The sequence below is a fragment of the Mesorhizobium sp. B2-4-14 genome, from assembly GCF_006442155.1.
Classification (GTDB): Bacteria; Pseudomonadota; Alphaproteobacteria; order Rhizobiales; family Rhizobiaceae; genus Mesorhizobium.
Window position 1 is genome coordinate 1 of sequence record NZ_VFVA01000011.1, and the last position, 56,612, is coordinate 56,612.

Here is a 56,612-nt window from a genome sequence, read left to right on the forward strand (position 1 = left end):
GCGCGTGCTTCGGGGCTCACATCACGGACCCTGGAGATATCGAATACCGGTCCGCCTGCAGAAAGCTGCTGGGCGGCGGCCTGCGCCCGGCTGATCCACGTGGCGTCAGCCTCGCCCTCGGCAACGATGCGATCCTTGACGACCGAAAGTCGCACCGAATCCGGTGGAGCCAGCGATGCCGTCAACCGCTTCAACACGAACTCCGGCTCAAGGCTCTGATAGAATTGCCAGTTCGCATGAACGCGGGCGGCATCGACCTGCGTTCCGGACAATAGCGACTGCGGGTCGGCGGCAAGCGGGTCTCTCAGGCCGGCAATATAGAATTGGCCATCGCGGATGTTTTGTTCGGCAACGATGATGCCCGGCTGGGTCCCCAGTCGCGACACATAGGCCTGCCAGTGCTCTGCCGCGCGTGCTTCGGGGCTCACATCACGGACCCTGGAGATATCGAATACCGGTCCGCCTGCAGAAAGCTGCTGGGCGGCAGCCTGCGCCCGGCTGATCCACGTGGCGTTAGCCTCGCCCTCGGCAACGATGCGATCCTTGACGACCGAAAGTCGCACCGAATCCGGCGGAGCCAGCGACGCCGTCAGCCGCTTCAACACGAACTCCGGTTCAAGGCTCTGATAGAATTGCCAGTTCGCATGAACGCGGGCGGGATCGACCTGCGTTCCCGACAGCAGCGACTGCGGATCGGCGGCAAGCGGGTCTCTCAGGCCGGCAATATAGAATTGGCCATCGCGCACCGTTTGTTCGGCAACGATGATGCCAGGCTGGGTCTCCAGTCGCGATAAATAGGCCTGCCAGCGCTGCCCGGATTGCCAGGAAAGAAAGAACCAAATGCCCGTCGGAATCAAAACCAGCAGGGCTGCGGCCAGCACCAGCCACGGAAATCCCTCATTTGATTCCTCGTGTTTCAGTTCAACACAGGTTTGCAACTGCGTCTCTACGCTGGCCAGTTGCGAACTGTCGCCGTCGAACTGCTCCAAAGCCTGTGAGTATTCATCATGGATGCGGAGCAATACGTCGCGAATTATTTCGTGTAGTTCTTCCGGCGGATTGCCCCTGATCACCGAAACCAGTGTCGCAAACGGTCCAACCTCCGACCAGAGACGAAGCTCCCCAAAACGGATAGTGTCCAGGCCGCTCTGTTCTTTCTCGTTAAATGAGTCCCTTACAAAATCTTGAATTGCGCTGAGCATCGAAGAAATGAGCTGAGGATCTTCGCTCGTCGCATTTTCCGCAGTTACATGTGCAATCAAAAGCCCGGAACTGCGGTTGATGAGAAAGACATGCTCAACACGATAGACAAGAGAATGATTAAGAACAACTTCCGAGAAGCTTGCCCCCGTTCTCCAAGCTTCAAATCTCCACTTAAGTCCATGCCAGGTAAATATATGTCTTAAAGATTCATTCAGCGACTGAAAGGTCTGGTCGATCTTTTCACCGATAGACTTGCGAATAGCCGGCAGAAACACCGGGTACAGTATATCCGTCAGCGTGCGCGGGTTCTTCTGGATGGACCTTTGCGCAGCCCTCTCGACAACCGGCACAAATGCCTCGCCGAGTTGCGCATGAGACGCACGTGCGGCTGCATCGGGGAGAACGCTCCCCACTGCTGCCGCAAGCTGCTCAGGTTCGTCAAGCAGGTGCGCAACTCGTGAAAGCTCCGAAATTTCGCGGCCGACCAGCAGCTGGCGAAGCGTTTCCATGCGATGATCGGCGGTTGGAATTCCGTCGAAAAGCGCACCGTGGTCCGGATCAACGTTCCGGGCAATTTCGACCAAAAGCCGAGCCAGAGCCTCGCGATCAATCTCGGTATCGTTCGCAGCGGCTCTTTCAGAAGGGTTGATTGGGTCGACGGTCGACCTCAAGTTCCGATCAACTCACTTTCCAGCTGCGTTCCGAGTTGCCCTTGCTGCCGATGGGATCCTGATTCAGACACTTCGCAACCTCGATAAACAGGCCAGCCAAAAGATTTCGGTCGGTCTTGACGTTGCTGAGATCGGAAAAGAATTTCTCCATCAGCATCTGAACGCTTTCATTCTTCTGCTTGATTTCCTCACGCAGCGAATGGTCGCTTCGATTTATCCGATCCGAAACTTCGCGCTCAAGCTCGCTCAATTGATCCGACAACGAGCGCACCTGCTTTTCAAGTGCCTGATTTTGTTCGCGAAGATTCCGGTCAATCTCCTTGTCGGCATCGGCTCGTGCGTCTTTTTCGTTGCGCAATTGCCCCGCAAGTGAATCGACCTGCTTCTTTGCATTTGACTCGTACATCTCAAGATTGCGCTTGGCCTCGGATTCGACATCCTTGAAGCGCTGCAAGAACCGTTCTTCAAGCTTGGAAAAGCGGCGGTCATAGTCCTGCATCTGGTTGCCGAACAGCAGATCACGTATCTTGTCGACACCTACAGCCTCGCCGGAGACCCCGCTCTCGCGAACCTGGGCCGCCATGAAATTCAGCCCGTTTTCGGCTGGATTACCTATCAGATTTGCGTCCGCTTTATTTGCCGAAGAAGCGGCATTCGAAGAGTCCTTAGCCATCCTCACGCCCAATCGCCAGAGTGCAAAACTCGGAGAATAGGAAATTATGTCAGACAAATACCCTGCCTGCAAGCCGGAATCCCCTTGGCTCAAGCCGATTCGTGCGTTCCTTTTTCGTCTCTTGGACTAGCAACGCATTGTCGGTGCAGCCCGTTGCTTCTGGCTTAAATAATTGCTCTCACCCATAACACCCCCGCTCCACCGCCAGCCTCTTCACCAACCCCAGCACCCCATCGATGGCCGGCGTCGGCTTGCCCGTCAGTCGCCCAAGCTCCTGCACGGCTCCCACCAGCGCGTCGATCTCCATCGGCCGGCCGCGTTCCAGGTCCTGCAGCATCGAGGTCTTGTGCTCGCCGACGTCGCCGGCGCCCTTGATGCGGCGGTCGACGTCTATGGCGAAGCGCACGCCGAGGCTTTCCCCGATCGCCTGGGCTTCCAGCATCATGGTGCGGGCAAGCTGGCGGGTGCCTTCGTCGGCGACGATCGCGGCAAGCGTGCTGCCGGTCAACGCCGAGATCGGGTTGAAGGAGAGGTTGCCCCACAGCTTCACCCAGATCTCCGAGCGTATGTCGTCGCGCACCGGCGCCTGCAGCCCGGCCTTGACCATTTCCTGCGCCAATGCCGTCACCCGCTCGCTGCGCTCGCCGGAGGGTTCGCCGAGCGAGAAGCGCTTGCCCTCGACATGCCGGATGAGGCCGGGCGCATCGACCTCGACGGCGGGGTAGACCACCGAGCCGATGACGCGCTCAGGCCCGATCCGCTGCCAGATCGCGCCGCCCGGATCGACTGCGTTGAGCCTGGTGCCTTCGAGCGGCCCGCCGACCTTGTGAAAGTACCACCACGGCACGCCGTTCTGCATGGTGACGACCGCGGTGTCCGGACCGAGCAGCGGCGCTATCTGGTCCAGCGCCGGGGTGAGCGAGTGGGCCTTCAGCGCCAGCACCACGATGTCCTGGACGCCGAGCTCCCCGGCCTTGGCGGCGGCACGGACGCGCGCGACCGTCTCCTTTCCGTCCTCAATCAGGCGCAGGCCGTCTGCCTCGATCGCTTCGAGATGGGCGCCGCGCGCCACGATCGACAGATCGGTGCGGCCGGCGATCGCCAGTTTGGCGGCGAGATAGCCGCCGATCGCGCCGGCGCCGAAAATGGTGATCTTCATCGTCAAAGCCCGAGTTTGGCGGCAAGGCCGATGCGCTGTAGCTTGCCGGTCGCGCCCTTGGGGATCTCGTCCAGGATCAGCACCTTGCGCGGCACCTTGAAGTCGGCGAGCCGCATCGCCGCATGGCTGCGGATATCGCTTTCAGTGGCGCTCATGCCTTCGCGCAGCACCACTGCCGCCGCCACCTCCTCGCCGAGCTTGTCGTGCGGCATGGCGAAGGTGACCACTTGCGCCACCGCCGGATGGTCCATCAGCACGTCGTCGACCTCGAGCGGCGAGATCTTTTCGCCGCCGCGATTGATGATCTCCTTCAGCCGGCCGGTGACCCGGAGATAGCCGTCCGCGTCGAGCACGCCCTGGTCGCCGGTGTGGAACCAGCCATGCGCGAAAGCCGTCGCATTGGCATCCGGGTTCTTCTCGTAGCCGCCAGTGACATTGGGCCCGCGAATGACGATCTCGCCGGTCTCGCCGGCTTCGAGCAGCCGCCCGTCCGGCGCCATCACCGCCACGTCGGGTCCGGCCGATGCGCCGACACTGCCCGGCTTGCGCAGGCCCGGCGGCAGCCGGTTGGAAGCCATCTGGTGCGCGGCCTCGGTCATCCCGTAGGATTCGATCACCGGGCAGCCGAAGGTCCTTTCCAGTTCGGCCATCACCTGCGCCGGCAGCGATGCCGAGGACGAGCGGATGAAGCGCAGCCGCGCAGCCGCCAGCACCTCTTCATTGCGGGCCGCGCGCGGCAGGATCGCCTGATGCATGGTCGGCACCGCCGTGTACCAGCTCGGCTTGGCGTCGCCCAGCCACTGGAAGAAGCGCAACGCGTTGAAGCCCGGCGTGCAGTAGATGCTGCCGCCCGAGGCCAGCGACGACAGCACCGCCGCGATCAGGCCATGGATATGGAACAGCGGCATGATGTTGAGGCAGCGGTCACTGGCCGTCAGGCCGAGCGTCGCGCCGATATGGGAGGCGGACGCCGCGATGTTGGCGTGGCTGAGCGGCACCAGCTTGGGCCGCGAGGTCGTGCCCGACGTGTGCAGCAGAAGCGCGACGTCGTCATCCCCAGCCATGTCGGACGCCGCCTGCGGGCCGACCGACGCGCCTTCGATGGTGAAGCTGCCGGCAGGGGCGTCCGGCGGCACGACAAGCCGCAGCACGCCGATGCCGAGGCGTTCGGCCACCGCCACGGCCGGGCCGGCCTCGGTCTCCGCGACAAGGATCGCCTTGGCGCCGATGTCGGTGAGGTAGAAATCGAGTTCGTCCGCCCGATAGGCGGGATTGAGCGGCGCCGTCGAGGCGGCGGCCGCCACGGCGACGAAGGCGGTTGCCATCTCCGGCCCGTTCGGCAGCACGATCGCCACCCGGTCGCCCCGGCCGATGCCAAGCGCGTGCAGCCGGCTGGCCGTGGCCGCGATCAGCGCGCGCAGCTTGCCATGGGTGAGCGTTGCGCTCTCGGGCGCCAGGATGGCCGGCGCATCATCGGTGCCGGCAACGAGGCGGTGGGTGAGGTCTGTGTGGGTTTGGGTCATGGTCACCGGCTATGTTTCAAAGCTCGTGAAAGTTCAGCGGAGGTTAGCGCCGCCCCTCATTGCCCTGCCGGGCATTTCTCCCCGTATAATGACGGGGAGAAAGACGCAGTCGCCGATGGCTTCGCCAACTGCCAGCGTTGCCGCGAAAGCGCTGAGGGAGCGGAGCCCCCTCTCCCCGTCACTATACGGGGAGAGGATGCCGGCAGGCAGGTGAGGGGCAGCACCAGCGCCTGAAAAGGAAGGCCAAACTTGAATTGAGCACTTGGCAATTTCCGCACTGCCACCTCCTTGCTCATCCCCTCAATAACCCAGCGCCAACCCGTCCTTGCGTGGATCCGACGCCCCGGTCAGCGTTCCCTTCTCCCAGTCGATCAGCACCACCTGGCCTCCGCCGAGCGGGTGGGGCGGCTCCGTGACCTCATGGCCGCGCCGGCGAAGGCCCGCAACCGCCTCGGCGGGCACGCTGCGCTCGGCCTCCACAACGCCGTCATTGTAGAACACCCGTGGCGCATCCACCGCCTGCTGCGGGTCCATGCCGAAGTCGATCATGTTGGTCAAAAGATGGACATGCCCGAACGGCTGGTAGCCGCCACCCATGACGCCGAACGGCATCACCACGCGGCCGTTCCGGGTCGCCATGCCGGGCATGATCGTGTGCATCGGCCGCTTGCCGGGCGCGATCGCGTTCGGGTGCGCGGGGTCGAGGCGAAAGCTCGAGCCACGGTTTTGCAGCACGATGCCGGTCTTCGGGCCGACGACGCCGCTGCCGAACGAGTAATAGGTCGAGTTGATGAAGGAGACCGCGTTGCGGTCGCGGTCGACGATCGAGATGTAAACCGTGTCGCTGCCCGGCAAGTCGACGCGCGGCAGATGCGTCATGGCGCGCTCGCTGTCGATCTCGGCGCGCAGCCGGTCGGCATAGGCGCTGGACAGAAGCTCTCTCACCGGCACCGGGACATGGTCCTGATCGCCGAGAAAGGTGTCGCGGTCCCGGTAGGCCAGTCGTCCGGCCTCGATCTCCAGATGCAGGCGTTCGGCCCCATTGGGATCGAGCCCGCCGAGCTTGAACCCTGACAGCACGTTCAGCATCAAAAGCGCCGTCAGCCCCTGGTTGTTCGGTGGCATCTGGTGGATGTCATAGCCGCCATAGGCGGTGCTGACCGGCGCCACATAGTCGCCTTTGGTCGCGGCGAAATCCTCGAGCGAATGAAGCCCGCCCAGTTCATTGAGCCGGCGCACCATGTCGTCGGCGACGGCGCCCTCGTAGAATCCGGCGCGGCCGTGCTTGGCGATCACCCGCAAGGTGGCGGCGAGTTCCGGCTGGCGATGGACATCGCCGGCTTCCGGCGCCTTGCCGCCCGGCAGGAAAATGCGCGATGCATGTTCGTCGGCCGACAGGTCGGTCTCCGGGTCGGCCCAGTCGAAGGCGACGCGGTCGTGCACGACATAGCCGTTCTCGGCATAGTGGATGGCCGGCGCCAGCACCTCGGCGATGCCCTTGCGGCCATGATCATCGAGCAGCCGGCACCAGGCATCGATGGCACCGGGCACGGTCACCGCATGCGGCCCCTGTTTCGGCAGCTCGCTGAAACCCTTCTCCAGATACCAATCGACGGTCGCGCCCGCCGGCGCGCGGCCGGAGCCGTTGAAGGCCAGCACATTGCCTTGTCCAGCCGGACAGTAGAGCACGAAACAGTCGCCGCCGATGCCGGTCGATTGCGGCTCGACCACCCCTTGCACGGCGGCCGCGCAGACCGCCGCGTCCATGGCGTTGCCGCCGGCGCGCAGCATATCGATGGCAGCCAGCGTCGCCAGCGGGTGCGAGGTGGCGGCCATGGCCTCGGTGGCACGAACCGGCGAGCGGCCGGGAAACTGGAAATCACGCATTGTTGTCTGGGTATCCCCTGGTCACTTGAAGCGAATTGGTCCGATGAAATCAAGGACGGCGGCCGAAGATCTGCGCGATTGCCAAAAGCACGACCGACAGCACGATCAGGCAGGTGGAGATGGCGGCGATCGTCGGGTCGATCTGGTCACGCAGCGCATTGAACATGCGGCGCGTCAACGTCGTCGTCTCGCCGCCCGAAATGAACAGCGAAACCACCACCTCGTCGAAGGAGGTGATGAAGGCGAACAGCGCGCCCGAGACGATCGAGAAGCGGATCTGCGGCATGGTCACCTGCCAGAACGCCGCGATGCGCCCGGCGCCCAGGCTGCGCGCCACCCGCTCCTGGTTCATGTCGTAGGACCGCAGTCCGGACAGCACGGTCAGCACCACGAGTGGCAAGGCTTGCACCGTGTGCGCGATGACCAGGCCGGTCAGCGTGTTGTTGAGCCCGATGCGGGCATAGAGGAAGAAGGTACCGATGCCGATCAGGATCACCGGGATGATCAGCGACGCCGTGAGCAGGCCGTTGATGGTGCCGTTGAAGCGCAGGGTCCCCCGGTTGATGGCATAGGCGGCAGCGGTGCCGAGCGGCGTCGCCACCGGCACGGTGATGAGCGCCACCTTCACCGAGACGATCGTGGCGTCGCGCCATTCCAGTGACTGGAAATAAGTCTGGTACCAGCGCAGCGACCATTGCTGCGGCGGAAACTGCAGCAGCGTCGAATCCGAGAACGACATGATGACGATGATCACCGACGGCGCGATCAGGAACAAAAGCACAAGGCCGCCCAGCGCATAAAGCCACAGGCGTTGCCAGTGCGAAATCGGCAGGCTCCCGTTCATCGCGAACTCCACACGCCGGTGGCGCGCGCGCCGAGCAGCCACTGGAACAGGCCGAGCAGCGCCAGCGTGACGACCAGCAGCACCACGCCGAGCGCGGCACCCGCGCCCCAGTTGGAATAGAGGCTGGTGGTCTGTTCCATGCGCATCGCCCACATGACCACCTTGCCGCCGCCCATCAGCGCCGGGGTAACGAAGAAGCCGAGACACAGCACGAAGACGATGACCACACCGGAGGCGAGGCCGGGCAGCGACAACGGAAAGAAGATCTGCCGGAAGGTCGCGACGGGGCCGGCGCCGAGGTTCATGCCGGCGCGCAGGCAGTCGGTGTCGATGGTCTTCATCGAGGCGTAGAGCGGCAGGACGAGGAAGGGCAAGAGGATGTGCGTCATGCCGACGACGACGCCCGACAGGTTGTTGGCGAGCGACAGCGGCTGGCTGATGACGCCGAGGTCGATCAGCCAGCTGTTGATCAGGCCCTTGCGCTGCAGGATCACCAGCCAGGCATAGGTGCGCACCAGCACCGATGTCCAGAACGGCAGGATGACGAAGATCAGGCAGATCGACGCCGCCCGGCGCGGCAGTTGCGACAGCATGTAGGCCAGCGGATAGCCAAGCAGCACGCAGGCCCCGGTAACGATGAACGCGACCTTGAAGGTGGTGGCAAAGGTTTTGATGTACGAAGCCTGCTCGAAGAAGCGCGCATAATTGGCGGCGCTCAAGGCGCCGGTCTCGTCGAACAGCGACAGCCAGAACAGCCAGCCGATCGGCACGATGATGATGGCGCAGACGAGGAAGAGACTGGGCGACAGCAGCGCCAGCAGCCGCAGCGACTCGCGCCGCGCGTCGGCGCGCAATGCCCGCGCGTTCAGGTCCCCGCCGACGCCGCCGGCAGTCCCCTCGATGAGGGCGGATTGCGCGCTCATTCTTCGGCCGCCACCAGGATCGTGTCCTGCGCATCGAGGCCGAGGCGGATCGGCTGGCCGGGCGCCGGCAGCCTCGCCAGCACGTCGCTGCGGCAATAGTCGCGCAAAGTCAGCTGGCGGCCATCGCGCAGCATCGCGTAGCAGACGAAACTATCGCCCTGATAGATGATGTCGCTGACCGTGGCATCGAGCAGATTGATACCGTTCGACGGCTCGGCTTTCGTGACCAGCCGCAGCTTTTCCGGCCGCACCACCATCAGGTGCTGGCCCGAGGCCTGGGCCGGGATTGCTGTGTGGATCCGTCTGTCTTCGTACCAGACCGCCCCGTCGCGGCATTCGACGGGAATGAAATTCGATTCGCCGATAAAGCCGGCTACGAATTGCGTCCTGGGCGCGGCATAGAGCGTTTCGGGCCGGTCGAGCTGTTCGATGCGGCCGGCGTTCATCACAGCGATGCGGTCCGACATGGTGATGGCTTCGCGCTGGTCGTGGGTGACATAGACGGTCGTCATGCCAAGCCGCCGGTGCAGGGCGCGCAGCTCGATCTGCATATGCTCGCGCAGGCCCTTGTCGAGCGCCGACAGCGGTTCGTCCATCAGCACGATGCGCGGCTCGAAGACGATGGCGCGCGCCAGCGCCACGCGCTGGCGCTGGCCGCCGGAGAGCTGGTCGACCCGCCGTTCGCCCAGGCCCTGCAGCTTCACCAACTCCAGCGCCTTTTCGACACGCTGCGCCGTCTCGACCGTCGCCACGCCACGCTGCTTCAGCGGAAAGGCGATGTTGTGGAAGACATTCATATGCGGGAACAGCGCATAATTCTGGAACACCATGCCGATGTTGCGCTTGTGCGGCGGCGTGGTGATGATCTCGTCGTCGCCCACCTTGATGGAACCGGCATTGGCCCTGATGAAACCGGCGAGGATCATCAGCAGCGTCGTCTTCCCGGATCCGGAAGGGCCAAGCAGCGTCAGGAATTCGCCCGCCGCGACATCGAGGTTCAGGTCGCGCAGGACCGATACGGAGCCAAATCGTTTCTCGATCGCGCGCAAGCCGATCGGCAGCGCGGATAGCGCAATGGACAAGATCACTTTCTCCCTAGCCGGCAATTTTCAGGCGACGGAAGGCAGGGCGACGCTGGTGCCGCCCTGCCTTGTCAATGCCTATTGCTGGATCAGATTGTTGAACTTTTCGGTCGCCTCGACCAGATTGTCGCGCCAGAACTCGGCGTCCTGCAGCACCTGCTTCTTGACGTTCTCCGGCGACGAGTTGATGTCCTTGATCCGCTCCGGCGGGATCTTGCCGGTTTCGAAGGCCTTTTCGTTCACCGGTCCGTTGTCGACATAGAGCGGCAGATTGGCCTGCAATTGCGGGCTGACGAACATCGCCAGCGCCTTCATCGCCGCGTCCTTGTTCTTGGCGCCCTTCGGGATCACCATGCAGTCGGCGGTCAGCACCCCCTGGTCGAAGGAGAAGCTGACCGGCGCGCCTTCCTTCTTCAGGGTGCCGGCGCGGCCGTTCCAGATGCTCGCCATGTCGACTTCGCCGTCCTTGACCAGCTGCATGGCCTGCGCGCCCGACGTCCACCAGGCGTCGACATGGCCGCGGATCTTGTCGACCGATTTCAGCGCGGCGTCGATGTCGACGGGATAGACCTTGTCGATCGGCAGGCCGGAGGCGAGGGCGGCGACGCTCAACGTCTCGGTCGCCTGGCTGCTGCTCAGCGCGCGCCGCCCGGGAAATTTTTTCACGTTCCAGAAATCCGCCCAGGTCTTCGGGCCTTTGTCGCCGAAGACGTCGGTCCGGTAGATCAGCACGACGGAGGTGTAGGAGATGCCGACCCAGTCGTCATGGACGAGCTTCGGGTTGATGCCGCTCTTGTCGATAATGCCGTAATCGAGCTTTTCGAACAGCCCTTCCTTCGAGCCGCGCGCGCATTCGTCGGCGCCGAGTTCGGTGATGTCCCACTTCACCGCGTTGCCGGTTACTTGCAGTCGCACGTCGTCAAGGCCGTTGGTGGTGTCTTCCTTGATGGTGATGCCGAGCGCGTCGGCGGTCGGCTTGAAGAACGCCTTTGTCTGCGCCTCCTGATAGGTGCCGCCCCATGAGGCGACGGTGATCGTGTCGGCCGCGACGGCGGGCACTGCCACGGAGGCTGCGAGGCCGGCTATGGCAAAGGCTTTAAAGCTGCTGGTCCTGTTCATTTCGGTGCTCCAACCGGTGTTCCCATTTGTTTTTGATTTAGCATGCGATTTTGTATACAATTTTGAATGTAGCCGAGGGATCGGTGTTGTCAACACCGGCTGGCGCGATCTATTCGAGCCGGACAAGCCTGTGAGAGACGCAGCCACCCGCGTGGCAAATTGGACCGACAACGACTACAAACGTGGCAATGTCCGGCGTGAGTGCCGGAGGACTGGAAGCGGATCTTGGCCAAGGAAACGAAAAACACGCTGCGCGACTCGGTCTACACCTCGCTCAAGGCGATGATCGTGACCGGCCAGATTCCGCCTGGCGCCCGCGTCACCGAGAGCGACATCGCGGCGAAGCTCAATGTCAGCCGCACGCCGGTGCGCGAGGCCTTCAACCGGCTGGAGCGCGACGGGCTTGTCACCGGCCGGCCCCGCCAGGGCTATGCCGTCACCGAGTTCGACATCAACATGTTCCGCGAGGCCTTCGACATCCGCGAACTGCTCGACGGCCATGCCACGGAACTCGCGGCCGTCGCCGCGACCGAGAAGGACAAGGCGCGGCTGCGTGCCATGCTGGCCGAATGCGAGCGGCTTGCCGCCATTCCCGATCGTACCACAAAAGAAAAATTCCAGGAGCTGGAGGTCGGCATCGATCTGCACCGCGTCATCGCGCAGATCAGCGGCAACGCCATGCTGCACGGCATGCTTTGCGGCATCCTCGACAAGTGCCAGCACTATGTCTGGACCGAACTGTTGTGGCTGGACGAATGGAAGATCGCCCGCGACGAGCATGCCGAGATCGTCGAGGCCATCTGCGCCGGCGACGCCGGCCGGGCCGGCATGCTGGCGCGTGCCCATGTGCGCGGCTCGCGCGAGAACGTGTTGCGCCTGCTGCAGGCCAAGTCCGATTACCAGAGTTTTCTCGCCAAGGCGTCCTGAGCGGGTTGGGACGGCGCGCCTTCAGCCCTTGCGTTCCTGAAGGCTGTTGCCGCCGTCAACCACCAGCACGGCGCCGTTGACATAGCTGGCGCCCTCCGATGCCAGGAACACGACCGCCGCGGCCACTTCATCGGGCCGGCCGGCCCGCGCCGGCGGCGTATGCAGGGCCGCTGCCAGCTCCATCGCGCTCGACGCGCCGGTTTCGATCCAGCCGGGCGCGACCGCGTTGACGGTTATGCCGTCCTTTGCCATTTCCAGCGCCAGTGCGCGTGTCAGGCCGACCATGCCGGCCTTGGCGGCGGAATAGGCTGATGTGCCTTCGAAAGACACGATCGGCCCGGTGACCGACGCTACATTGACGACGCGTCCGTAGCCCGCTTCGACCATCGCCGGCAGAAACGCCTTTGTGACGAGGAACGCGGTCTTCAGGCTGACGTCGATTCCTTGATCCCAGTCGGCCTCGGTCATCGAGACAAACGCCTTGTCGGCCGACGGCGATGCCAGCGAGCCCATGCCGGCATTGTTGACCAGGATATCGACCGCGCCGGCGGCCACCTGCAGCCGCGCGACATCGGCAGCCAGGGTGAGATCGGCAACCGCGGCAGTGGCATCGATGCCTTCGCCGCGAAGCTCCGCGGCGCGATCCATCACACGCGCACTGGCCCCGGTCAGGAAAACGGCGTGCCCGGCTTTGCCGAGGTGACGGGCAATGGCGAAGCCGATTCCGTCAGCCGCTCCCGCGCCGGTAATCAAGGCGCGTCTGATCTTGCTGGTGGTCGCGGCCATGCGGGCTCCTTGGGGCTGGCATCATTTTCGATTGGATTGGTTTGCCGGTTTACCGGCGCGCCCGCAATCCGACCTAACAAGAATGTTGGCGCAAGAGAGCGCAATCCGAACGAGGATATCCCGGCGCCAACGGGTCCGCGCCCTCCGTGCGAAAGACGACATTTTTGACATGCCGGGGATGCGCAACAACCGAGGCGGCGGGTTGCAATCATCTCTTCGATGATTGGGGAGGCTGCATAAGCTGAAGCTTATGGACTCCTCCGGCGATTCGAGCAAAGGTCAGGGCGCGGCGCTGCTGCCGGGGCCGGAAATGAGCGACAGTTTCGGATACATCGCGTTCGGCGATGACGAGCTATACGCGCGCGGCGCGCTCTTCAGCGCGCTGAGGCTGCTGCACTATTGCCCGGGCGCGAAGATCACTGTCCTCACCGACAGGCCGCAGATTTTCGACGGCTATCCCATCGGGACGATGGAGCTTACGGCGAGCCGGATGGCCGAAATGTCATTTGGCGGCCGATGCCGCTTCGGCATCAAGGCGGCCGGCATCATCGATCTGCTGGAGTCCTGCGAGCGCCTGTTCCTCATGGACACGGACATGTATCCGATTGGCGACATTTCAGGCTGTTTCGGCCAGATTTCCCCCTCACATTCCGTCATGAACAGGTGCGAGGGTCGGCCAAAGGCGCCCTATCGTGCCATCGAAGGCAGGCATTTGATGCTTGGCGAGAAGATACTGACCGGAAGCGAGCCGATGTGGAGCAGCGGGGTCCTGGGTGTCCACAATGCCGCCCTTCCCGCACTGAGCGACGCCTATCATGCAATCGAGCAACTGATCGGTGTCGTAAGAGCGCATACGCCGGAACAATTCTGCATTGGTGTCGCGTTGGCCAGGGATGGATGCAGGATAACGCCGCACCGGCTGCCGATCCGAAACTACACCACCAAGGGAAAGAAGCTCTTTGCCCGACGACGGCTCGAAGCCTTCTTTGTCGGCTATGGCCACCTTGACGTGGGCCAGCAGATCGAGCAGGCCGCCAGATACAGGCTTTGGCGGGCGCCGATGGATCTATGGAGGCAGCGGGACATCTGGCATTTCTAATGCCTGTCGCCCACAAGTGGCTCCGGTTTTGGGGAACGTTCACAGGCTGGCACTCATGTAACGGTTCTCATCCATGCCAGGAACGACTCGATGATCGTGGGTCGCGGACTGTGATGCATCCAGACGACATAGAAGCTGTAGCCCGGCAAGGACAATGGATGCGCCTTGACGAGCGAGCCGTTCTCCAGTTCACGGCCGACCACAACGTCGCTGCAGATCGCAATGCCTTGCCCGGCGACGACCGCATCGATCGCGTGTAGTTCCTCGCGGAAGCTCAAATCCCAGGCTTTGTCCGCCAGGTCCGGATCGATCGAACGGGCCGTCGCCAGCCACCGGGGCCAGGTGGGAGCGTCCGGATCCCGATTCATCCAGTCAAAGTGGATCAGGGGATACCGCAGGAGATCGGCGGCACGCTCGATCGCCCGTCCGTCGCTCGCCAACAATCGGGGACTGCAAATGGGAAAGAAGGAATCGCGGCACACTTCCTGAGCGGCAACGCCCAAAGGCGGGCGGCGCGTGTAGCGGATCGCAACATCCGCGGCGCCGGCACGAAGGTCGAGTACCGCGTCCGTCCCGATGATCTCCAGTGGCACGGCCGGGTTGGCCTCTCGCCATTTCGGTAACCGGGGCACCAGCCATCGGCTTGCGAAAGCGTTCGGGCTCGTCACCCGCAATGGCGATTGAACATCCGGCTCGGCGACTGCGGCAAGAGAGCCTGCGAGAAGATCAAAGCCGTTGCGAAGGATAGGAAACAGTCGCGCTCCCGCACTCGTCAGCACGAGCGGGCGCGGCCGGCGCTGGAACAGCTTGCGACCGCATATTTCTTCCAGCGAGCGGACCTGATGGCTGATCGCCGTCGGTGTCACGCCGAGCTCCGCTGCTGCCGCCTTGAAGCTGCCGTGCCGGGCTGCGGCCTCGAAGGCGTGCAAAGCGCGGAGCGGCGGACAGTTTCTCATGCATTCAGCGTAGATGAATTCCTCTCATCCAGCAGCTAAGAATTTCGCTTTTGCAGAAGGCTGGTCCCCGTGAGACCGTAGTCCCGTTGGAGCGAGGACGATAACGATGGAGATTTCACGACAGACCGATGTGCCGTCGGGCCGATCCCATTTTTCGAAGACGGTGATCGAACAACTGCGGCAAGGCTTACGCGGCGAACTGGTGTTGCCGACAGACCCCACTTACGGCCAGGCGCGTGGGGTCTGGAACGGGGCGATCGACAGACGTCCCTCTGTCATCGTTTTTTGCGCCCATCCCGATGATGTCGTTCTTGCCGTGGCCTATGCCAGGTCACAAGGCTGTCTCGTGGCCGTTCGCAGCGGCGGCCATAACGTTGCCGGTCTGTCCGTCTGCGACTATGGCATGGTGATCGATCTATCCCGCATGAAGAAGATCGTCGTCGATCCCGAGCGCCGCATCGCCAGGGCCGAGGCTGGCCTGAATCTCGGCGAATTCGACGCCGCCACACTGGCCCACGGTCTTGCGACGACCATGGGCGTCAACAGCGACACCGGCATTGCCGGCCTCACGCTCGGCGGCGGCTTCGGCAAGCTTGGACGCAAGCACGGCCTGAGCTGCGATAATCTGATCGCCGCTGAAATCGTCACCGCCGACGGCCGGCTGTTGCGGACAAGCGCCGGCGAGCATCCCGAACTGTTCTGGGCCTTGCACGGCGGCGGCGGCAATTTCGGCATAGTGACGGCGTTCGAATACCGGCTGCATCCGCTCGGCCCGGCTCTTCTCGTGGGCTCGGTGCTTCACGCCTACGATCATGCGCGCGAGGCCATGCGGTTTTACGATCGGTTCTCCCGAGAAGCCCCGGACGAGTTGAGCGTCGACGCCGCGCTCGTCACGTTGCCGACGGGCGACCGGGGCTTCAGCATCTCGGCCTGCTATGTCGGGTCACCCGAAGCGGGCGAACCTGTCATCGCACCGCTGATGACATTCGGATCCCCCATCGAAAGCCGCCTTCAGGCCGTTCCTTATCTCCAAATTCAATCGGCGGGCGATAGCCTCTTTCCGCGCGGACGACGCTATTACTGGAAGGCGCAGTTCCTGCGCGAGATCAGCGACGGTGCGATCGACGCGTTGCTCGACCGTTACGCGGCGGCTCCCAATCGCTCCAGCCTGCTGGTTTTCCAACAGGTCGGCGGAGCCATCGCCCGCGTGCCGGCATCGGATTCGCCCTACGCCAATCGCGACGCGGCTGTCGATTGCTTCCCGATCGCCATCTGGGACGATCCCGCCGATGACGAGGCGAATATAGGCTGGGCGCGCGACCTGTGGAATGCGGTGAGGCCATTCTCTACCGGCGGTGTCTATGCCAACAATCTCGGTGATGAGGGTGACGAGCGCGTGCGGGACGCTTACGGTGGAAACTATGCACGCCTCGCCGCCATCAAGACGCAATACGACCCGACCAATTTCTTCCGACTGAACCAGAATATCAGGCCTGGGTAATTCGCAATCCGTGAGAGAACCTTGCGTAGCCGCTGGACGATCCGGGCTGTCCTGTTCGTCGCCCGCGCGGCAATGTCGTTTCAGTTTCAGAGCGTCGGCGCCGTCGCGCCCCTTGCCGGCGATAGTCTTGGCGCGAGCCTGGCCGACGTCGGCGACAAGGCGATCGTTCTCGCCGGCCTGCTGATGATGCTGGCGGGTGAATGGCATGACGGCGTGGCCGTCCTGGAGCCCGCCCACAGGCGCATCGGCGATGTATCGGAGGCCGCACGCGCCTTGCGACGCAATTTTGCGATCAAGGGCGTCTATTTGCAGCCGTTTTCGGCGATCGTCGTCTTCCAGTCGGCCGCGATCCCGTCGAGCGTCTCCTTTGCCGATCCCCCATCCTTGAGCAGGTAGGGTGCCAGACGTGCGTTCATCTGATCGACGAGCTTGGCGTAGTAGGGTTCTGCCCAGAAGTCCTTCACCACGAAGAGGCTCTGATAAAACGCTTCATTGTACGGCGTAGCGTTGCGGAACTTCTCCGACTCCAGAATGTGGGCGTCGGCGGTATAGCCGCCAAGGTCCGCCCATTTCTGCTGCGTGTCGTCGCGAGCGAGCCATTCAAGGAACTTCCTGGCTTCCGCCTGTTTGCGCGAATAAGAGACGATCGAAATACCTTGGCCCCCCAGCGCCGTGAATCGATCCCCGCCCGGTCCAGCCGGGCTGGCGAAGAATCCAGTAACGGAGGCGTTCGGATTTATCGCTGGATTCGCCAGCGCCGGAAAGAAGGCGAAGAAGTTCATACTCATTGCCGCCAGCCCCCCGGTGATCGCCAGGTCTTCCTCTCGATTGGTGGTGTTACCCCAGTCCGGCGGCGTGAAGGAATAGAGTTCCTTGTAAGCCTCAAGCGCCTTGATGGCTTGCTGCGAGTTAACGATGCCTTCGACCGCACAAGTGCTGTAGTTCCCGAGCTCGCCGCCATAGCTGAACAATTCGGACATGAAGCCCATGATCAGCCCGTCGCCGTGCTGCTCTGTATAGATCGCGACACCATAGCGCGGTGGGTTGGCGTGCGGTCGGTAGAAGAACTCGGCGATGTCGCGCAGCTGCATCCAGGTTTTCGGCGGGGCGAGGTCGTAGCCGTACTTCTCTTTGAAGGCCTTCATTTCGGCGGGATCCTCGAACCAATCCTTGCGGTAGGCCCAGCCGACCGCGTCGGCCTCGAGCGGAACGGCCCAGTAGCGTCCGCTGCCCCTTGGATATTCGGAATAATAAGTCATCGACGCCGGGGTCATGACCTTGGTCAGGTCGCTCTCCTTCACGAGATCGGTCAGCTCGGCGTAGTGACCCTCCGTGGCGCCGGCTCCAAGCCATTGCGAATCGCCGACGACCATGTCGTAGGAATCAGAGTGGGCATTGAACTCCATAAATGCCTTGTCTTGGAAACCGGGCCAGTTCACGGTCTCGACCGTGACCTTGACCCCGGTCTCCTTCTCATACTCGTCGGCGAGCTCCTGCAGATAGTTGGCCGGATCCCATTCTGCCCACAGGATCGTGAGTTCGGTTGTCGCATCAGCCTGGCTGCTAGGCGGCAGCAGTGCAACGCCCGCCAACAGGCCGACCCACATTCGTTTGAGCATGGCTCTCCTCCCTAGGGCACCGCGGTCGCTCCTTGCGGAAGCCGTTGCAGCAGGCGTCCGGCCTCCATCAGGTCAGGCGTGTCGAGGCCTTCGTTGAATGCCGCATAGACCGGTGCGAGCAACTCTCGCGCCTCCTTGTCGCGGCCGTGGTTGGCCCAAAGTCCCGCGAGGCGAAAAGCAGCTCTCAACTCGGCCAGTATCGCGCCCTGCTCGCGGGCGGCGGCCAAAGATTGCCGCAAAGGGTCTTCGGCGGCGTCGCCGCGCGGGTCCAGCCGTGACAGCAACTCTCCTTTCGCACTCAACAACTCGGGCAGCTGATATGTGGAGCCTGATTTGGCGAGCGTGTCGAACGCCTGCTCCAGAACGGCCAGTCCCTCGCTTGCCTCGCCGCGCTCGCCGCAGGCCCGCGCTAGCGCGCACAGATAAGCGGCCATCCCCATGTCGGCGCCGGTTTCGGCCATCGCCGCTATCCCATCACGCATCTCGCCAATCCCATCGTCCAACGCACCCAGACCAGCAAGCGCCCAGCCGAAGAAGGCGCGAGCCTGCCCCAGCAGCAGCGGGAGGGCGAACTCGGTGCACACCGCAATGGCTTTTTCAGCCCAGCGTCGCGCCTCGCCGGGCTCTCGCCGGAGTAGGTGGACAACGCCGAGGGCCATCTGTGCCTGGGCCAAGCTAAGGGGATGGGAGTCGCGCTGGGCCAGGGCGACGGCTTCCCTTGCCTGCTGAATCGCACCGTCAGGCTTGCCGCATATGCAGAGCATCTGCGCGTGGAACGACCTGCAACAGACGCCGGGATCGTGCCCGGTATAGCCCCACGCAAGGTGGCGATGCCGCTCGTAGTCGTAGGTTTCAAGGCCATATCTGACAAACGGTTCAGCGGACTCGTACCTGCCGAGATAGAAATTGACGCCCCAGAGTTGATGGTGTGCCTCCAGCAGGTACTCAGAATCGCCGGATGCCTCGGCGAGCTCCACCCCGAGCGTCTTGCACTGCATGGCAAGAGCTTCGGCGGCGCGCAGGTCGCCCGAGATGGTACGGCAGCCACTCTCGCCGCGCACCGCTGCGAACAGCTTGACTTTGTCGCCGAGCCGCGCGGCAAGTTCCCGCGCGGTCGAAAATGCCTGCAGGGGCTCCGGGGCGGCCCAACCTTTGGCGGGGACAAGAGCCGAGCCCATCGCCGTCCACAGTGAAACTTCCTGCCTGAGCCGGGTCTCGGAAGCAGGCAGTGACGCGGTAAGCTCGAGCCCCTTGGCGAAGTGAGCTGCGGCCTCGCGGTTGGCAGACCTTGCCATCGCGCGCTGCCCCGCCCGCAGCCACCATGGCACGCCCTCATCCGCCAGTCCGGCCAGCGTGTAATGCTGCGCGACGGTCTCGGGTTCGGCTTCGGCGATTTCGGCGAACTCGGCTTCGAGCGCTGCGGCGATCCTGCCATGGATTTGCTGGCGTCGGCTCTTCAGCAGGCTCTGGTAGGCGGTGTCGCGCACCAGCGCATGCTTGAACGTATAGGTCGCCTCCGGCGCGACGCCGCTGCGAAACACCAACTCGGCCTGTTCGAGCTGGTGGAGCGCATCGTCGAGCCGCGCCTGGTCCGTACCGCTCACCGCAGCGAGCAGCCGATGGCCGAAGATGCGCCCGATGCAGGCGCCGATCTGGGCCGTCTCTTTGACCGGCGACAGCCGGTCGAGGCGCGCCATCAGCGAGTCCTGCAGGGTCGATGGAATTGCCAGGTTGGGCAGCGGCCCTATCGCGAGATAGCGCCCGTCGGCCTCTAGTAGCTGCCCGGAATCGAGGACTGTCCGCGTCAGCTCCTCGACGAACAGCGGTACACCTTCCGTGTTGGCCAGGATCCTGTCGGCAATATCGGGCGGCAGCTTTCTGTTGCCTGCAACGCGCTCTATGATCGCTATGCCGTGTTCCTGTTCGAGCCGTCCGAGCAGCACTATCTCTACAGACGATAGCGGCTTCCAGTGCGGCTCGAATTCCGGTCGTGCCGTCACCACCAACAGGGCGCGCAGGCCGGCGAGCCGCTCAACCAGCATCCCGAGCCACTCTGCCGTCGTCGGGTCTATCCAGTGGGCGTCTTCGACCAGCACAAGCGCCGGCTTGTTCGCCGCCGACGCCTCGACCAGCCGTATCAACGCCGCCAGCGTGCGCGCCCTGAGTGTCGGAGCGGGCAGTCTGGGCGGCTGGTAGCGTCCGCCTGGGTCGATCGACAATAGGATCGCCAGCAGCGGCAGCGCCTCGTCCGTCTCCATATGGAGCCTGGCGAGCAGTGCCCTGAGTTTGTCGAACCTGCTATCGGCACTGTCGTCACTGACGAAACCCGCCGCTCGCTCGATGTGCGCTATGAGAGGATGCAGTGCGCTGTTCGTATGATAGGCGGAGCAGAAGAAGCGCAGCTCGGCATGCGGTTCGGTGGCAACCCGCTCCGCGAGCGCCGCGATCAGGCGCGACTTGCCGATGCCCGCCTCGCCACTGAGCAGAACGACCCGACCCTGTGCCGCTGTCGCGCGGTGCCAGCGTTCGAGCAGGAGTGCCAGCTCAGGGTCCCGCCCGACCAGAGGTGCAAGCACGGCGTGCCGCGCTTCGAACCGGCTTTCGGCGGCTGTTTCGCCGACGACGCGCCGGCACCGCACCGGAGCGGCAAAGCCCTTCAAAGGGCGCTCACCGAGGTCGGCTGTCGCGAACAGCCCCGCGACCAGCTTTTGCGTCGTGTCGGCGATGATGACTGCGCCTGGCTCTGCGAGTGCCTGCAGCCGGGCCGCGAGGTTGGGCGTGTCTCCGACAACGGCTTCCTCTTGTGCAGCGCCTTCGCCGACCAGATCGCCGACGACCACCAGTCCCGTGGCGATGCCGACGCGCGCCGCTAGCGGCTTGCCGCCGGGCGCGGTCAGCCGGCCGGTGGCGGAAACAGCGGCGAGGCCGCCTCGCACCGCGCGCTCGGCGTCATCCTCGTGCGCCTGTGGCCAGCCGAAATAGGCGAGCACGCCGTCGCCCATCAGCTTGGCGACGCGCCCGTCGTAGCGAGCGATCTCTCGCGCAACCACCTGCTGATAGGCGAGAATGACCTCGCGCATGTCTTCCGGGTCGAGCGCCTGCGCAAGCTCGGTCGAGCCAACGAGGTCGACGAACATCACAGTGAGTTGCCGTCGCTCTGCGCGAGAATCCGAAGGGGCGGGCGGGGGCTGGGCCGTTGTGGGCCGGGTCGGACTCTCGGCGAGGGCCGCAATGGCGCTGAGCAATTTGCGCCGATGGCCAATCGATATGACCCCGAGCGCCGTCAGGTCGTCGGCGGTCAGGCTCGGGAGCACCTCTTCATCGATGTCTTGGCTGCCGAAGGCGTCGGCATACTCGCCGAGACCGAGGCTCACCAGCCATGCTCGAATATCCACGTGCCTACTCCCAGGCGGTGGAAGCTTTGCCCGAGCACTATATCGCAAACACTAAGTAGGGTCGCGCCTCTTATGCGAGGAGCAGTATCATCTTTGGGCCGCCCACAAGTCAGTCGAGTTGAGCCGTCCAGGCGTCTTCTTCGGGTCGGAAGCAGACGCAGATGCCCAGTTTTGTTCCAGTGCTGGGGAAAATGTCGCGCCAAATCAGTATGTCACGATTGGCGCGCCCGAAGAGATTCGAACTCCTGACCCCCAGATTCGTAGTCTGGTGCTCTATCCAGCTGAGCTACGGGCGCGCAACAGGCCGTGTTTTCAACGGCCCGCGATCCGATCCGAAAGACCGGCCGCGAATGTGTGCAGTTCCCTAACGACTGAAATCGCGAAAAGCAAGCCGATCCGGCAAAAGTTTTGTCGCGGTCCTGTCATCCAGCGATGACGGCCCCGATTCCGGGGCTTTGAGGCTGTCGAGAGCCGGTCTGGTTTCAAACTGGGAGGAAAGGAGCTCTCGGGGAAGGTCATCGAAGTGTCACGTCCGACGCGCCTCGGCGCAAGCGGTCACGCTGGGCGGCGCAGGCTGCCTCGGGCCTGGTCGAGCCGCACCGGCTGGTCGGGGATGGTCACGGCGAAAGTGGTGCGCCCGCCAATGCTCTCGACCAGCTCCACCGTGCCGCCATGCGCCCGGATCAGTTCATGCGCGATCGCCAGGCCAAGGCCGGTTCCGCCGCTGCGCGCCGAGCCGCGGAATGCCGCGAACAGGTTCTCGCGCGCTTTCGGCGGCAGGCCGGGGCCGGTGTCGGTGACGGCGATGCGGCTGACGCTGCCTATCCGCTCGGCCGACACGGCCAGCCGGCGCACGACGGCGCTCTCGGTGTCGGCCGCCATCGCCTGCACCGCGTTGCGGCACAGATTGGTCAGCACCCGGAACAACTGGTCGGAATCGGCATCCACCTCGAACGCCGTCTCGACGGCGTTGATGAACTCGATGCCCTGTTCGATGTCGAGCAGGCCATGCACGTCCTCGACCAGCTGGCGCAGCCTCACCCGGCGGCGCGAAGGTGGCGGCTCCTGCGTGCGGCCATAGGCCAGCACGCCTTCCGAATAGGAGACGGCCCGGTCGAGCGTGCGCAGAAGCTTCGGCGCGAAGGCCTGCACGGTCGGATCCTTGACCTGGCGCAGGCGGTCCGAAATCAGTTGCGCCGAGGACAGGATGTTGCGCATGTCGTGGTTGATCTTCGACACGGCAAGGCCAAGGTCGGCCAGGTGCTTCTGTTCGGAAAGCATCTTTTGCAGCCGTATCTGCATCTGCGACAGCTCGCGTTCGGCGACGCCGATTTCGTCGGCGCGGTCGGCGGGATGGATGATGCGCGCAGGGTCGTCGGGGGCCTCGGAGAAGGTCAGCATCGAGCGCGTCATGGTGCGGATCGGCCCGATCATGATCAGGTCGATCGCGGCATAGACCAGCATGGCCGTGAACAGCGAGATCAGCAGCGAGACGAAGGCGACGTTGCGCGAATAGATCAGCATGGCCTTGCGCAGACTGTAGTCCGGCATGATCAACTCGAATTCCTTGTCGCTCTCGCCGACCGGCCCGAAAACGCGCAGCATGCGGTCGCCGCCGAAGAACAGCGTGTCGAGCGCGCCGGTCATGCCCTTGATCATGCCGACATTGGCGAGGTCGATATGGGAATCGACCTGCGGCGGCATGTCGGCCACCACCAGAAGCCGCGACACGCCGCCATCGCGCACCGCGATCGCCTTGGCGCCGATCGCCATCAGCACGTCGTTCTGGGCCGCGCGCGACAAGGAGGTCGATTCGCCCTGCACCAGCACGATCGACACGGCGGCGGCGGTGCTCAGCCGCTCCTTGAGCCAGCTCAACCGGTAGCTGGCGATCCAGGGCAGGAAGATGAGCACTTCGGCCAGCAGCACGAAAACGATCGTCAGCAGCAGCAGCTTTGTCGACAGTCCGCGCGACAGCGGCACCGTGCGGACGGCGGCTGGCGCCGTTCCGGTCCCTTCACCCGCTTGGCTGGTTTCGCTCATGCGACTCTGTCTTCACAATCACTTGATCAGCCAAGATTAGGCGATTACGGCTTTTTTGCCAATTTTATCCTTGGTCGGAACATTAAATTTGCGCCAGATGGCCTGCCGCCTTGGCGAGACGACGCCGGATTGACTTTAAAAACCCTTCTTTCTATAAGCCCGCTCACGCTCGGGCCATTCGTCCCGGCGCGGTTTCGATCGCGCCAAAACCGGCCCGGCAAAGCTCCTGTTACAAAGTGACAGAATCAAGAAGGGCCGCACCCCGCGGTATTAAAACAAATGAAGCGTACCTACCAACCGTCCAAACTCGTCCGCAAACGTCGGCACGGCTTCCGTGCCCGCATGGCCACCAAGGGTGGCCGTGGCGTCGTCGCGGCTCGCCGCAACCGCGGCCGCAAGCGGCTCAGCGCCTAAGCGAGACGAGATCGTTGCCCGCAACCGGCAAGCCAGTGGGGCAAAATCCCAAGCGGCTTCTGAAGCGCGCGGAATTCCTGGCCGTCCGCCGTGGTGAAAAGCGCCGCGGGCGGTTCTTCCTCGTCGAGGTCCTCGACCGCGACGACGGCGGGATGCCGCGTGTCGGCTACACCGTCACCAAGAAGGTCGGCAAAGCCGTTGTGCGCAACCGCATCAGGCGGCGGCTGAAAGAAGCCGTCCGCGTCCACGCGGCCGATGACATGATGCCCGGCAATGATTATGTCATCGTCGGGCGCGATGATGCGCTGCGCGCCCCCTTCGGCCAGTTGAAGGCCGAACTCTCCCGCCGACTTCGCGGAACACGATAGGCCAAGGGCTCTCGATGGAAAACAACCGGAACTTCTTCATCACCATCGCGCTGTCGGTGCTGATCCTGACTTTGTGGCAGGTTTTCTACATGAACCCGCGCGTCGAGCAGCAGCGCGAGGCCGCCAAGGTCGAGCAGCAGCGCGTGCAAGAGCAGAAGAAGGCGGCCGAGGCCGCCAATCCGGGGGCTGGAACGCCGGCGCCGGCGCCGGGCGCCATTCCCAACGCGCCCGGCGGTGATGCCGTCACGGCTGCCAGCCGCGATCAGGCCTTGGCGGCTTCCAGGCGCGTCAAGATCGATACGCCGAGCCTGATGGGTTCGATCAACCTGACCGGCGCACGCCTCGACGACCTCAGGCTCAAGCACTACACCGAGACCGTCGACAAGAATTCGCCCGAGATCGAACTGCTCAACCCGCAGGTCCTGCCCACCGGCTATTTCGCCGAGATCGGTTTTGTGGGCAACGACAAGACGGGCACGGTACCGGGCGCGGAAACTGTGTGGAGCGTGGACGGCAACCCGACGCTGACCCCCTCGACGCCGGTGACGCTCACCTACACCAATGACAAGGGCCTGACCTTCAAGCGTACGGTATCCGTCGACAATGACTACATGTTCACGGTCTCGGACACGGTGCAGAACTCAGGCAGCAGCGCGGTTTCGCTGTTCAACTACGGCCGTGTCACGCGCTATGACAAGCCGGCCGTCGCCAGCACCTACGTGCTGCATGAAGGCCTGATCGGCGTTACCGGCACCGAGGGTCTGGCGGAATACAAATACTCCAAGATCGAGTCGGACAAGCAGATCACGCCGGGCAAGTCGACCGACGGCTGGCTCGGCATTACCGACAAATACTGGGCCGTCACCTTGGTACCGACCGAGAAGCAGCCTTTCCAGCCGCGCTACGCCTATTTCGAGGATGGCCGCCACCGCTATCAGTCCGACTTCCTGACCGACCCGATCAATGTCGAGGCCGGCCAGTCGGCGACCGTCGAGACGGAAATCTTCGCCGGCGCCAAGGAAGTCGCCAAGATCAATGCCTATGAGGCCGACCGCCACATTCGCCAGTTCAACCTTGTGATCGACTGGGGCTGGTTCTACTTCATCACCAAGCCGATGTTCTGGCTGATCGACACGCTCTACAAATTCTTCGGCAATTTCGGCCTGGCGATCCTCGCCACCACCGTCATCGTCAAGGCCATCTTTTTCCCGCTCGCCAACAAGTCCTATGCGTCGATGGCGAACATGAAGAAGGTGCAGCCCAAGATGCTCGAAATCCGCGAAAAATACGCGGACGACAAGATGAAGCAGCAGCAGGCGATGATGGAGCTCTACAAGACCGAGAAGATCAATCCGCTTGCCGGCTGCTGGCCGGTGGCGCTGCAGATCCCGGTCTTCTTCTCACTCTACAAGGTGCTGTACATCACCATCGAGATGCGGCACGCGCCATTCTTCGGCTGGATCCACGATCTTGCGGCGCCCGATCCGACGTCGATCTTCAACCTGTTCGGCCTGCTGCCCTTCGCGGCACCTGCATTCCTGCCGCATATGGGCGCCTGGGCGGTTGTCATGGGCATCACCATGTTCCTGCAGATGCGCATGAACCCGACGCCACCGGACCCGACGCAGGCCGCGATCTTCACCTGGATGCCGGTGATCTTCACCTTCATGATGGGCAGTTTCCCGGCCGGCCTCGTCATCTACTGGGCCTGGAACAACACGCTGTCGATCCTGCAGCAGGGCGTGATCATGAAACGCCAGGGCGCCAAGATCGAACTGTGGGACAATCTGATGGCCCTGTTCCGCAAGAAACCGTCGCCGGCGGAATAGAGGGCTTTTTCGGCAAAGAGCCCGCTCCGGTAAACCGAACCATAAAGTTGGGCGGTTTGGGCAAGAGCAGATTTGATGGCTGGGTCCTGTCTTCTACAGGGCTCAGCCTTTAGTTTCAGTGATGCAGCGCGCGACGCCGTGGCCCGGCACGCGCTAGGACAAGGGACCGAGCCGGCATCTTCCTCGCCTCCCTCATTGCCGCAAATCGAACCTCGCTGCTGCCGGATTGTCCGTATGGAACTTATCCTGCGTTCAAGAGTTCGCGCACAAGGCTCCCTAAAAGCTCCCGCGTGGGAGGATCAGGTCGACGCGCCCGTTAAAATTCAAGGCAGTGCAGCGGATCGACCTCATCACATGCCACTTGCAGCGAGGCATTCCGATGAGCAGCAACATTCACCCAAAGACACGCAAGGTCACCGACAAGGATTTGAAGCAGAATCCCGGCATTGGCGCCTCCAGGGGCACGATCAAAGGTGGCAATCTTCTCGACGAGGACGAGGAACTGGACGGCGAAAACACTTTTGAGGGAGATGTCGAAAACGACACCACGCCGCAAGGCGGTGTCAATCCCCGTCAGACCGGGCGAACCAACGAATAGGAGCCGGCACGACCGGCGTCGAGCCTGCAGAGGAAGACCGGCAGCGATGGTCCGGGGCCGGAAGCCGGGAGAGCGGATACCGCGGAAATGAGTTCGCTCGTCAATAACGTCACGTCGACCCGATCAACCGCCTGATTGGAGGCTGTCATGCTGGATTTCGAGCACGCCAGGCATCGGATGGTGGAGGCGCACATCGCGCGCCGGGGTGTGCGTGACAAGCGGGTTCTGAATGCGGTGCGCCGGGTCGCGCGGGAGCAATTCGTCGACGAAGGTTTTGAGGAATTCGCCTATGAGGACAGCCCGTTGCCGATCGGCAGCGGACAGACGATCTCGCAACCCTTCATCGTGGCGAAAATGGCTGAGATGGCCGAGATCGAGGCTACCGATCGCGTGCTGGAAATCGGCACCGGCTCGGGCTACGCGGCAGCCGTACTGGCCGAACTTGCTGAACACGTTTTCACCATCGAGCGGCACCGATCGCTCGCGCAACAGGCGGAGCGGCGGCTCAATGCTGCGGGTTACCGAAACGTCGAGGTCATGGTCGGCGACGGCACGAAAGGCTGGCAGGAAAAGGCACCCTTCGACGCTATCGTCGTCGCGGCCGCCGGCAAATCCATTCCCCTCGGCTTGCAGGAGCAGTTGGAGATCGGCGGCAGGCTGATCATTCCGGTCGGTGAAGACCCTTACTCCCAGCGGCTCGTTCGGCTGACGCGGATTGCGGCAAACAAGTTCGAGGAGGAGGACCTCGGCGGTGTCATGTTCGTGCCGCTGATCGGCGAGCATGGCGGGCAGGACGAAAGCACGCGGTCGGCGCGCGAGGTACGCCCTCCTCCATTGCCGCAGCAAATCGCGCGGGCGGCCGAAGATCTGCCGCCGATCGACGATCCGGCCTTCGGCGCGATGTTCGACCGGTTCGGCAGCCGGCGCGTCGTCTTGCTCGGGGAAGCCAGCCACGGCACTTCGGAATTTTATCGTGCGCGCGCGGCGGTCACCCGGCGCCTCCTCCAGCGACACGGGTTCACCATCGTGGCCGTCGAGGCGGACTGGCCGGATGCCGCGCAGATCAATCGATATGTTCGCGCAGAGGAACGGCAGTCGGATGCGCAGCCGCCTTTCCAGCGCTTCCCGACCTGGATGTGGCGCAACACCGAGGTGGCCGCATTCATCGGCTGGCTGCGTGAATACAACCGGGATGTGCCCGATCATGCGCGGAAAGCAGGCTTCTACGGACTGGATCTCTACAATATGAGCGGCTCGATCGCCACGGTGCTTGCCTACCTGGAAAAGGTCGATCCCGAAGCGGCCGCGGTCGCGCGCGAGCGCTATGGCTGTCTGATGCCTTGGCAGAACGAGCCCACCACGTACGGACGCGCGGCGCTGCGGCCGGGCTACAGAACCTGCGAAGAGGCCGTCGTGCGGCAGTGCATGGATCTGTTCGAACGATCCATGGCGGAGGGCGACGGCGATCTCCTCGACGCCAAGCAGAGTGCACGTCTGGTCGCATCGGCCGAGCGGTACTACCGCGTGATGTATTATGGTGGCGCCGAGACCTGGAATCTCCGCGATCGGCACATGTTCGAAACGCTCGATCAGCTTCTCGAAGCGCAAGGACCGGATTCGAAGGCCGTGGTGTGGGCGCATAACTCGCATATCGGCGATGCGCGGCATACCGATATGGGCACTGTCCGCGACGAGCTCAACATCGGCCAGCTCTGCCGGGAACGCTTCGGTGCCCGGGCGGCGCTGATCGGCTTCGGAACAGATACCGGTACTGTCGCCTGCGCCTCGGATTGGGACGGTGAGATGGAGGTGAAGGATGTGAATCCTTCGCTACCGCACAGCTTCGAGCGGATGTGCCACGACAGCGGCAAACCGTCGTTCCTGCTGGATTTTGGGCGCCATGGCCAGCTCGGCGCCGATCTGGCGGCGCCGAGGCCGGAACGCTATATCGGCGTCATCTACCGGCCGGAGACCGAACGGCTCAGCCATTACATGGACTCGTCCGTCTCCCTCCAATTCGATGCCTTCGTCTGGTTCGATCGAACGTCCGCGGTCACGCCGCTCGCCATGTCGGCCGACAGCACCGGCAAGGTACCGGATACATTCCCCTTCGGCATCTGAGGTCCGGAACTTCATTCCAGTGCATTGGCGGGTCCTGTCGAAAAAGCCTGGTTCCGTCCGGGCTTTTTTGGGGGGCGGGCATCTGTTCCCGTGATCGGCGAAACTGAAAAGCACGCGCGCGGCGTGACTGCTTGTGCGCTTCCAAAGGCTGTCAATTCGTCGCCGCGCGATACCCCGACGCAATCAGCCGGGTCCTGGCCTCACTCCATGACGGCGCTGTGGTCGATCTTGGCCGGCGTCCCGGGCTTGCGCAGCAGGAGCACCAGCGGAATGGCGGCCAGCGACAGGATCATCATCAGCTTGAAGTCGTTCATGTAGCTGATGATCGTCGCCTGCAGCGTCACCACGCCGTCCAGCGCCGCGCGGCCGGCGGCGGTGTAGGGGCTCATCGCCTGGGCGATCGCCGGATTGCCGAACGCCTGGTTGAAGGGCGTCACATAGGTGGCGATGTTGGCATGGTTGATCTGCACGTTCTGCGTCAGCAGAGCGGTGACGACCGATATGCCGACGCTGGAGCCGATATTTCGCGACAGATTGTAGAGCCCGGTGCCTTCCGCGCGCCGCTCCGGCGCCAGCGTGGCGAAGGTGATGGTGGTCAGCGGCACGAACAGGAAGCCCAGTCCGGCGCCCTGGATGAAGCCGGTGCTGACGATCGTCCATTGCGACACGTCGGGTGTCCAGCCGGTCATGTCGTACATCGCCCAAGCGGTGACCAGCAGGCCGGTCAACAGCAGCCAGCGCGTGTCGACCTTGCCGACCAGCCGGCCGACGAGGAACATGCACGCCATGGTGCCGAGGCCGCGTGGGCCCATGACGATGCCGGCCGTTACCACCGGATATCCCATCAGCGTCTGAAGATAAGGCGTCATCAACGCCAGCGAGGCGAGATAGGTGATGCCGATGATGAAGATGAAGACCATGCCGACGGCGAAATTCCGGTCGAGGAAGAGCCTCGGGTTCACGAAGGTGTTGCGGCCGGTGAAGGTGTGGACGAGGAAGATATAGAAGGCGGACGCGCAGATCAGCGCCTCGACGATGATCTCGGATGACGAGAACCAGTTGAGCTGCTCGCCGCGATCGAGAAACATCTGCAAGGCCGCGATGGTGATGCTAAGCATGCCGAAGCCCAGCCAGTCCAGCCTGGCCTTGAAGTCCAGCTTCGTTTCCTGGACGAACATCGACACGCCCGCGAATGCCAGCGCGCCGATCGGCACGTTGATGTAGAACACCCAGCGCCAGCTGACATTTTCGGTCAGCCAGCCGCCGATGACCGGGCCCAGCACCGGCCCGACCATCACCGAAACGCCGAACAGCGCCATCGCCGAGCCGCGCTCTTCCACGCTGTAGATATCGAGCAGGATGCTCTGCGACAGCGGCACCAGGGCCGCGCCGAACAGGCCTTGCAGCAGGCGGAAGCCGACGATCTGCGGCAGCGACTGCGCGAAACCGCACAGCACCGAGGCGACCACGAAGCCGGTGATCGAGGTCAAGAGGATACGCTTGCGGCCGAAACGGTTGGCAAGGTAGCCTGAGGGCGGCGTCATGACCGCGGCCGCGACGATATAGGAAGTCAGTACCCAGTTGATCTGGTCGGCGCTCGCCGAGACGCTGCCCTGGATGTAGGGCAGCGCCACATTGGCGATGGTCGTGTCCAGCGCCTGCATGATGACGGCCAGGATCACGCAAGCTGTGATGGCGCCGCGATTGGCGACCACCGGTGTGCCTCCCGTAGCGGCCGCGCTGGTCATGACTTTTGTCCGAAGCTCTTCAGGAGGTTGGTGACGAAGTCCGGCAGGCCGCGCGCATGGCCGGTGTCGACATCGACCACGACGCTCATGCCGCCCCGCAGCGGCGGTTTGCCCCCGATATCGTCCACCGTTACGCGCATCGGGATGCGCTGCACGACCTTGACCCAGTTGCCGGTGGTGTTCTGGGCCGGCAGCAGCGAGAAGCTCGACGACGAAGCGGGGCTGATCGAGGCAACCGTGCCGTGCCACACGGCACCCGGATAGGTATCGACGCTGATCGTTGCCGTCTGTCCCGGCCTGACATAGGTCAGCTCGGTTTCCTTGGGCTCGGCCGCGATCCACAGATCGGTCGACGAAACCAGGCTGAAGGCCGGCTGCGAAGCCGGCAGATACTTGCCGACCTGAAGCGCATCGACATTGGTGACGATGCCGTCAAAGGGAGCCTTGACCACGGCATCGGCGAGGTTGCGCTGTGCATCGTCGACGCCCGACTGAGCCTGCAGGTAAAACGGGTTCTTCTCCACGGGCTGGTTGGCGTCGCCGCCGAGCTGGGCAAGCATGGCCTGAGCCTGTGACTTGGCAACGGACACTTTCTGGCGCGCCGCGACGAGGTCGTGCTGGGCGCTGTCGAAGGACGCCTTCGAGGCGGTGGAGGTCTTGAGCAGATCCTGCTGCCGCTGGAAGGCGGCCTCGTAATAAGGAATGTCGGCCTCGGCCTGCTCGATCTGCGCCAGCGACTGCTGGTAGCTCGCCTGCAAGGTCAGCACCTGGTTGCGCACGGTTCCGAGCTGGGCTTGGGCGGCGGCGAGCGCGGTTTCAAAAGAAGCCGGCCGCAAACGGAAGAGCACGTCACCCTTCTTCACAGCCTGATTCTCGTGCACGTCGATTTCCTGCACGGTGCCGGAGACGTCGGTTGACACGCCGAGCGACTGGGCCTGGATATAGGCATTGTCGGTCGTCATCACCTGGCCGCCGGTGACATAGTAATAGCCGCCGACCACCAGCGCGACGGGCAGCAAGGCAAAGAGCACCGGCCGCGTCAGGCCGCGCCTCGGCTTGACCGGCCCGGGAGCGACAGCCGCGACCGGGGCCTGCCGTGGCTGCGGCTCCCTGGACGGAGCCTCGAGCGCCGCCGGCTCCAGGGCGACCGGCGCTTCCAGCTCGTCATTGTCGATGACGACGTTGCCGCGCCTTTGTTCGCGCTCGCTGTCCAGCCGGATGACCTGGTCGCTGGCTCTTTCGCCGACACCTTCTTTGTCAGCAGGCTTCTTGGGTGATGTTGATTCAGCCATGTACTTTCTCCCGGTCGACGGCTGGCTGGGCGCAAGCCGCGAGCAGATTGGATTTGATCAAGCTTAGGGTTTGCAGCAGATACTGCCGTGCATCCGACGAAAGGCCGGCGAAGGCCTCGTCTCGTGTTTTCTGGCCGTTGCCGCGCATGATCTCGAGCAGCGGATGGGCCTGCGGCGTCAGATAAAGCAGCCAGGCCCTGCGGTCGGCTGGATTGGGCCGGCGCTCGATGAAGCCGCGGGCTTCCATCTTGTCCAGCAACCGGGCGAGTGTGATCGGCATGATCTCGATGAGGTCGGCGAGCTTGTTCTGGTGAATGCCTTCATGCAGCGAAAGATAGGCCAGCACCTGCCATTGAGCCCGCGTCAGCCCCGATACGCGTGAACGCTGCTCGAACCGCTTTCGAAGCAGGCGCGCGACATCGTGCAGCACGAAGCTGATATTGGACGAGGAGGACATGGGAGGAGATCAGGGTCTGCCGACAACTTTTAGTGAGCATGCTTATTATCATCATGCACATAATCCTGCTGGACGGCGCGCGCAAGACGGAATAAACCGCGCGGAAGAAAAATTGCATGGGCCAAGGCGCGCCAAAGGCGCCCAGGCGGCAAGAATTTTCCGGCAAGGGTTTCGACGATGAATTGGATCAGCATCGCAGCCGTGACGGCTCTCGTCGGGTGCCCGGGCGCGGCGGTGGCAAAGGAGGCGGTCAGCTGCGGCGGTGCCGCCATGCTGGGTGGCGCACAGCTGAACTGCAGCCACGTCGAACCCAAGGCGCCCCAGCAATTCTGCACGTTTAGCTGGGATCTCCACACGACATCGGGCGATCAGAAAGTGGTCGAGGGCACCTTCATGTTGCCGCCCGGCGCCGCCAACGTCACCATCTACCAAGGCAGCGGTTTCGACAGCGCGCTGTCCAATCCGATCGTCATCTGCCGCGGCAACAAATGAGCTTGTCCGCCAACGAAGGCTCGCTCCCCGGCCGATTGGTGCTATAGGGCGGATCACGTTATTTTGACCGGCATCTCCGTTTCCGGATGCGCCTGTCCGCCAATTCCGGGACGAACCGACATGAACGGACCCAACCCCGACATCAAGCACCCGATCGCGATACACACGCGCGTCGGTTTCCTGAAGCCGCTGGTGACGACGCCGAACATCGAGATCGGCGACTACACCTATTATGACGACCCGGACGGGCCGGACAAATTCGCCGAAAAATGCGTACTGCACCACTATCCCTTCATCGGCGACAAGCTCATCATCGGCAGGTTTTGCGCCATAGCCGAAGGCGCGCGCTTCATCATGAACGGCGCCAACCATGCCATGTCTGGCTTTTCGACCTATCCGTTCAACATTTTCGGCCATGGCTGGGAACAGGGTTTTGACCCGGCGACATGGTCGAAGGAGGTACGCGGCGACACGGTGGTCGGCAGCGATGTCTGGATCGGCATGGAGGCGGTGATCCTGCCCGGCGTGGAAATCGGCCACGGCGCCATCATCGCCGCGAAATCGGTGGTGACGCACGATGTGCCGCCCTATGCCATCGTCGCCGGCAATGCGGCCAGGGTGGTGAAGATGCGTTTCGACGACAGAACGATCAGGCGGTTGCTGGCGCTGGCATGGTGGGACTGGCCGGTGGACAAGATCAGTCGCAATCTCGATGCCATCCGGGGCGCCGACATCTCTCTTCTGGAGACAGCAGCTTGAACACTCAAAACAGCACCACGATCGGCACCGACCTGTTCACGCGCGGGTGGATCTTCATTCGCGGCGTGCCGGCGATGAAGTTCCTGCCACCGGAAGGCCCGCCCGAGATCGCCTTTGCCGGTCGCTCCAACGTCGGCAAGTCCTCGCTCATCAACGCCCTGGTCAACCAGAAGGGGCTGGCGCGCACCTCCAACACGCCGGGGCGAACGCAGGAGCTCAACTACTTCGTGCCGGATGGATTTTCGGGCGAGGGCGCCGACCTGCCGCCGATGGCGCTGGTCGATATGCCTGGCTACGGCTATGCCACCGCGCCCAAGGAGAAGGTCGACGAATGGACGAAGCTGGTCTTCGACTACCTCAAGGGCCGCGTCACGCTGAAGCGGGTCTATGTGCTGATCGATGCCCGCCACGGCATCAAGGCCAAGGACGACGAGGTGCTGTCGCTGCTCGACAAGGCGGCGGTGTCCTACCAGATCGTGCTGACCAAGACCGACAAGATCAAGGCTGCCGGCGTGCCGCGGCTGATCGAGGAGACGCTGGCCAAGATCAAGAAGCGTCCGGCGGCGTTTCCGTTCGTGCTCGCGACATCATCGGAAAAGGGCGAAGGCCTTGAGGAATTGCAGGCCGCGATCGTGCTCGCGGCCAATGGCGGCTAGAGCCGGATGATTTCAGGTCGAGTCGACCTGAAATCTGAATCCGTCTCTAAATCAAAAGTTAGAGCATGATGTCATCCGAAAACCGCTTCACACTTTTCGGCATCATGCTCTAGACGTCGTACGCGCATCCGTTGACCGCGCCTTGGCGATCCGTCAACATCGCAGCGCCATGTGAGGCGAACCGGATGCGTATCGTTTTTCGTTGTGATCCCGCGCTTGCCGAGACGCTGCCCCGGCCGGTTCCAGCGCGCGGCGTGCTGCCTGACTGGCTCCGCAAGATGCCTCCGAAAGCCTTTTCGGAGATCCATGGGCGAGAGATTCGGACGGTAAAGCAGTGTCCGCCCTTCGTCGATGCCATGACACACGGCTTCATGATCCTGCTGCCGTGCGATGTGACAGTCGAGAACGGCGCCTTTGAATGGCGGTGGGACATCGCCGAGCCGTCAACGAGGGGCCATCCGCGTTCGCCGCTCAGCTTCCACGTCGCCGAACAGCTCGCCGGCGCACCGTTTTCGAATGGGCTGGCGGCCATAAAATTCAACAGTTTCTGGACGATCGAGCTGGAGGACGGCTGGTCCCTCTTTGCCACCCATCCGGTCAACCGCGATGATCTTCCTTTCCGCCTGGTGACTGGTGTTGTCGATGCGGATCATTTCCAGGACGCCGGCATCAATTTCCCGGCAATTTGGACCGACCAGGGTTTCTCCGGCGTGCTGGCGAAGGGCACGCCGGTTGCGCAATGCTTTCCCGTGCCGCGCGCCGCGCCCGAACTCGTCTTCGAAAGCTTCGATGCCGTGCGTAAGGCTTCCTACGAAAAAACCGTTGCCGATGTTCTTGCCGAACCCGGCGTCTACCGGAAGCAGTTTCGCGTAAAACGCGCCCGCTAGAGTCCCGATCCGAGTGCAGCCGCTCTGCATGCGACCTGCTCTATTCGTTGTCTTTACCCAATTGCGGATGGAAAACCGCGACGCACTTTCCTGGAATTGCCCTAGCCGCCAAGCAAGCCCTTCAACGCTTCGCGATCGATCCAAAGCTTGCCGTGCGGCGCTGACGTCAAGGCCATCGCGATGATGCCGAAGGTTGTGGCGCGCTGCTTGTAGGCCATCCGATAAGCCTCGATCGCGGCGTCCATATCGGCCGTTTCCTGCAGCGCTATCCCCAGATTGACCGCCGCCTCGGCGTCGTTGGGACGTATCTCCAGCGCTTTGCGATAGGCGGCCGCTGCCCCGACATGATCATGCAGATCCTGCCTGACAAGGGCGAGGTCGAACCATGTCGATGCGGGCGCATTTCCGTTCACCGCCCGCTCCAGCAAAGGTGCCGCATCGGCAGGCATTCCGTCCTCGAACAGCATGCGGCCCAGACGCGCTGCCGCTTCCGCCGACGAGCGATCGGCAAGTGTCACCTGCCGCCAAGCCTCGAACGCCTGGGTCCGGTCGCCCGCCTCATCGAGCGTTCGCGCCTGCTCGATAAGCACGGCAGCGTCGGGCGCCAATTCCGCCGCGCGTGAGAGATGGAACAGCGCCTGGTCAAAATCCCGTGCCGCCCGCGCCAGGCGACCGGCGAGCAATTGAGTGGCTGCGTTGTCGGCCCTGATCGCCAGACTTGCATGAATATGGGTGCGGGCTCCCGATATCTCTCCCTTGGCGAAAAGAACGGCAGCCAGAAGGTGGTTGAGAGCTGGGTCGTCCGGGGTCTGGCGAAGAGCCTCCTCGCAGAGCAGCCGTGCCTGCTCGTGGCGCCCGGCGTTGAAGTCCGCCACGATGCGTCGCATCTGACCCTGGAGCTTCGGATCGCCCATCCCGATCTGCCTTCACGCTCGCGAACGAGAATCATTCCCGCGGAATGATCCGTTCGGCCCGGTCCCCCAGACGTTGACGCTCAGCGCCTTGAGGTCAAGCCGGCTTCCACGAAAAATCGGCCACTGGAGGGCCGTTCGGAGCGTCATGTCAGGGCGACTGTGAGTTTTTTTCTTCCTCGGCAAGCTTTTCGGTGCCGTAGGCCTTCAGGAACATGCTGACACCCGACCTGACGATGCGGTCGATCTCTTCCTGGTTCGGAGCCTTGGTCCGGTAAGCGAAGATGCACTGCCGGAAAAGGCCGGCCAGGCAAAGCTCCGTGAACTGATAGGCGGCAAGATCGACATCGTCGATCTTGAGCAGGCCACGTCCGACAGCTGCGTTGAGGAACGTCACGACCTTGTCATGGCCGCGTTTGGGGCCGCGCTCGTAAAAACGCGCGCCCATGTCGGGGATCCTGTCGGAAGCGCCGATCACCGTGCGCTGCGCCTGGATGACCTTGGCCGAGGTGATCTTCATGGACAGCACCTTGCCGAACTTCACCAGCGTCTGGCGCAGGTCGTCGGCACGGTCGAGCATGTCGTACATGTTCTTGAAGATGGTGCCGCGCTCTTCCTCGATCAGCGCCTCGAACAGCTCTTCCTTGTTGGCGAAATAGACATAGATGGTGCCTTTCGACACGCCGGCTTCACGTGTGATGTCGTTCATCGAAGCGGCCTCGAAGCCTTTGTCGATGAAGACACGGCGGGCGCCATCGATGATCTGGCTGCGCTTGACCGGATCCTGTCCAGCCGCCGGGCGGCCACGGCGCAGGCTCTCCAACAGGTCGCCGCATTTGTCGTTCTCGGCGTCAGGGTTTTCGGCGTCAGGTGTTGTCTCGGCCATGAAAGTCGCACCTCGAAAATAATTCGAACCAACCGGTTCGATTGCCCCTTGATATGGTCCTCTTTTCGCGCTATGTCAACGGCCGGATCGAACCGAACGGTTCAGTATTATTCATTTTAAAGAGATGTCATGTCCTCGAACGCGCCAACCACTGCCGAAGTCCGCCCTTTCCCCAATGCCAAGGTCGCGCCGGCGACGGAAGCACCGGAGATTCCCGTCCAGCCGGTCGTCGCACCGCCGCCGGCGGCTGACGCTCCGGCCAAGAAGAAGCGCTCGGCGCGCTCCTTCCTGCTGCCGATCATTGGCCTTGCGCTACTCGGCGGCGGCGCCTGGTACGGCTACGACTACTGGACCACGGGCCGTTTCATGATCACGACCGACGACGCCTATGTCCAGGCTGACATGGCGTTCGTTTCGCCCAAGATTTCCGGCTATGTCGATCAGGTCAAGGTGAGCGAGAACCAGGTGGTCAAGGCCGGCGACCCGCTGCTGACGATCGACGATGGCGACTATAAGATCGCAGTCGGGCAGGCCGAGGCGCAGATCGCCACATTGTCGAAGACGCTCGACCGCATCGACGCGCAGACCAAGGCCGCGCAGGCATCCCTGCAGCAGGCACAGGCACAGAAGGTCGCCGATCAGGCGGCCGCCGACAATGCCGCCCGTGCCCAGCAGCGTGCCGCGCAACTGGTCAAGACTCATGTCGGCACCCAGGCACAGCTCGATGACGCCCAGACCGCGCTCGACCAGGCCAATGCCGCTCTCGTCGGCGCCGACGCGCAGATCGCAGCCGCCCAGGCCAATATCGGCGTGCTCGAGGCGCAGCGCGCCGAGTCGGCGAGCACGCTCGCATCCTTGCAGCTCAGCCACGACAAGGCCGCGCGCGACCTGTCCTTCACCGTGCTCAAGGCCCCCTATGACGGTATCGTCGGCAACCGTTCGGTCGAGCAGGGCGATCTGGTCAGCCCTGGCCAGAAGCTCGCCGTCGTCGTGCCGATGGACAAGCTCTATATCGTCGCCAATTTCAAGGAGACGCAGCTTGCCCGGCTGGTGCCGGGCGAAAAGGTCAATATCTCGGTCGACGCCATCGACGGCAAGCCTATCCAGGGAACCGTCTCGTCACTGGCTCCGGCGTCAGGCGCGGTGTTCTCGCTGCTGCCGCCCGAGAACGCCACCGGCAACTTCACCAAGGTGGTGCAGCGCATCCCGGTTCGCATCGATGTCCCGGCCGATGCCCTGAAGACCGGCAAGTTGCGCGCCGGGCTCAGCGTTGTCGTCGCCGTCGACAGCCGCACGGCGCCGAACACGACCAGCAACTAAGCGCTTTCGGAGGGCGGCTCGGCGGCTGATCAAGCGCCGCGCCGCCCGGCCTGCCTCAAGGAGGCCCAAGGAAATGGCAACTGCAACCATCACCGCAGGATCGCTGCCGGCAAGGCCGGCCGTTCCCGACACCATCTCGACACGACGTGTCATCGCCTTCCTGGCGATGGTGTTCGGCATGTTCATGGCGATCCTGGACATCCAGATCGTCTCGGCCTCGCTGTCCGAGATCCAGGCTGGCCTCAGTGCCAGTTCCGACGAGATCCCGTGGGTGCAGACCGCCTATCTCATCGCCGAAGTGGTGATGATCCCGCTGTCCGGCTTCCTCAGCCGCATGCTGTCGACGCGCGTGCTGTTCACCATCGCGGCGGCGGGCTTCACCGCGGCCAGCGCTCTTGCCGCGACAGCCACCAACATCGACCAGATGATCGTCTACCGCGCCGTCCAGGGTTTCATCGGCGGCGGCATGATCCCGAGCGTCTTTGCCGCGGCCTTCACCATCTTCCCGCCCTCGCGCCGCGCCATCGTCTCGCCGATGATCGGCCTGGTGGCCACGCTGGCGCCGACCATCGGCCCGACCGTCGGCGGCTATATCAGTCACGCCTTTTCATGGCACTGGCTGTTCCTGGTCAATGTCGTGCCCGGCATCCTGGTGGCGACCGCGGCCTGGTCGCTGATCGATTTCGACAAGCCCAACCTCAAACTGTTCAACAAGTTCGACTGGTGGGGCCTGGCCGGCATGGCGGCCTTTCTCGGCTGCATGGAATATGTGCTGGAAGAGGGTCCGAACAATGACTGGCTGCAGGACCAGGCCGTGTTTATCTGCGCCATCGTCATGACCATCGGCGCGGCGATCTTCTTCTGGCGTGTCTTCACCGCCGAGGAGCCGATCGTCGACCTCAAGGCGTTCAGCAACATCAACTTCGCCTTCGGTTCGCTGTTTTCCTTCGTCATCGGCATCGGCCTCTACGGGCTCACCTATCTCTACCCGGTGTTCCTCGGCCGTATCCGCGGCTACGATTCGATGATGATCGGCGAAGCGCTGTTCGTCAGCGGCCTGGCCATGTTCGTCACCGCGCCGATCTCCGGTTTCCTGTCGAGCAAGATGGACCTGCGGCTGATGATGATGATCGGCTTCTTCGGCTTCGCCACCGGCACATGGTGGATGACGCATCTCACCGCCGACTGGGATTTTTATGAGCTGCTCATCCCGCAGATCCTGCGCGGCTGCTCGATGATGCTGTGCATGGTGCCGATCAACAACATCGCGCTCGGCACCTTGCCGCCCGACCGGTTGAAGAACGCGTCCGGCCTGTTCAACCTCACCCGCAATCTGGGCGGCGCGGTCGGCCTTGCCATCATCAACACCGTGTTGATCGACCGCAATGCTTTCCATTACGCAAGGCTCGCCGAGCACGTGCAGTGGGGCAGTGCGGCCGCGCAGACCAAACTGCGGAACATGACGCTCAACTTCGAGCAGAGCACTGGCCTCGACGCCACCAGTGCCGCGATCTCAAAGCTGTCGGGCATGGTCCATCAGCAGGCGGCGCTGCTGTCCTTCATGGATGTGTTCTACCTGCTGACGGTGCTGTTCGCGACGCTAGGCCTGTTCACCATGCTGATCAAGAAGCCGGCAGCGCCCGGTGGCGGCGGCGGGCACTGAACCAATATGTGGGCAGCGGTTTCGGGAAGCTCCTCCAGTCCACGCCCGAAAACTTTGATCGCGCAAAAACTCCGGGCCGCAAGCCCGGAGTTTTTCTTTCTTCAGGGGGTATCGTCAGGCCGTGGCGGGCTTGAAGGTCAGCGCCACGCCATTGATGCAGTGGCGCAGACCGGTCGGCGCCGGGCCATCGTCGAAGACGTGGCCCAGATGGCCGCCGCAGCGGCGGCAGTGCACCTCGGTGCGGGTCATGCCCAGCGACCGGTCCTCGGTCTTGCCGATGCCATTGGCGATCTCCTGCCAGAAGCTCGGCCACCCGGTGCCGGAATCGAATTTCGTCTCGGAGGGATAGACCGGCAGGTCGCAGCCGGCACAGGCGAATATGCCCTTGCGGTGCTCGTTGAGCAGCGGGCTGGTGCCGGGATACTCCGTGCCCTGCTTGCGCAGCACGTCGAAGGCGGCCGGCGACAGGATGGCCTTCCACTCGTCGTCGGTCTTGGTGACCTCGAACTTTTCTGCGGCCTGTGCGGCCCGTGCGGGCTGCGGGCTGCCCATGCGCAGCATTGTCGCCGCGGCTCCTACGATGCCGATGGCGGCGGCGCCGCTCAAAAGAAAGTCGCGACGGTTCATCACCAATTCCTCCTGTTGTCCTTTTGCCAGACCGCGCCGCCACGTGGAAATCAAAAGCGGGTGACGGTTCACTCCCGAACGAACTCCGCGCCGTTCGAAATGAACGGCGCGGAGCGCGTGCCGGTTGCCGATCCCGGGAGCGGGACCATGCAATCGACGAGAGCTCTTGCTGCGACTTCGTCGGCAGCAAGTCCTTTGTTACATCTTCGGCAGCAAAACCTTGTCGATGACGTGGATGACGCCGTTGGACTGTTCGACATCGGCGATCGTCACATCGGCTGATGGTCTTGCTGGCACATGGCCGCGCCGCCAACCATCGGGTTTTGGGTATAGGCAGCGGTGGCAAGCGCGGAGACAACGATCGTACCGGCGAGCAAAAGGCTGGCGAATCTACGCGAATATCCCGTGCGCCTAAAGTTCCGGCGTCCCGGCGCTGGCTTCAATTGCCAAGTAAATCGCCACTGGCTAGCTTGGCGGGAGTGGGGACGCGCTGATGTCGATCGAACGGATCCTTTGGGAGGAAGACGCAACCAGCCTCGCCAGCATGGTGCGTAAGGGCGACCTGTCCGCGATCGAACTGACCGATACGGCGATCGCGCGCGCCGAGGCCACCCGGCCCGAGATCAATGCCACGGCCGAGCCACTCTATGACGCGGCGCGGGCTCGGGCAAAGACCATCGACCGCTCGCTGCCGCTGGCCGGCGTTCCCTTTGCGATCAAGGACCTCGGCATCGCCGTCAAAGGCGTGCCGTCGCATGGCGGCAGTCGCATTCCGGCCGGGGTGCCCGACTTCGATTCGACCATGACCGAGCGCTACCTTGCCGCCGGGCTGATCCCGATCGTCACCTCGACATCGCCGGAGCACGGGCTTCGGCTGATGACCGAATCAAAAGCCTTCGGCATCACGCGCAATCCCTGGAACATCGGCCACACCACCGGCGGCTCGTCGGGCGGTTCGGCGGCGCTGGTCGCCGCCGGCGTCGTGCCAGTGGCGCATGCTTCCGATGGCGGCGGCTCGATCCGCGTGCCTTCCGCCTGCACCGGGCTTGTCGGCCTCAAGACCTCGCGCGGCCGCATCCCGCTGACGCCGCTGGTGAGCGAAAGCTGGTATGGCATGGTGGTCGACCATGCCGTGACCCGCTCGGTGCGCGATTGCGCGCTGCTGCTCGACCTCACCCACGGTCCAGACTCCTTGTCGCCCTATGCGGCGCTGCCGCCGAAGGGCACATTCGCCGCCGCCGCGGCGCGCGATCCCGGCAAGCTCAGGCTGGCCGTCTACCGCAAGTCGCCGCTTGGCCTGCCGATCTCGGCCGAAACCCTTGTCGCGCTCGACACGGCGGTGGCGCTCGCCCGCGAAGGCGGCCACACGGTCGAGGATATCGACCTGCCCTTCATCGGCCGCGATTTCTTCGCCGACTTCTGCAGGACGGTCGCTTCCGCCGTAGCCGGCATGCTGCGGGCGGAAGCGCAGCGCGTCGGCCGCTCCGTCAGCGGCGACATCGAGCGCACCACACGGGTGCTCGGCCGGTTGGGCGAAATGGTTTCGGCCGGCGAGACCTATGCCGGCCTGCAGCGGCTGCACGCCGCCTCGCGGCAACTGATCGCGGAAACCGCGCAATACGACGCCGTGCTGATGCCCATCATAGCCCACCCGCCGCTTGTCTGCGGGGCCATGGACCCGAAGGGCGCCGATGAGCTGATCGAAAACCTTCTCGACAAACTGCATCTCACGCCCCTGCTGAAGATCGACTCCCTTTTCGGTCAGCTCATGGACAAAAGCCTGTGGTTCACTCACTGGCCGGCAATCCAGAATGTTTCCGGCCAGCCGTCGATCGCTCTGCCGGTCCATGTGACCGAAACCGGCCTGCCGCTCGGCATCCAGGCCATGGGGCGCCCAGGCGACGAAGAGACGCTTTTGTCTCTAGCCGCGCAGATGGAGAAGATTTCGGGCTGGTTGAAGCGTCGCGCGCCGCTGATGATGCCATCGTGAAATCGATTTCGTCATTGTGACAGCAATGCCATTTGCGACCGGCATCAATTCCCGCTAAGACGCCGCCGTCCTTTCCAGTGCATGTCGCCCAAAGTGCCCAGCGGTTTTGGGATAGTGACAGCACAACCAGAACCGGAACCATGCCGATGACGGACGTCGCCGCCACCGCCGAAATGCAGGCCGCCCTTCTGTCGCGGGCGCTGCCCTACATGCAGCGCTACGAGAACAAGACGGTCGTTGTGAAATATGGCGGCCACGCCATGGGCGACAGCGAACTCGGCAAGGCCTTCGCCCGCGACATTGCTCTGTTGAAGCAGTCTGGCGTCAATCCGATCGTTGTCCATGGCGGCGGGCCGCAGATCGGCGCCATGCTGACCAAGATGGGCATCGAATCCAAATTCGAGGGCGGCCTGCGCGTCACCGACCAGAAGACGGTCGAGATCGTCGAAATGGTGCTGGCCGGCTCGATCAACAAGGAAATCGTCGCCCTGATCAACGCCGAGGGCGAATGGGCGATCGGCCTGTGCGGCAAGGACGGCAACATGGTGTTCGCCGAAAAGGCGCGCAAGACCATGATCGACCCGGACTCCAACATCGAGCGGGTGCTCGATCTCGGTTTCGTCGGCGAGCCGGTCGAGGTCGACCGCACGCTGCTCGACCTTCTGGCGCGCTCCGAAATGATCCCGGTGCTGGCGCCGGTGGCGCCCGGCCGCGACGGCCACACCTACAACATCAATGCCGACACTTTCGCCGGCGCCATCGCGGGCGCCTGCAAGGCCTCGCGCCTGCTGTTCCTGACCGACGTGCCCGGCGTGCTCGACAAGAACAAGAAGCTGATCGACGAGCTGACCGTCGCCGAGGCCAGGGCGCTGATCAAGGACGGCACAGTCTCCGGCGGCATGATCCCCAAGGTCGAGACCTGCATCGAAGCGATCGAGCGCGGTGTCGAGGGCGTCGTCATCCTCAACGGCAAGACCGCGCATTCCGTGCTGCTCGAACTCTTCACCGAGCACGGCGCCGGCACGCTGATCGTGCCCTGAGGTGGTGCGGCGACAGCGCTGGCTGACACGCGCCTAATCCGGCAGGGCCGCGACCACCACGATTTCGACGACGAGGTCGGGATGGGCGAGTGCGGCGACTCCGATCACCTCCGACGGCGGCGGATTGTTGTAGCTGCAATGCTTGGGACAGTGCTCGGCGAAAAATTCATCCATCACGTCCAACCGAAAATTTGGCGAGCTGAGGGCACCTCCGTTGGGGAATGGGCCCGTGACGTATTGGGTGATCTTGATGAGGTGTTCGAGCGAACTGCCGAGCTCTTCCAGATCCGATTTGATGTTCGTCAGAATGGAGCGCCATTGCGCCGTTGCGTCACCAACGGCGCCGCTCTTGCCACTGGCCGGATCGTAATTTTCGGCAGTGCCCGTATTGCCGGCAAGAAAGACATACCCCTTGGCTCCCGTCACGACGGTGCCTTTTCCCCAAGGCATCAGCCGGTCACCCTTCATCTTCTTGTGCGTGACAAGGTTCATCGCTTTCTCCTGCCGGTAGCCAGCGGCCCAATTGCAGAGTTAGCGCGTTGCCCGTCGACGGCCAGTATCGGTTCGGTCTCCGGCGGCAGAACGCGGAAGAGGCACCGCTCAAGCGCTGCGCGACTGCGCAACGACAGGTGCCGCCACTTTTCGCGCTGGTCGCCGAACTGCCATTGATTCTTCCTCGCCATCCTGCGGCGCGCCCCAGAACGCGGCGAGTGTCGGACCATCCTTCGTCCGGCGGTCCGTCACCAGAAACCCCCAGACCTCCCGGAACCACACGCGCCGGCCCATCTTCGTATACCAGCGCATCGAGTGCCGCTGCTCGGGATCCCTATGGAAGAGGATGCGAGCCAGCGCCTTGGGCCGCGACTGCACCGCGACCTCGATCAGTTTGACGCTGAAGAACAGCATCCACGGCTTCAGCCGCGTCATCTGCAGCACCTGGTGCTTGTAATCCCACAGCCGCGCATCCAGCTGGATCACCTTGCGATCCCCGGCGATCCTGAAGAACGGCGTCCAGCGGTGCGGCGTCACGTAAAGCGCCTGGATCTGGTCGGGGTCATATGCGATGAGCTGGCGAAAGCCGCGCCAGAGGTCGCGGAAGCCCTCGTCCTCGAAGCCGGCCACCCAGGTTGCCATCGACAGGATGTCGTGTTTCCGCAGCAGCCTTATCGCCTCGCGGTCGGATGAGGTGTTGCCGCCCTTGCGGATCAGTTGCAGTGTTTTCTCGTCGGTGTTTTCCATGCCGAGCAGCCAGCGGATGACGCCGGCCTTGCGGTACAGGTGCAGGATGTCGGCGTCGCGCACGATGTCGTCGGCACGGGTCGAGCCGACGATCAGCACCGGCACGTTCTCAGCAATCATCGCATCCAGAAACGCGCGCCAGGCCTTCTTCGAAACCGTCGGATTCTCGTCGGCCAGATTGATCAGTTCGACGCCGTGCTCGCGGTGCAGCCAGGCGATCTCCCCGGCGAACTTCACGGGGTCGCGATGCCGCCAGCGGGTCCAGAAGCCGCGCTGGCCGCAATAGTTGCACAGATGCGGGCAGCCGCGCGAAAACTGCATGACCACGGCGCGCTTGCCGCCCCAATAGCTGTACTTGGGGTGTTCGATCAGCTCCCAGCCCACGCGGTAGGCGTCGAGCTCGGTGATCGTCATCGCCGGTTGCGTCGCGACGGGCCGGCGCAGATCATCGCGAAAGGCAATACCGGCCACGCTTGCCGGCGGCTGGTGCATTTCCAGCGCCTCGACCAGCGCCACAGCGGTGGCCTCGCCCTCGCCGCGCACGATGAAGTCGAAGACGTCGGTCGCCGACAGTATGTCGCGCCAATGATAGGTCGGGAAGACGCCGCCATAGATGATGATGGTGGCGGGTTCGCGCTGCTTGATCATCCCGGCGATCAGTAGGGCGGTCGGGTGCGCCGAGGTCGATCCGGAATGGCCGATCAGGACGAAGTCGGGGTGGTCATCCAGCGCGTCGCGCACCGCCATATCGAGCGGCATCGGCCCGAATTCGGCATCGACGAGCCGCACGTCATGACCGGCATCGATCAACGGACCGCCGATCGCCAGCAGGCCGAGCGGCGGCAGATGGTCGTCCGGCACGCGGCTGCCGATGGCGGTGTGCGGTGGGTTGATCAGGACGATTTTCATGACGGACCTCCTCGGTGGCTGGTCCGTTCATGCTGGCCGGCGCGCCGGGCGCCGAATGGGCCGATCCCAGCAGTTTGCGTGCAGCTTTTCCGCAAAAAGCCGGAAGCGGCGTCAGCGCTTCAGATGCCCGAGCGGCACGTGGCCGGGTTCCTTGATGTTCTGCAGCACCAGTTGCGTGTGGACGTCGCGCACGCCGTCGAGCCGCATCAGCCGGTGCATGACGAAGGCGTTAAGGTCGTCGACCGACGGCACCATGACATGCAGCAGGAAGTCATGATCGCCGGTCATCGTCCAGCACGACGACACCTCGTCCATGCGCTGGACCGCGGCAATGAAGCTCTCGGGCGATCCGTCGCTGTGGCTGACCAGGCGCACCTGGATGAACACCTCGACCATCAGGCCGACCGCGCGCCGGCTGATCACCGCAGCGAAGCCCTTGATGATGCCGGCGTCCCGCAGCGCCTCGAAACGCCGCGCGCACGGCGTCGTCGACAGGCCGATTTCCTGCGCCAGCTCGGAGACGGGCTTGCGGCCGTCGCGTTGCAGGACATCGAGCATCTTGATCTCGAAATCATCGAATTGAGGCATTTTCACTCCTTATAGGCGATCGTTGAGTGAATATTATCCAGAATACGCCGTTCGATCCATCATCAAAACCGATTTACCTCAGGAAATGCCATTAATCTCCGGGCACGTTCGCCATTCATGATTTGTGAGGAGAAAAACCCATGACGACGATGAGCGTTGCCGAATATGCCCGCGAGTGCGCGGCGCAGGGGTTGCGCGGCGACTATTCGGTCTGCCGTGCCGATTTCACCGTGGCGCAGGGTTATGACTACAGCGCCGAGGAACAGGCGGTGTGGCGCACGCTGTGCGACCGCCAGACCGAACTGACGCGCAAGCTCGCCCACCACTCCTACCTCGACGGCGTCGAGAAGCTCGGCCTGCTCGACCGCATCCCCGATTTCGAGGACGTCAGCGCCAAGCTGCGCAAGCTCACGGGCTGGGAGATCGTCGCCGTGCCGGGGCTCATTCCGGCCGCGCCCTTCTTTGATCATCTCGCCAATCGCCGCTTCCCGGTCACCAACTGGCTGCGCACCAGGCAGGAGCTCGACTACATCGTCGAGCCCGACATGTTCCATGATTTCTTTGGCCACGTGCCGGTGCTGTCGCAGCCGGTGTTCGCCGACTTCATGCAGATGTATGGCAAGAAGGCTGGCGACATCATCGCGCTCGGCGGCGACGAAATGATCACCCGGCTCTACTGGTACACGGCCGAATACGGCCTGATCCAGGAGGCTGGCCAGCCGCTGAAGGCCTTTGGCGCCGGCCTGATGTCGTCCTTTACCGAATTGCAGTTCGCTGTCGACAGCAAGGGTGCCCATCATGTGCCCTTCGATCTCGAAACGGTGATGCGCACCGGCTACGAAATCGACAAATTCCAGCGCGCCTATTTCGTGCTGCCGTCCTTCGACGTTTTGCGCGACGCCTTCCAGACCGCGGATTTCGGGGCGATCGTCGCGCGCCGCACGGGCGAGCCCGCACTCGACCCGGCGACGGTATAGTTCCTGGGCCGAATCTGACCGGCCGAGGTGGACATTCACGGCGGCACAATTTCCGGTTGGCCAATCCTTCTCTCGGCCGCCGGTATGCCGCGGACGGCTTCTTGGAGGCTTCGGCGGCGCCGGTGTTTGGCACAGTCGGCGCGACGCCCATCTTACCCCGTCTGTCTTACAATGCGTAGATGTTGCGATTGAACTTCGTTTCCATCACCACATGGGAAGCGGTTTTAACGACGCCGTTGATTTCATTCACGGCATTGACCTCCCGGTTCAGCTTCTCGAGCGTGTCGGCGGCAAGGTGGATGATCAGGTCCCATTCGCCGGTTATGGCATAGACCGCCTGGATCGATGGCATCGCCCTGATCCTTCTGGAGACGTCAGGATAGCTCTTGTTGTTCAGCGCGGCGAAGGTGAAACAGTGGACGGAATTCTGGGCCGCCGCCTTGGTCAGTCGCACGGCATAGCCTTCGATGATGCCGCCCGCCTCGAGTTTCTGTATCCGCTCCTGCAGCGCCGTCCTGGATACGCCGAGCTGACGTGCCAACGATGCGACCGGCTCACGTGCGTTCTTTTGCATCAGCGCGAGCAACTGGCGGTCCTTCTCGGTCAATTCCACAATCAAATCCTCTCGCACGGTCGGCGCTGGAACGGTCAAATCGGTCCGCACGATCCTATCGGCTGAACCGGCCCGACGACAATCCTCGCGCCGGCGGTGCCGGGCACGGCATCCGGCACTATGCCGCCTCGAGGCACGCAATGACTGCACGATCGCCACTATCCGGCATTTCGCCGGGTAGAACCCTGCTTTTTGCGACCCGACTGTCAAACGTAACAAACGCCGGTCCATCGGAGGGAATCAGTTTCGGCTGTGGTGGGCACAATCGAAACCTGATCCGCGTTGACCTTGTGGCCGAAAGCACTGAGGTCCGACGCCCGTCACGCATCATGTCAGTTTCAAACACGAGGGAGGGATAACTTTGAAAAAGCTGCTCGAATTCGCCGTTCTTGCCGCCGCGACAGTCGCGATCGCGACGACAGCCATGGCCGGAGAAACCTTGGACCGCGTCATGTCCAAGAAGGCGATGGTCGTTGCCACCAACGCGGCTTGGCCGCCGCAGAGCTTCCTCAACGACAGCAACGAGCTCGCCGGTTTCGACATCGATGTCTCGCGCGAGATCGGCAAGCGGCTCGGTGTCGAGGTCTCGTTCGAAACGCCCGACTGGGCGACGCTGACCGGCGGACGCTGGCAGGGACGTTACGACCTCGGGGTCGGATCGGTCACGCCGACCAAGGCCCGTTCCAAGGTGATTGATTTTGTCGGGATTTATTATTATAGCCCCTATGTCTATGTCGTGCACAAGGACAGCAACGCCAAGTCGGTCGCCGATCTCAACGGCGAGGTGATCGGTGTCGAGACGGCGACCACCTCGGAGGACTTCATCCGCCGCAAGCTCGAAATCGATGCTCCCGGCCTGCCTCCCGTCGAATACAAGCTCGAACCTGGCGAGATCCGCACCTTCGCCGATTCCATGCTGCCCTTCGATGATCTGCGGCTTGGCGACGGCGTGCGCCTGAATGCCGTGATCGCGCCGGAACAGACGGCGCAGAATGCCATCAAGAATGGCTATCCCGTGAAGATCCTGGAAGGCGAGTACGCTTTCCGCGAACCGCTCGTCGTCATCGCCGAGAAGAACGACCCCCAGTGGACGGCAAAGGTCGCGGGCGTCATCGCCGAGTTGAAGACGGACGGCACGCTCGCCGCGCTGACCACGAAGTGGCACGGCAAGGACTACAGCGCCAAGTGAGATAAATCCGCCGGCTGCCGTCTGGCGGCCGGCGGGCGTCACCCCGCCAAATGCACTGCCACTTACCCGCAAAGTCGCCGATGGCCTATCCCGACACTTACTATGCCCGCACCGCGGCCGACCGCAAGACGAGGCCTCCCCTCCAGGGCGAGGCGCAATGTGACGTGGCCGTCGTCGGTGCGGGACTGGCCGGTCTGACGACGGCGCTTCAGCTGGCGCGCGCCGGACTGCATGTCGCCGTGCTGGAAGCCCAGTCTGTCGGCTTCGGCGCTTCCGGCCGCAATGGCGGTTTCGTCACGCCCGGCTTCGCCACCGGCGGCCAGGCCATTGCCGCGCGTGTCGGCGAGGAGGCGGCGCGCGGACTGCACCGCCTGTCGATCGAGGGCGTCGAATTCGTGCGCGACACCATCGAGGCGCTCGCAATAACCGCCGCCATGCCGCGCGCCGGCTTGCTCAGCGTTCTGCGTTACGACGACGGCGATGCGCTGAAGGCCTATGCCGAGCAGATGGCACGCGACCACGGCTACGAGCTTCAATATCTGCGCACGGAAGCCGTCCGCTCGGTGCTGAAATCGGCTCGCTACCACCAGGGCCTGCGCGACCCGAACGCCTTTCACATCCACCCGCTCAACTATCTGCGCTCCCTGGCCGACGAGATCGAGCGCCTGGGAGGCACGATCCATGAGAGTTCACAGGTCGTGCAATGCGACCTGTCCGGCACGCGAAAGATGCTCCGCACGAGACAGGGCACGGTTCGGGCGTCCCATGTCGTGCTGGCAACCGGCGGCTACACCGGCCCGGTATTCGGCCAGCTGTACCGCGCCTTTCTGCCCATCGCGACCTATGTGATGGTCTCCGAGGCGGCTCCCCGTCTCATTGCTCAGGCCGTCGCCACGACGGATGCCGTCGGCGACAACAGGCGGGCCGGCGACTATTACCGTCTGGTCGAGAGCGGCAATCGCCTTTTGTGGGGCGGGCGCATCACCACGCGCGCCGCTTCCGCCGACGCGTTGGCGCGCGAACTGCGCCGGGAGATGGTCGGCACCTACCCGCAGCTCGCCGGCCTCAAGACCGAATTGGCCTGGTCCGGATTGATGTCCTATGCCCGGCATCTGCTGCCCCAGATCGGAGAACTGCAGCCGGGTGTCTGGTACTGCACCGCTTTCGGTGGTCATGGCCTCAACACCACGGCGATTGCCGGAAAACTCGTCGCCGAAGGCATTCTGGGCGTTTCGGACCGGTACCGGCAGTTCGCGCCGTTCGGACTGAGCTGGGCAGGCGGCCCCGCTGGCCTGGCCGCCGCGCAGGTCACCTACTGGAAATTGCAGGCGCAGGACTGGTGGCGGGAACGCCGCGCCAGCGCCAAAGACAAGGTGGCGGCATGATCGGCAGGCTGATGCTCTTCAACCCAGGAATCGCCCGCCGTGCGGCGGCCGCGCTTGTTCCGGCGCTGCTGGCAGCAGCCCTCTACACCATGGGCATCAAGTCGAGCTGGATCGGCTCGTTGATGCCGGTTGCATCCGACTGGTTGCAGGCCAACCCGGCCCTGTCGCGCGCGCTTTCCGCCGTGTTGATCGCGCTCCTGGTGTTGGTGAATTGCAAGCTGCTGCTGCCCCTGCCGCGACGCCAGCAGATCGCCGGCGTCTGGATCGAGCTGTTCGCGCTGCTGATGCTGTTCTTCTATTCCTTCGACCTCTCCTTCGCCTTTATCGCCAGGAAGGTCGGCTTCCTGATTACACAGGGTGTCGCCACGACGCTTTACATCTCGGCAATCTCGATCCTGATTGCGACGACTATCGCGCTTATCGGCGCCATCGCCAAGCTGACCGGCAACGGCCTCGTGTTCGGGTTGGCGACCTTCTACACGTCGCTGTTTCGGGGCCTGCCGCTGCTGATGCAGATCTACATCATTTATCTCGGCCTGCCGCAGGTCGGCTATGTGATCGGCGCGGTGCCGGCCGGCATCCTGGCGCTGTCGTTGTGTTATGGCGCCTATATGACCGAGATCTTCCGCGCCGGCATCGAAAGCATCCCTCGCGGACAAAGCGAAGGCGCCACAGCGCTCGGCCTGAGCCCGGGTCAGACCATGGCGCTGGTCATCCTGCCGCAGGCCATGCGCGTCATCATTCCGCCCACCGGCAATCAATTCATCGCCATGCTGAAGGATTCCTCGCTCGTATCCGTCGTCGGCGTCTGGGAGATCATGTATCTCGCCCGCACGATGGGCCAGACGGAGTTCCGCCATATCGAGATGCTGATCACCGCCTCGATGATCTACTGGATGCTCTCGATCGCGCTGGAATTCGGCCAGGCCTATCTGGAACGGCGTTTCGGCAGGTCCGAGCGGCGGGCATAGGCGCCCCGGCGCTTTTGCATCACCGCGCCGACCTGACAGCGCTCGACAAACAGTTGACCTGACCGGCAACCGCGCCCGTCGCGGGCGCGGAAGTCCCTGGCCACTCAGACGGAGACCACCTTGCGCAAATGGTCCTCCAGCCGGCAGACCGTCGCGGTGATCGTTGTCGTCGGGTTGGCTTGACCCGATGTGCAGAACACCGAGGAGCCGCCGACATAGAGGTTGTCCATGCCGTGCACCTTGCAGTCGGTGTCCACGACGCTCCTGGTTATGTCGGTGCCCATGCGCGTACCACCCATGTGATGGTGCCCCGCCGTCTCCTCGTCGGATAATCCTCGCCGTTGGCGATCCAATCCATGAGACGAACGCGGCCCAGATTCTTTTCGATGAGTGTCGTGCCGAACAGCTTCAGGTCTTCGACAAGCGCGCGGCGTTCCAGTGCTGCAAACAGGGTTGGAGAATCCTTAACGGGTCGGTGTGCCAGGCGGCCAACTCACGCGGCCTCGGAAATGTCCGTATCGAGGATCGTCAGGTTGCGGCCGCGGTGCTTGGCCTGGTAGAGGCGCCGGTCCGCGGCGCGCATCAGCTCCGATACGTTGACATCCTCGCCGCAGACGGTGCCGCCGATGCTGACGGTCAACGGAATGGTCCGTTCATCGACAGGCCGGAAGCGGATCAGCTCGACCTCGCGGCGGATCCGCTCGGCAACGCGCTTGGCCTCCTGCTCGGTGGCTCCGACAAGATAAGCGCCGAACTCCTCCCCGCCGATGCGGCCGAGCACGTCGCCGCTGCGCACGCCGCGCTCGATGGCGCCGGCGATCAACAGCAGCGCGTCGTCACCGGTCAGATGCCCGAAATTGTCGTTGATCGTCTTGAAATGGTCAGCGTCGATGATCAGCAGCGCGCCGCGGTCGGACTTGCGCCTGGACCCATCCAGCGCGGCAAAGAAGCTTTCCCGGTTGAGCATGCCGGTCATGTCGTCGCGGCTCGCCTTTTCCTCCAGGCGGCGGTGTGCCGCGGCCAGTTGGGCATGGGCGCGGGCGAGTTCGCGATGCGCGTTCTGCAGTCGGTCACTCTGCCAGAAGGTGCTGGCGCAGGCCACCCACGCAAGCACCAGCGGACACAGCGTCGAGGTCAGCCAGATCGTCCGGTTGATCGGGAAACCCATGGCCGGAACGATGATCAGCGTCAGCAGGAGGGAGGCGGCGACGGAGGCAAAAGCGACGGCGGCGGATTTCAGAATGATGCTGTTCATCGCAAGCTCCCACAGGTCTGCTTCTGTGCCAGCAAGCCCTGAAGGCCACCTTTCCCGGTTGCATAAAATTTGAATGGTGGGGCCATTTCTGCCACTGCCGGCGCGCGGAAATTGTGGATAAAGTTCCTTCCAGAATTCCTGTTTCATGCCATAAGAAGCGCATGACCACGCTCCCTGATCCCGCCCGCTTCGCACATGTCACCGACTGGGTGTTCGACCTCGACAACACGCTTTATCCGCATCATTCGAATCTGTTCTCGCAGATCGACGTCAAGATGACCGCCTATATCGGGGAATTGCTGGCGCTGCCGCGCGAGGAGGCGCGCAAGCTGCAGAAGGAACTCTATCTCGAATATGGCACGACGCTGAACGGGTTGATGACGCGCCACGGCATCGATCCCGACGATTTCCTCGAGAAGGTCCATGACATAGACTATTCATGGCTGGTGCCCGACCCCGTCCTGGGCACCGCCATCCGCCAGCTTCCGGGCCGTAAGTTCATCTTCACCAATGGCGACCGCAAGCACGCCGAACGCACCGCCCGCCAGCTCGGCATTCTCGATCATTTCGACGACATCTTCGATATCGTCGCGGCCGACCTCAATCCCAAACCCGCCCGCCAGACCTACGAAAAGTTCGCCGAATTGCACGCCGTCACCGGACACAATGCGGTGATGTTCGAGGATCTGGCTCGCAACCTGGCCGTGCCGAAGTCGCTGGGCATGACAACGGTGCTGGTGGTGCCGCGCAATTTCGAGCCGACCTTTTCCGAGATCTGGGAACGCGACCCGGCGCAGGAAGACGACGTCGATTTCGTCACCGACGACCTGGCCGGGTTCCTGACAGGTATTGTCGCGGGGGTAGGGCATTAGGGCAGTAGGGCAGTAGGGGATAGGGAGTAGGCAAACACAGTGCTTCCAGTCTCTGCGTTCGAGGGCAATTCTCCTACTGCCTACTGCCTACTGCCTACTGCCTCATTCCCCTAACTTGTAGAAGCGGCTGATGATGCCCCAGGCCTCGTCGGCGGTGTCGACGAAATCGATGATGTCCTGGTCGCCGGGGCTGATCGTGCCTTGCTCGGCGAGGAAGTCGAGGTTGATCGCCCGTTTCCAGAACGACTTGCCGAACAGGATCACCGGCACGCGCTCCATGCGTCCGGTCTGGATCAGGGTCAGCGTCTCGAAGAATTCGTCCATCGTGCCGAAGCCGCCCGGAAACACCGCCACCGCCTTGGCGCGCATGACGAAGTGCATCTTGCGGACGGCGAAATAGTGGAAGTTGAAACAGAGCTCCGGCGTCACATAGGCGTTCGGCGCCTGCTCGTGCGGCAAGACGATGTTGAGCCCGATCGACGGCGCGCCGACATCGTCGGCGCCACGGTTCCCCGCTTCCATCACGCCAGGGCCACCGCCGGTCACCACGACATATTCGCGGTAGTACGATGTGGCCGACTGCTGTGAGCACAGGCGGGCGAATTTGCGCGCCTCCTCGTAATATTTGCTGTTTTCCTCGAGGTTCTTCTTCTGCGTCTCGTTCTTGGCCGCCCAGGCTTCGCCACCGGGCTCCGGCAGGCGCGCGCCGCCGAACAGGATCACCGTCGAGCGGATGCCGCGCTCGGCCAGGATCATTTCGGGTTTCAGCAGTTCCAGTTGCAGCCTGACCGCGCGCAGTTCGCGCCGCGTCATGAAGTCGGGATCGTTCCAGGCCAGGCGGTAGGTTTCGGCCCGCGTCTGCGGCGTGTCCGGCACGCTTTTCGACCGCTCCAGATCCTCGTCTGAATGCGGCAGCGGCGTCCATCCCGCCTTTTCCATGGGAGTCATCGAATCCACCCGTCCATTCCTTTACTTGCGTCGTCCCGTGACGCAGCCACGATTGACCCTCATTGAGCCTTAACATAGGGTCCGCGCGACTTTTAAACAGGTTAAGGCGCAGCCCCTTAACAGCTTGGTAATGGAGCGGAATCATGTCGAAGCCTGATCTGGCGAGCCTCGAAAAGACCATCGACAAGGCCTTCGAGGAACGCGACGCCATTTCCACGGCGACACGCGGCGAGACGCGCGACGCCATCCAGTCGGCTCTCGACCTGCTCGACCGCGGCACCGCCCGCGTCGCCGAGCGGCAGGCCGACGGCAAGTGGCATGTCAACCAGTGGCTGAAGAAGGCCGTGCTACTCTCCTTCCGGCTCAACCCGATGGAGATCATCAAGGGTGGTCCGGGCCAGGCCGTCTGGTGGGACAAGGTGCCGTCCAAGTTCGACGGATGGAGCGCCGTCGATTTCGAGAAGGCGGGCTTCCGCGCCGTGCCGTCGTCGATCGTGCGCCGTTCCGCTTATGTCGCCCCGGGCGCCGTGCTGATGCCGTCCTTCGTCAATGTCGGCGCCTACGTCGACAGCGGCACCATGGTCGACACCTGGGCCTCGGTCGGCTCCTGCGCCCAGATCGGCAAGAACGTCCACCTTTCGGGCGGCGTCGGCATCGGCGGCGTGCTGGAGCCGATGCAGGCCGGCCCTACCATCATCGAGGACAATTGCTTCATCGGCGCGCGTTCGGAGGTCGTCGAGGGCTGCATCGTGCGCGAAGGCTCGGTGCTTGGCATGGGCGTGTTCATCGGCCAGTCGACCAAGATCGTCGACCGCGCCACCGGCGAGGTCTTCTACGGAGAGGTGCCGCCGAATTCCGTGGTCGTCGCCGGCTCGATGCCGGGCAAGCCCTTGCCCAATGGCGAGCCTGGCCCGAGCCTCTACTGCGCCGTCATCGTCAAGCGCGTCGATGCCAAGACCCGATCCAAGACCTCGATCAACGAGCTGCTGCGCGATTGATCTTTCCGCGAAGCGGGCGCACCTTCCGCCGGCGCGGCAATGGGTCGCGCTGGTTCAACATGGAGGGGTGACATGGACTGGAAATATCTGCTGACAAGTTTCGAGGGTCGCATCAACCGGGGCAAATTCTGGGCCGGCATCGGCATATTCTTGGTGATCGCCATCATAGCCTTCATTCTCGATGCTATCCTGGGCACGCGCTTCACGACGGCCAGTGGCGCCCAGATCGGCATCATCGGCATCCTGGTCGCGCTGGCATCGATCTATTTCGCGATTGCTCTCTATGCAAAACGCTGGCACGACCGCAACAAGTCGGGCTGGTGGACGCTGATCGGCTTCGTACCCGTCATCGGCGGCATCTGGCTGCTGGTCGAGCTCGGCATCCTCGAAGGCACCAGGGGTGTCAATCAATATGGACCGGACCCGCTTGCCTGACAGATCAGATCTCACCTGGCTCTTCTTCAAGACATCGGGCCGCGTCAGCCGCGCGGCCTATTTCCTCGGCGGATTGCTCGTCGCCATCATCCAGGCCTTCCCGCTGTACCGCTTCACACTGGTGCCGGAAGGTTCGGCCGAAAGCAACATGTGGTCGTTCATCTTCTTCATAGCCTTCGTCGCCTCACTGTGGTCGAACATCGCGTTGGCGGTAAAGCGGCTGCACGACCTCGACAAGCCGGGCATTGCCGCGCTGATCCTGTTCGTGCCGGTCGTCTCGATTGTCGCCTTCCTTGTGTTGTGCCTGTTTCCAGGGCAGCCTGGGCCTAACCGCTATGGCCTGCGCACCAACGAGCCGGCTCAACCCTGAGGCCCGATTGATGAGGGGTCGGATATCTCGCCATGCGCTACCGCACGCTTGATCCGAAACTGATCGTCGAGACAGCCGAACGCCTGGAAGGCCGGATCGCCGATCGGTTCCCGGAAGCGGGCTTGCGCGGCGTCGCGGCCGAACTGGTGTCGTTGTCGCGCGATCTGGCCAAGGCGGCAAAGGCGCTCGAGCAACCGATCTGGTGGCTGCGCGGCCTCATTGTCGCGGCCTTTATCGCCGGTGTGCTGATCTTCCTGTTCGTCGGCACCATCCTGCCGCTGGACCGCATTTCCGGAACCGATGATGCCGTGCAATCGGTGCAAGGCATCGAGGCCTCGATCAACACCGTCATCCTCGCCGTGCTCGGTTTTCTGGCCTTGATCCGCACCGAGGAG

General features: G+C 63.3%; 51 protein-coding genes, 1 tRNA gene and 3 pseudogenes (1 of these 55 running past the window's edge). 26 read left to right on the forward strand and 29 right to left on the reverse strand.

Annotated elements, in window-relative coordinates; all coding sequences use genetic code 11:
* The 9 genes and pseudogenes from FJ938_RS11955 to FJ938_RS12000 all read right to left on the reverse strand — a co-directional run.
* Positions 1–1,874: pseudogene (locus tag FJ938_RS11955) on the reverse strand (OmpA family protein); the annotation flags it as partial.
* A 7-nt stretch (positions 1,875–1,881) separates the two neighbouring features.
* A complete protein-coding gene (locus FJ938_RS11960) occupies positions 1,882–2,547 on the reverse strand; it encodes a hypothetical protein (RefSeq protein WP_140609827.1) in 666 nt (221 codons plus the stop codon).
* Between the two features lie 178 nt (positions 2,548–2,725).
* Positions 2,726–3,706: a 2-dehydropantoate 2-reductase gene (locus FJ938_RS11965; protein WP_140609828.1), complete on the reverse strand. Its 981-nt coding sequence runs from the start codon at positions 3,704–3,706 to the stop codon at positions 2,726–2,728.
* Between the two features lie 2 nt (positions 3,707–3,708).
* Positions 3,709–5,229, reverse strand: coding sequence for an acyl--CoA ligase (locus FJ938_RS11970; protein WP_181168896.1), 1,521 nt, complete (start codon positions 5,227–5,229; stop codon positions 3,709–3,711).
* A gap of 300 nt (positions 5,230–5,529) precedes the next feature.
* Positions 5,530–7,116: a gamma-glutamyltransferase gene (gene ggt / locus FJ938_RS11980; RefSeq protein WP_140693909.1), complete on the reverse strand. Its 1,587-nt coding sequence runs from the start codon at positions 7,114–7,116 to the stop codon at positions 5,530–5,532.
* Positions 7,117–7,165: 49 nt separating this feature from the next.
* Complete coding sequence (locus FJ938_RS11985) at positions 7,166–7,960, reverse strand: ABC transporter permease (RefSeq protein ID WP_140693912.1); 795 nt, start codon at positions 7,958–7,960, stop codon at positions 7,166–7,168.
* Entirely contained in the window at positions 7,957–8,883 is a 927-nt protein-coding gene (locus tag FJ938_RS11990; RefSeq protein WP_140693914.1) for an ABC transporter permease, read from the reverse strand. Before FJ938_RS11990 ends, FJ938_RS11985 begins: the two co-directional genes overlap by 4 nt.
* A complete protein-coding gene (locus tag FJ938_RS11995) occupies positions 8,880–9,965 on the reverse strand; it encodes an ABC transporter ATP-binding protein (protein WP_140693917.1) in 1,086 nt (361 codons plus the stop codon). The genes FJ938_RS11990 and FJ938_RS11995 overlap by 4 nt, the downstream gene beginning before the upstream one ends.
* Before the next feature lie 78 nt (positions 9,966–10,043).
* The gene (locus FJ938_RS12000; RefSeq protein ID WP_140693919.1) at positions 10,044–11,084 is read right to left on the reverse strand and encodes an ABC transporter substrate-binding protein; all 1,041 of its coding nucleotides are present in this window, start codon (positions 11,082–11,084) and stop codon (positions 10,044–10,046) included.
* A 225-nt stretch (positions 11,085–11,309) separates the two neighbouring features.
* Here FJ938_RS12000 and FJ938_RS12005 point away from each other — a divergent pair, with 225 nt between their 5' ends.
* Positions 11,310–12,011 (forward strand): GntR family transcriptional regulator, encoded by a 702-nt coding sequence (locus FJ938_RS12005; protein WP_181168895.1) that lies wholly within the window; start codon positions 11,310–11,312, stop codon positions 12,009–12,011.
* Between the two features lie 21 nt (positions 12,012–12,032).
* Here the strand turns inward: FJ938_RS12005 and FJ938_RS12010 are convergent, their stop codons facing one another.
* Positions 12,033–12,797, reverse strand: coding sequence for an SDR family NAD(P)-dependent oxidoreductase (locus tag FJ938_RS12010; RefSeq protein ID WP_140609835.1), 765 nt, complete (start codon positions 12,795–12,797; stop codon positions 12,033–12,035).
* A gap of 310 nt (positions 12,798–13,107) precedes the next feature.
* On the opposite strand from FJ938_RS12010, the gene FJ938_RS12015 reads away from it, so the two are divergent.
* Entirely contained in the window at positions 13,108–13,896 is a 789-nt protein-coding gene (locus tag FJ938_RS12015) for a hypothetical protein (RefSeq protein ID WP_140693924.1), read from the forward strand.
* A 53-nt stretch (positions 13,897–13,949) separates the two neighbouring features.
* Here the strand turns inward: FJ938_RS12015 and FJ938_RS12020 are convergent, their stop codons facing one another.
* A complete protein-coding gene (locus FJ938_RS12020) occupies positions 13,950–14,852 on the reverse strand; it encodes a LysR substrate-binding domain-containing protein (RefSeq protein WP_140693927.1) in 903 nt (300 codons plus the stop codon).
* A 106-nt stretch (positions 14,853–14,958) separates the two neighbouring features.
* Here FJ938_RS12020 and FJ938_RS12025 point away from each other — a divergent pair, with 106 nt between their 5' ends.
* Together FJ938_RS12025 and FJ938_RS29900 are read left to right on the forward strand one after the other, a co-directional pair.
* The gene (locus tag FJ938_RS12025) at positions 14,959–16,353 is read left to right on the forward strand and encodes an FAD-binding oxidoreductase (RefSeq protein ID WP_140693929.1); all 1,395 of its coding nucleotides are present in this window, start codon (positions 14,959–14,961) and stop codon (positions 16,351–16,353) included.
* A gap of 21 nt (positions 16,354–16,374) precedes the next feature.
* Positions 16,375–16,749: a hypothetical protein gene (locus FJ938_RS29900; protein WP_246673280.1), complete on the forward strand. Its 375-nt coding sequence runs from the start codon at positions 16,375–16,377 to the stop codon at positions 16,747–16,749.
* Here the strand turns inward: FJ938_RS29900 and FJ938_RS12035 are convergent.
* From FJ938_RS12035 to FJ938_RS12050, 4 genes are all read right to left on the reverse strand, one after another.
* Positions 16,656–17,972 carry an extracellular solute-binding protein gene (locus FJ938_RS12035; protein WP_140693932.1) on the reverse strand — a complete coding sequence of 439 codons (1,317 nt, stop codon included), beginning with the start codon at positions 17,970–17,972 and terminating at the stop codon, positions 16,656–16,658. The genes FJ938_RS29900 and FJ938_RS12035 overlap by 94 nt on opposite strands.
* Positions 17,973–17,983: 11 nt before the next feature.
* Positions 17,984–21,367 carry an adenylate/guanylate cyclase domain-containing protein gene (locus tag FJ938_RS12040; RefSeq protein WP_140693934.1) on the reverse strand — a complete coding sequence of 1,128 codons (3,384 nt, stop codon included), beginning with the start codon at positions 21,365–21,367 and terminating at the stop codon, positions 17,984–17,986.
* A 219-nt stretch (positions 21,368–21,586) separates the two neighbouring features.
* Positions 21,587–21,663, reverse strand: a tRNA-Arg gene (locus FJ938_RS12045).
* A 259-nt stretch (positions 21,664–21,922) separates the two neighbouring features.
* Positions 21,923–23,410: a HAMP domain-containing sensor histidine kinase gene (locus tag FJ938_RS12050; RefSeq protein ID WP_140609841.1), complete on the reverse strand. Its 1,488-nt coding sequence runs from the start codon at positions 23,408–23,410 to the stop codon at positions 21,923–21,925.
* A gap of 279 nt (positions 23,411–23,689) precedes the next feature.
* On the opposite strand from FJ938_RS12050, the gene rpmH reads away from it, so the two are divergent.
* The 5 genes from rpmH to FJ938_RS12080 all read left to right on the forward strand — a co-directional run bounded on the left by rpmH (position 23,690) and on the right by FJ938_RS12080 (position 28,740).
* Positions 23,690–23,824 carry a 50S ribosomal protein L34 gene (gene rpmH / locus FJ938_RS12060; protein ID WP_008833937.1) on the forward strand — a complete coding sequence of 45 codons (135 nt, stop codon included), beginning with the start codon at positions 23,690–23,692 and terminating at the stop codon, positions 23,822–23,824.
* A 14-nt stretch (positions 23,825–23,838) separates the two neighbouring features.
* Positions 23,839–24,192, forward strand: coding sequence for a ribonuclease P protein component (gene rnpA / locus FJ938_RS12065; protein WP_140609842.1), 354 nt, complete (start codon positions 23,839–23,841; stop codon positions 24,190–24,192).
* A 14-nt stretch (positions 24,193–24,206) separates the two neighbouring features.
* Positions 24,207–26,021: a membrane protein insertase YidC gene (yidC, locus tag FJ938_RS12070; RefSeq protein ID WP_140693937.1), complete on the forward strand. Its 1,815-nt coding sequence runs from the start codon at positions 24,207–24,209 to the stop codon at positions 26,019–26,021.
* A 379-nt stretch (positions 26,022–26,400) separates the two neighbouring features.
* Entirely contained in the window at positions 26,401–26,619 is a 219-nt protein-coding gene (locus FJ938_RS12075) for a hypothetical protein (protein ID WP_140609844.1), read from the forward strand.
* A 147-nt stretch (positions 26,620–26,766) separates the two neighbouring features.
* Positions 26,767–28,740: a protein-L-isoaspartate(D-aspartate) O-methyltransferase gene (locus FJ938_RS12080; RefSeq protein WP_140693939.1), complete on the forward strand. Its 1,974-nt coding sequence runs from the start codon at positions 26,767–26,769 to the stop codon at positions 28,738–28,740.
* A 200-nt stretch (positions 28,741–28,940) separates the two neighbouring features.
* On the opposite strand, the gene FJ938_RS12085 is transcribed toward FJ938_RS12080, so the two are convergent.
* From FJ938_RS12085 to FJ938_RS12095, 3 genes are read right to left on the reverse strand one after another with little or no spacing between them, the layout of a single operon-like run.
* Positions 28,941–30,488 carry a DHA2 family efflux MFS transporter permease subunit gene (locus FJ938_RS12085; protein WP_140693942.1) on the reverse strand — a complete coding sequence of 516 codons (1,548 nt, stop codon included), beginning with the start codon at positions 30,486–30,488 and terminating at the stop codon, positions 28,941–28,943.
* Positions 30,485–31,780 (reverse strand): HlyD family secretion protein, encoded by a 1,296-nt coding sequence (locus tag FJ938_RS12090; protein ID WP_140693945.1) that lies wholly within the window; start codon positions 31,778–31,780, stop codon positions 30,485–30,487. Before FJ938_RS12090 ends, FJ938_RS12085 begins: the two co-directional genes overlap by 4 nt.
* On the reverse strand, positions 31,773–32,237 hold the full coding sequence (locus FJ938_RS12095) for a MarR family transcriptional regulator (protein ID WP_140693947.1): 465 nt from the start codon (positions 32,235–32,237) through the stop codon (positions 31,773–31,775). The genes FJ938_RS12090 and FJ938_RS12095 overlap by 8 nt, the downstream gene beginning before the upstream one ends.
* Positions 32,238–32,414: 177 nt before the next feature.
* On the opposite strand from FJ938_RS12095, the gene FJ938_RS12100 reads away from it, so the two are divergent.
* From FJ938_RS12100 to FJ938_RS12115, 4 genes are all read left to right on the forward strand, one after another.
* A complete protein-coding gene (locus FJ938_RS12100; protein ID WP_140693950.1) occupies positions 32,415–32,729 on the forward strand; it encodes a hypothetical protein in 315 nt (104 codons plus the stop codon).
* Positions 32,730–32,849: 120 nt separating this feature from the next.
* On the forward strand, positions 32,850–33,488 hold the full coding sequence (locus FJ938_RS12105; protein ID WP_140693952.1) for a CatB-related O-acetyltransferase: 639 nt from the start codon (positions 32,850–32,852) through the stop codon (positions 33,486–33,488).
* Entirely contained in the window at positions 33,485–34,144 is a 660-nt protein-coding gene (gene yihA / locus FJ938_RS12110) for a ribosome biogenesis GTP-binding protein YihA/YsxC (protein WP_140693955.1), read from the forward strand. The genes FJ938_RS12105 and yihA overlap by 4 nt, the downstream gene beginning before the upstream one ends.
* A gap of 185 nt (positions 34,145–34,329) precedes the next feature.
* Complete coding sequence (locus tag FJ938_RS12115) at positions 34,330–35,031, forward strand: hypothetical protein (RefSeq protein ID WP_140609852.1); 702 nt, start codon at positions 34,330–34,332, stop codon at positions 35,029–35,031.
* 101 nt (positions 35,032–35,132) lie between these two features.
* On the opposite strand, the gene FJ938_RS12120 is transcribed toward FJ938_RS12115, so the two are convergent.
* Together FJ938_RS12120 and FJ938_RS12125 are read right to left on the reverse strand one after the other, a co-directional pair.
* A complete protein-coding gene (locus tag FJ938_RS12120) occupies positions 35,133–35,945 on the reverse strand; it encodes a tetratricopeptide repeat protein (RefSeq protein ID WP_246673282.1) in 813 nt (270 codons plus the stop codon).
* A gap of 148 nt (positions 35,946–36,093) precedes the next feature.
* Complete coding sequence (locus FJ938_RS12125; RefSeq protein WP_140693957.1) at positions 36,094–36,828, reverse strand: TetR/AcrR family transcriptional regulator; 735 nt, start codon at positions 36,826–36,828, stop codon at positions 36,094–36,096.
* 129 nt (positions 36,829–36,957) lie between these two features.
* Here FJ938_RS12125 and FJ938_RS12130 point away from each other — a divergent pair, with 129 nt between their 5' ends.
* Both FJ938_RS12130 and FJ938_RS12135 read left to right on the forward strand, forming a co-directional pair.
* Positions 36,958–38,148 (forward strand): HlyD family secretion protein, encoded by a 1,191-nt coding sequence (locus FJ938_RS12130; RefSeq protein ID WP_140693960.1) that lies wholly within the window; start codon positions 36,958–36,960, stop codon positions 38,146–38,148.
* Between the two features lie 73 nt (positions 38,149–38,221).
* Positions 38,222–39,811, forward strand: a complete 1,590-nt coding sequence (locus tag FJ938_RS12135) for a DHA2 family efflux MFS transporter permease subunit (protein ID WP_140693962.1) — start codon at positions 38,222–38,224, stop codon at positions 39,809–39,811.
* Between the two features lie 114 nt (positions 39,812–39,925).
* Here the strand turns inward: FJ938_RS12135 and msrB are convergent, their stop codons facing one another.
* The gene (gene msrB, locus FJ938_RS12140) at positions 39,926–40,438 is read right to left on the reverse strand and encodes a peptide-methionine (R)-S-oxide reductase MsrB (protein ID WP_140693965.1); all 513 of its coding nucleotides are present in this window, start codon (positions 40,436–40,438) and stop codon (positions 39,926–39,928) included.
* Between the two features lie 198 nt (positions 40,439–40,636).
* Positions 40,637–40,717: pseudogene (locus FJ938_RS12145) on the reverse strand (fasciclin domain-containing protein); the annotation flags it as partial.
* A 214-nt stretch (positions 40,718–40,931) separates the two neighbouring features.
* Between FJ938_RS12145 and FJ938_RS12150 the strand changes: the two are divergent.
* Both FJ938_RS12150 and argB read left to right on the forward strand, forming a co-directional pair.
* Positions 40,932–42,428 carry an amidase gene (locus FJ938_RS12150; protein ID WP_140693967.1) on the forward strand — a complete coding sequence of 499 codons (1,497 nt, stop codon included), beginning with the start codon at positions 40,932–40,934 and terminating at the stop codon, positions 42,426–42,428.
* Positions 42,429–42,574: 146 nt separating this feature from the next.
* Positions 42,575–43,468, forward strand: a complete 894-nt coding sequence (gene argB / locus FJ938_RS12155) for an acetylglutamate kinase (protein ID WP_140609858.1) — start codon at positions 42,575–42,577, stop codon at positions 43,466–43,468.
* A 33-nt stretch (positions 43,469–43,501) separates the two neighbouring features.
* On the opposite strand, the gene FJ938_RS12160 is transcribed toward argB, so the two are convergent.
* The 3 genes from FJ938_RS12160 to FJ938_RS12170 all read right to left on the reverse strand — a co-directional run bounded on the left by FJ938_RS12160 (position 43,502) and on the right by FJ938_RS12170 (position 46,204).
* The gene (locus FJ938_RS12160) at positions 43,502–43,960 is read right to left on the reverse strand and encodes a RidA family protein (RefSeq protein WP_140693970.1); all 459 of its coding nucleotides are present in this window, start codon (positions 43,958–43,960) and stop codon (positions 43,502–43,504) included.
* 108 nt (positions 43,961–44,068) lie between these two features.
* Positions 44,069–45,616 (reverse strand): magnesium-protoporphyrin IX monomethyl ester anaerobic oxidative cyclase, encoded by a 1,548-nt coding sequence (bchE, locus tag FJ938_RS12165; RefSeq protein WP_140693972.1) that lies wholly within the window; start codon positions 45,614–45,616, stop codon positions 44,069–44,071.
* Between the two features lie 111 nt (positions 45,617–45,727).
* A complete protein-coding gene (locus tag FJ938_RS12170; RefSeq protein ID WP_140609861.1) occupies positions 45,728–46,204 on the reverse strand; it encodes an Lrp/AsnC family transcriptional regulator in 477 nt (158 codons plus the stop codon).
* A gap of 140 nt (positions 46,205–46,344) precedes the next feature.
* On the opposite strand from FJ938_RS12170, the gene phhA reads away from it, so the two are divergent.
* Entirely contained in the window at positions 46,345–47,181 is an 837-nt protein-coding gene (phhA, locus tag FJ938_RS12175) for a phenylalanine 4-monooxygenase (RefSeq protein ID WP_140609862.1), read from the forward strand.
* A 166-nt stretch (positions 47,182–47,347) separates the two neighbouring features.
* Here phhA and FJ938_RS12180 read toward each other — a convergent pair whose 3' ends face one another.
* The gene (locus FJ938_RS12180; protein WP_246671497.1) at positions 47,348–48,025 is read right to left on the reverse strand and encodes an Lrp/AsnC family transcriptional regulator; all 678 of its coding nucleotides are present in this window, start codon (positions 48,023–48,025) and stop codon (positions 47,348–47,350) included.
* A 193-nt stretch (positions 48,026–48,218) separates the two neighbouring features.
* Here FJ938_RS12180 and FJ938_RS12185 point away from each other — a divergent pair, with 193 nt between their 5' ends.
* From FJ938_RS12185 to FJ938_RS12195, 3 genes are all read left to right on the forward strand, one after another.
* The gene (locus FJ938_RS12185; RefSeq protein ID WP_246673288.1) at positions 48,219–48,983 is read left to right on the forward strand and encodes a transporter substrate-binding domain-containing protein; all 765 of its coding nucleotides are present in this window, start codon (positions 48,219–48,221) and stop codon (positions 48,981–48,983) included.
* A gap of 80 nt (positions 48,984–49,063) precedes the next feature.
* The gene (locus tag FJ938_RS12190; RefSeq protein WP_140609864.1) at positions 49,064–50,368 is read left to right on the forward strand and encodes an FAD-binding oxidoreductase; all 1,305 of its coding nucleotides are present in this window, start codon (positions 49,064–49,066) and stop codon (positions 50,366–50,368) included.
* On the forward strand, positions 50,365–51,339 hold the full coding sequence (locus FJ938_RS12195) for an amino acid ABC transporter permease (RefSeq protein WP_140693978.1): 975 nt from the start codon (positions 50,365–50,367) through the stop codon (positions 51,337–51,339). Before FJ938_RS12190 ends, FJ938_RS12195 begins: the two co-directional genes overlap by 4 nt.
* Before the next feature lie 104 nt (positions 51,340–51,443).
* On the opposite strand, the pseudogene FJ938_RS12200 reads toward FJ938_RS12195, so the two are convergent.
* Both FJ938_RS12200 and FJ938_RS12205 read right to left on the reverse strand, forming a co-directional pair.
* Positions 51,444–51,784, reverse strand: a pseudogene (locus tag FJ938_RS12200) (GMC family oxidoreductase); the annotation flags it as partial.
* 48 nt (positions 51,785–51,832) lie between these two features.
* A complete protein-coding gene (locus FJ938_RS12205) occupies positions 51,833–52,594 on the reverse strand; it encodes a GGDEF domain-containing protein (RefSeq protein WP_140693980.1) in 762 nt (253 codons plus the stop codon).
* 161 nt (positions 52,595–52,755) lie between these two features.
* Between FJ938_RS12205 and FJ938_RS12210 the strand changes: the two genes are divergently transcribed.
* Positions 52,756–53,466: a pyrimidine 5'-nucleotidase gene (locus tag FJ938_RS12210; protein WP_140693983.1), complete on the forward strand. Its 711-nt coding sequence runs from the start codon at positions 52,756–52,758 to the stop codon at positions 53,464–53,466.
* Between the two features lie 102 nt (positions 53,467–53,568).
* Here the strand turns inward: FJ938_RS12210 and FJ938_RS12215 are convergent, their stop codons facing one another.
* Positions 53,569–54,414: an LOG family protein gene (locus FJ938_RS12215; protein ID WP_140609868.1), complete on the reverse strand. Its 846-nt coding sequence runs from the start codon at positions 54,412–54,414 to the stop codon at positions 53,569–53,571.
* 143 nt (positions 54,415–54,557) lie between these two features.
* Between FJ938_RS12215 and dapD the strand changes: the two genes are divergently transcribed.
* The 4 genes from dapD to FJ938_RS12235 all read left to right on the forward strand — a co-directional run.
* Positions 54,558–55,412 (forward strand): 2,3,4,5-tetrahydropyridine-2,6-dicarboxylate N-succinyltransferase, encoded by an 855-nt coding sequence (gene dapD, locus FJ938_RS12220; protein ID WP_140693986.1) that lies wholly within the window; start codon positions 54,558–54,560, stop codon positions 55,410–55,412.
* Between the two features lie 72 nt (positions 55,413–55,484).
* Positions 55,485–55,847: a DUF805 domain-containing protein gene (locus FJ938_RS12225; RefSeq protein ID WP_140609870.1), complete on the forward strand. Its 363-nt coding sequence runs from the start codon at positions 55,485–55,487 to the stop codon at positions 55,845–55,847.
* Entirely contained in the window at positions 55,840–56,217 is a 378-nt protein-coding gene (locus FJ938_RS12230; RefSeq protein ID WP_226890467.1) for a DUF805 domain-containing protein, read from the forward strand. The genes FJ938_RS12225 and FJ938_RS12230 overlap by 8 nt, the downstream gene beginning before the upstream one ends.
* A 32-nt stretch (positions 56,218–56,249) precedes the next feature.
* A protein-coding gene (locus FJ938_RS12235) for a hypothetical protein (protein ID WP_140693988.1) crosses the window boundary here: on the forward strand, positions 56,250–56,612 show its 5' portion. 351 nt of this gene lie beyond the right edge of the window; only the first 363 of its 714 coding nucleotides appear in the window; the start codon lies at positions 56,250–56,252; its stop codon lies off the right edge, out of view.

Coding starts and splice junctions, on each gene's coding strand:
- FJ938_RS12190 (WP_140609864.1), top strand. CDS start 49,064: ATGGCCTATCCCGACACTTACTATGCCCGCACCGCGGCCGACCGCAAG.
- FJ938_RS12050 (WP_140609841.1), bottom strand. CDS start 23,410: ATGAGCGAAACCAGCCAAGCGGGTGAAGGGACCGGAACGGCGCCAGCC.
- FJ938_RS12210 (WP_140693983.1), top strand. CDS start 52,756: ATGACCACGCTCCCTGATCCCGCCCGCTTCGCACATGTCACCGACTGG.
- FJ938_RS12020 (WP_140693927.1), bottom strand. CDS start 14,852: ATGAGAAACTGTCCGCCGCTCCGCGCTTTGCACGCCTTCGAGGCCGCA.
- dapD (WP_140693986.1), top strand. CDS start 54,558: ATGTCGAAGCCTGATCTGGCGAGCCTCGAAAAGACCATCGACAAGGCC.
- FJ938_RS12010 (WP_140609835.1), bottom strand. CDS start 12,797: ATGGCCGCGACCACCAGCAAGATCAGACGCGCCTTGATTACCGGCGCG.
- ggt (WP_140693909.1), bottom strand. CDS start 7,116: ATGCGTGATTTCCAGTTTCCCGGCCGCTCGCCGGTTCGTGCCACCGAG.
- FJ938_RS12080 (WP_140693939.1), top strand. CDS start 26,767: ATGCTGGATTTCGAGCACGCCAGGCATCGGATGGTGGAGGCGCACATC.
- FJ938_RS12150 (WP_140693967.1), top strand. CDS start 40,932: ATGTCGATCGAACGGATCCTTTGGGAGGAAGACGCAACCAGCCTCGCC.
- FJ938_RS12025 (WP_140693929.1), top strand. CDS start 14,959: ATGGAGATTTCACGACAGACCGATGTGCCGTCGGGCCGATCCCATTTT.
- FJ938_RS12170 (WP_140609861.1), bottom strand. CDS start 46,204: ATGCCTCAATTCGATGATTTCGAGATCAAGATGCTCGATGTCCTGCAA.
- FJ938_RS12015 (WP_140693924.1), top strand. CDS start 13,108: ATGAGCGACAGTTTCGGATACATCGCGTTCGGCGATGACGAGCTATAC.
- FJ938_RS12035 (WP_140693932.1), bottom strand. CDS start 17,972: ATGCTCAAACGAATGTGGGTCGGCCTGTTGGCGGGCGTTGCACTGCTG.
- argB (WP_140609858.1), top strand. CDS start 42,575: ATGACGGACGTCGCCGCCACCGCCGAAATGCAGGCCGCCCTTCTGTCG.
- FJ938_RS12135 (WP_140693962.1), top strand. CDS start 38,222: ATGGCAACTGCAACCATCACCGCAGGATCGCTGCCGGCAAGGCCGGCC.
- FJ938_RS12000 (WP_140693919.1), bottom strand. CDS start 11,084: ATGAACAGGACCAGCAGCTTTAAAGCCTTTGCCATAGCCGGCCTCGCA.
- FJ938_RS12085 (WP_140693942.1), bottom strand. CDS start 30,488: ATGACCAGCGCGGCCGCTACGGGAGGCACACCGGTGGTCGCCAATCGC.
- FJ938_RS12100 (WP_140693950.1), top strand. CDS start 32,415: ATGAATTGGATCAGCATCGCAGCCGTGACGGCTCTCGTCGGGTGCCCG.
- FJ938_RS12095 (WP_140693947.1), bottom strand. CDS start 32,237: ATGTCCTCCTCGTCCAATATCAGCTTCGTGCTGCACGATGTCGCGCGC.
- rpmH (WP_008833937.1), top strand. CDS start 23,690: ATGAAGCGTACCTACCAACCGTCCAAACTCGTCCGCAAACGTCGGCAC.
- FJ938_RS12130 (WP_140693960.1), top strand. CDS start 36,958: ATGTCCTCGAACGCGCCAACCACTGCCGAAGTCCGCCCTTTCCCCAAT.
- FJ938_RS11960 (WP_140609827.1), bottom strand. CDS start 2,547: ATGGCTAAGGACTCTTCGAATGCCGCTTCTTCGGCAAATAAAGCGGAC.
- FJ938_RS12180 (WP_246671497.1), bottom strand. CDS start 48,025: ATGGACCGGCGTTTGTTACGTTTGACAGTCGGGTCGCAAAAAGCAGGG.
- FJ938_RS12160 (WP_140693970.1), bottom strand. CDS start 43,960: ATGAACCTTGTCACGCACAAGAAGATGAAGGGTGACCGGCTGATGCCT.
- FJ938_RS12090 (WP_140693945.1), bottom strand. CDS start 31,780: ATGGCTGAATCAACATCACCCAAGAAGCCTGCTGACAAAGAAGGTGTC.
- FJ938_RS12105 (WP_140693952.1), top strand. CDS start 32,850: ATGAACGGACCCAACCCCGACATCAAGCACCCGATCGCGATACACACG.
- FJ938_RS12125 (WP_140693957.1), bottom strand. CDS start 36,828: ATGGCCGAGACAACACCTGACGCCGAAAACCCTGACGCCGAGAACGAC.
- yidC (WP_140693937.1), top strand. CDS start 24,207: ATGGAAAACAACCGGAACTTCTTCATCACCATCGCGCTGTCGGTGCTG.
- FJ938_RS12120 (WP_246673282.1), bottom strand. CDS start 35,945: ATGGGCGATCCGAAGCTCCAGGGTCAGATGCGACGCATCGTGGCGGAC.
- FJ938_RS12225 (WP_140609870.1), top strand. CDS start 55,485: ATGGACTGGAAATATCTGCTGACAAGTTTCGAGGGTCGCATCAACCGG.
- bchE (WP_140693972.1), bottom strand. CDS start 45,616: ATGAAAATCGTCCTGATCAACCCACCGCACACCGCCATCGGCAGCCGC.
- FJ938_RS12215 (WP_140609868.1), bottom strand. CDS start 54,414: ATGACTCCCATGGAAAAGGCGGGATGGACGCCGCTGCCGCATTCAGAC.
- FJ938_RS11990 (WP_140693914.1), bottom strand. CDS start 8,883: ATGAGCGCGCAATCCGCCCTCATCGAGGGGACTGCCGGCGGCGTCGGC.
- FJ938_RS12115 (WP_140609852.1), top strand. CDS start 34,330: ATGCGTATCGTTTTTCGTTGTGATCCCGCGCTTGCCGAGACGCTGCCC.
- FJ938_RS11985 (WP_140693912.1), bottom strand. CDS start 7,960: ATGAACGGGAGCCTGCCGATTTCGCACTGGCAACGCCTGTGGCTTTAT.
- FJ938_RS12185 (WP_246673288.1), top strand. CDS start 48,219: ATGGCCGGAGAAACCTTGGACCGCGTCATGTCCAAGAAGGCGATGGTC.
- FJ938_RS12075 (WP_140609844.1), top strand. CDS start 26,401: ATGAGCAGCAACATTCACCCAAAGACACGCAAGGTCACCGACAAGGAT.
- FJ938_RS11965 (WP_140609828.1), bottom strand. CDS start 3,706: ATGAAGATCACCATTTTCGGCGCCGGCGCGATCGGCGGCTATCTCGCC.
- phhA (WP_140609862.1), top strand. CDS start 46,345: ATGACGACGATGAGCGTTGCCGAATATGCCCGCGAGTGCGCGGCGCAG.
- msrB (WP_140693965.1), bottom strand. CDS start 40,438: ATGAACCGTCGCGACTTTCTTTTGAGCGGCGCCGCCGCCATCGGCATC.
- FJ938_RS12205 (WP_140693980.1), bottom strand. CDS start 52,594: ATGAACAGCATCATTCTGAAATCCGCCGCCGTCGCTTTTGCCTCCGTC.
- FJ938_RS12195 (WP_140693978.1), top strand. CDS start 50,365: ATGATCGGCAGGCTGATGCTCTTCAACCCAGGAATCGCCCGCCGTGCG.
- FJ938_RS11970 (WP_181168896.1), bottom strand. CDS start 5,229: ATGACCCAAACCCACACAGACCTCACCCACCGCCTCGTTGCCGGCACC.